Here is a 57,671-nt window from a genome sequence, read left to right as displayed (position 1 = left end):
GAGTTTGCGATCCGGCCTTTTATTGAGCGGTATGAGCGAGAAACACTTGCGCTTTTGAATGAGTGGGCTGAGGACGAGTGTGCGTATGTGCGCCGGCTTGTTTCTGAGGGAACACGGCCAAGATTGCCTTGGGCTCCGCAACTTAAGGGCTTCATGGAGGCACCAGAAAAGTGTTTACCTCTTTTGGAGAAGCTTAAGGATGATGAAACCGAGTATGTCCGCCGCTCTGTTGCTAATCACCTTAATGATATCTCCAAGGACCACGCTGATATCGCGGCGCAGGTTTGTGGCAAGTGGCTTGCACACCCTACAAAGCAAAGAGAGCGCCTCGTGCGACATGCGCTGCGCAGCAATGTGAAAGCAGCGCACCTGCCCAGCCTTGCTGTTCTGGGTTACGAGGGTGAGCATGTGAGGGTTGTGCATGGGGAGTTGGAGACAGCTCGCTTAGAATTTGGGTCTGCGCTGTTATTTTCGGCCGTGGTTGAAAACCTGTCTGAGAAAGCTGTTCCGTTCATGCTGGACTTTGTCGTGTACCATCGCAAAGCGAACGGAAAGCTCGCACCCAAGGTGTTTAAGTGGAAGCGTGGAAACTTGAATGCCGGTCAAAAGCTAAGTGTTTCAGGACAACACCGCATCAGGTCAATAACTACACGCCGGTATTATGAGGGGGAACACCACCTCGCAGTGCTGCTGAATGGGGTTGAAACCCCTATCGGCTCGTTTGAGCTGGTCGGCGTTGAAGAGTTAGTCGGTTAGGTCGCGGGGGTATCAAGAGCTGCTCATCTTGAACAGCTCTTCACCTAATCCTGATAGGTCAGCGATGGTTGGAAAGGCGCGGGCGAGAGCCGTTGGCGATCTTTCGCAGGCCTTTAAAATCGATGATTGCCAGTTGGTGTTTACTGACAAGCTTGATAAGGCCTTCTTTTTCCAGCCCCTTAAACACCCGACTCACGGTTTCCGCGCGCAGCCCAAGGTAGTCTGCGATGGACTGTCTGGAAATCGGAAGGGCGAATTCTTCTACAAAACGAGGAATGTTCAGGCGATTTCTAAGCTCAAAGATAAAGGAGGCCATTCGCTCTGTTGGTGTTTTCTTGCCCAAGTCTGAGGAATGGTCAAACTGCTGGTGCATAATATCGGTTGCCCTGCGCCAATAGATTCGGCGTAGGTTTGCGTCCAGCAGCAGGAGTTCTTCAAACACAGTTCGCGGAAGTAGCTTGACTGACGTTGGGGCCAAGGCGACCACTTCGCCTGAAGCGTGCCGGTCCGCCCTATTCATGTCGAGGTATTCGCCGGGCAGTCGGAGCGTAAGCAGGGAACGACGCCCGTCACTCAGATGGCTTTCAACGGCGATGACACCAGTTAAAACTGCAAATACGACAGGCTCTGGAAAGTCCTCAGGAGCAAGCTGGTCACCCTCGTTTAACTCAAGAGTTCTTGCGGCGCGTAACTGGGCTTTGTCGAAATGATTGTGCATCGGGCGACATATGCATTCATCTCCCCGGAAGCCACAGGATTCCTGAGCGCATTCAAAAGAAAGATTGTCAGCCGGTGACACTATCTTTGGAGGGGTTGTCCCCGTCATGCGTAAAGTTCCCCGCTTCTTAAGTGATTTGGCCTAGTGACACTGTCAAAAAGGACATTGATATAAATCAATATTCCAGGGATTAGTTTTAATCAATATTTTGTTACCGGATTAACAGCGAAAAATATCATTCATTAGAACCCCTACATTCGAAGCGTGATTGCAATCAATGAAAGGCCTCAGTGCACGATGCAGAAATGCTGAGTATTCCGGGATAGATGCTGTTTGAGCTTAATGCTTGGAGGTGTCATCCCAGGCAAATTGGGGGTAACAATGCGCCTTCTCGTCGGTATGTCGATTGCTTTAATGACAAGCACTGCGGCATTCGCAACAGATTTAGGGCCTGTTGCAAAAATAGAGCAGAATCCTGCTCTAGTAGAACTAGGAAAACGCTTATTTTATGATAGCCGTTTGTCTGGTGATACGAACTTTAGCTGTTCGACGTGTCATGACCCTGCAAAGGGCTTCACGGATGGCGAAAAGCTTTCTACTGCATATACTGGTTCAGAGGGTTTCCGTAACACGCCAACATTGGCGAACGTCGGACACCGGGCAGCCTGGATGCATGATAGTCGTTTGGGTACAAACCTGAATGATGTGTCTCGTGGAATGATCACAGAGACATACATCATGAACATGGATATGCGCGTGATGCAGGAGCGCCTGAAACAGGACCCTGTCTACGTTGAAATGTTTAAAGCTGCGGGCAAGGGCGAGCCGTCTAATGGTGGCGCACGCGGTGCTTTAGAAGCATTTTTGAAGTCGATTACGTCGACAGGCTCTGCTTTCGATGAGGGTAAGCTCTCTCTTGCTGAGAAGCGCGGTTATGAGCTCTTCAAAGGCAAAGCAGGGTGTTCTTCCTGTCACTCTGGCAATCGCTTCACAGACGATCAGCCACACAATATCGGTGTTCCAAACAACCCTGATATCTGGTCTGACCCGATGCGTCACATCACTTATGTGACCTACGCGAAATTCATGGGCGTTAACAACTACATGAACCTTCGTGAAGATCAGGGCGCATACATTCTGGATCATAAAGAAGAGAACAAGCGTTCCTTTATGACCCCTTCTCTTCGTGAGCTGACCTACACCGCGCCTTACATGCATAACGGCATGCTGGCCTCCCTTGAAGAAGTTGTAGAATTTTACAATCAGGGCGGTGGTGATGATGTCAACAAAGATGCGCGTCTTAAGCCATTGCGCCTTAAAGACAACGAAAAAGCCAATTTGGTTGCATTCCTGAAGTCATTGTCTGGCAACAGCTTCGACACTCCTGAATACGTTTGGACAGCCGACGATTACTCTTATGAGTTGATCGAAGACTGGAAAAACAAGCATAACTAGGGGGCTGCTATGATGACAACATTCAAAAAAACCATTGGTGCGATTGCACTTGCTGGTGTTTCCATTGTTGCAGTTGCGGCTGGTGTTCAAGCGGCCGAGAAACGTCCAACTGAACTTGCTCCTTTGGGTGAACCACCTGCTCCACCAGATAATCCAACAACTCCTGAAAAGGTTGAGTTGGGTAAGCTGTTGTTCTTTGATCCGCGCCTGTCCGGTAACAGTGCGATGCCGTGTTCAGCATGTCATCTACCTGAGCTTGGCTGGGATTTCCCAGACAAGATTTCTCTGGGCTACCCGGGAACAACACACTGGCGTAACTCGCCAACTATCGTAAACACTGCTTATTACGGCAACTACTTCTGGACCGGTGTTTCCAAATCTTTGGAAGCTGAGGCTCGTACAGCTGCTCGTGGTGGTGTCGCCGGTAATGGTGAAGACGACATGATGGAAGCGCGTTTGGCGTTCATTCCTGAGTATCGTAAGCGCTTTAACGAGGTGTTTGGAACCGAATACCCGAGCATCCGCGATGCTTACATGGCGATTGCTGCGTTTGAGCGTTCCCTCGTGCAGAGAGACACTCCATTCGACAAGTACATGCTTGGTGATGACAAAGCTCTGACCAAACAGCAGAAGCGCGGCATGGAGCTGTTCACCGGTAAGGCGGAATGTTCTACCTGCCATAACGGTGCGCTTGTGACTGACCAGAAATACTACAATCTGGGCGTTCCTGGTTATGATGGTTGGGAAACTGACGAATTAGCGCAGATCACCTTCCGCTTTGAGCTTCTTGCAAAAGGCTCTACGGAAGAAAAATACCGGAAATGGAAAGATGATCCGGGTCTTTACTTTGTAACGAAGGAAAAGGCTGATTTGGGTAAATTCCGGGTGCCTTCTCTGCGCTACACCAAGTACACAGCTCCTTACATGCATAATGGCATGTTGGAAACTCTGGAAGACGTCGTAGAATTCTACAACCAGGGTGGTGGTACCAACGAGTTCTCAAAAAACAAAACGAAGCTGCTTAAGCCTCTCGGCCTGTCCAAGAAAGAGAAAGCTGATCTGGTTGCGTTTGTTGAGAGTTTCACTGGTGAGCGGCTTTTGATGGAAACTCCTGAGCTTCCTGAATATGCACCGCTTCCGGCTGTAACGAACTAAGAGGAGGTGGAGATGACACATCAACCTAAGTCCGTCTCTCCTGAGATGATCGAGGTCGTGAACGGCCCTGAGGAAATTGCGAAGACTGGTAAGCGTTGTGTAATGACACGCCGTCAGTTCCTGCTGACTTCCGGTATTTCTACCTTCACGGTTATGGTAGCCCTTAAGTCTGGGCCTTCCTCTGCGAAGGTGCCGGCTATGGTCTCCACGTATGAGCGCAAGTTCATCTGTAAGCTTTCCGATTTGAAAGAAGATGAGCCACTCGATTTCACATACCCGGATGAAGGCGCTTACGCTGAATCCATGATCGTGAAGCTGGGTAAAGAAGCTGGTGGTGGCATTGGTGCGGAAAAGGACATTGTAGCGTTCAACTACACTTGTACGCACCAGGGTGGCCCGTTGCAGGGTACTTATCAAAAAGGTGACAAGGCGCTGGGCCCATGCCCATTGCATTTGACCACATTTGATCTGACCCGTCACGGTATCTTCATTTCCGGTCAGGCTTACCAGAGTCTGCCACAGGTCCTTCTCGAAGTTGATGGCGATGATGTTTACGCCGTTGGCATGTTCGGGCTGATCTATGGCCGCTATGACAATCTCAAGGGCTGAGGAGGGGAAATACCATGTCAACTCCCTACTATATTCCCGATACAAACATCCCGCTGCCACCGGTAGATGCTGATGTTTTGACCACCGCTTGCGATTACTGCATCGTTGCATGTGGTTACAAAATCTACCGCTGGCCTGTTAAAGGCGGCAAAGTAGGTGGCCAGATGGCTGCTGAAAATGCCTTTGGTGCAGACTTCCCGGTTGATCCGCTTGGTCCGTGGGTTGCTCCTAACCAGTACAATATTGTACTGCATAAGGGCGAACCACACCACGTCATTATCATTCCTGATAAGGACACCAAGCACGTCAACGTCAACGGTAACTCCTCCATCCGTGGTGGTGCGCTGGCGAAGAAGGTTTACAACCCTCAGACACCAACTCGCGATCGTTTGAAGTCACCAATGATCCGCATGTTCGGCACTTTGATGCCGGTCACCTGGGATCTGGCTCTGGAAGTTGCTGCGGAAGTTGGTAAGCACACTATCAAGAAGCACGGTGAGAACGCTTTTTGCGTGAAAACATTCTCCTACGGCTACATGGAGAACACCTACGCAATCTCCAAGTACGCGCTGCGCTCTGTTGGTACTGCGAACTTCACATTCCATGACACTCCGTCTGATGTGACGTCCACCCCAGGCTTCCGTGATGCAGGTTTCGATAACTTCGGCCCATCCTATCAGGATTGGAAAGATGCAGAGACACTGCTGATCTGTGGCACTGACCCTTACGAGTCCAAGACCATTTTGTTCACTGACTGGATTATGCCAGCCATTCAGAACGGTCAGAAGGCTATCTTCATGATCCCACGCCGTACTGCGGGTGTGGCTTATGCGGAGAAGAATGGTGGTTTGTGGCTTGATATCCAGCCAGGTACTGACCTTCTCGTTGTGAATGCGATTGCTCGTGTGATCATCGAAAACGGTTGGCAGGATGCTGAATGGATCCGCGACTGGGTTAACAATAAGTGGGAAAGCTCTTCAGGCTTCGGTCAGGGTACTCGTAACACTCCTTGGCAGTGGCGTACCACTTGGGGCAAATTCCAGACCAATGGCTACGATGACTTCGTCAAGTGGCTGATGGCTCAGGATGAGTTCGAACCAACAGCGGCTGCTGAAACTGCTCAAATTGATGTAGAGAAGATCTACAAGGCTGCTGAGTGGATGGCAAAACCTCGTGATGATGGCTCCCGTCCTAAGACATCCATCATGATCGAGAAAGGCTTCTACTGGTCCAACAACACCGGTAACACCAATGCGATTTCTTCTCTTGGTATTATCACCGGTTGTGGCGGTCGCCCAGGTCAGGTTATTGGCCGTGCAGGTGGTCACCAGCGTGGTGGCTTGAAGGGTGGTTCTTACCCACGCAACAAGTCTCCTGAGAAGCTTCCGGGTCGTCGTCGTCGTGCGATGGATACTGACCGATATCTCATGAGCGGCCACACCCGCTTTGCGCACGTGATTGGTAACACCTGGATTCAGTCCATGTGTGGCTCCCAGTCTTTGTCTGCAAAATTTGAAGAACTGACTGTGCAAAATCCGCATCAGATCCGTTCCTACGACAAGCAGACAATTATCGACACACTGAAAGCACGTGTTGATAGTGGCGGCATGGTTGTCGTGAACCAGGACATCTACCTTGTAGATCCGATTGGTGCACGCTTTGCAGACATCGTCTTCCCAGCTTCTGGTTGGGGCGAAGAAAACTTCACCCGTGCAAACGGTGAGCGTCGTCTGCGTCTGTATCCAAAATTCTACGATGCACCGGGCGAAGCTAAGCCAGACTGGTGGATTGTTGCAAATCTTGCGAAGAAAATGGGCTTCAAAGGGTACGATTGGAAAGACTCCAACCAAGTCCTTGAAGAAGCAGCCCGCTTCTCCCGTGGCAGCCGTAAAGACTTCTTTATGCTGAAGGTTGCTGCGCAGAAAGAAGGCAAGACTCTTCACGAGAAATTTGCAGAATTTGGAACTGACGGCATTCAGGGTCCGGTGGTTATGTTGGAAGATGGCACCCTTCAGGGTACCAAGCGCCTGCATGACACCACTCGTGAGCTGCCAGAAACCGGACCTGCTGGAGCAAACCGCTTCAACAAGAAGCTCACTCACTTCAACTCCCAAACGGGTAAGTGTAACATCCAGAAAAGCCCTTGGAGCCTGTTCTCCGATTACTGGGCATGGATGAAGCCGAAAGAAGACGAGCTTTGGATTACCTCCGGTCGTATTAACGAGCGTTGGCAGTCTGGTTATGATGACCGTCGTCGTCCTTACATCGTACAGCGCTGGCCTGAAAACTGGGTAGAACTCCACCCAGAGGATGCTGCCGAGCGTGGCATCGAAAACGGTGACTACGTGATGCTCTACTCTGACCGTATTCCGGTTCAGACAGACACCACAGTTGGCGTTGAAGGCGATGACTTCACCTTTACCAAGTTGATGGATGAAGGCCATATTGAACTGACCGAAGGCGCAATTACTGCGGTAGCAATTGTTACCCCAGCGCTGAAAAAGGGCATGCTTTACATGGACTTCCTGCACACAGCCCAGCCAGCCAATGCGCTTTCTGGCCGTGTAGTCGACTGGATCAGCGGAAACTACAACTACAAGATGGGCGTTGGCCGGATCAAAAAGATCGGCACATCCCCATACAAGGATAGCTTCCGTTCTATGTCTTTCGCACGACGCGATATTGCATAAAACAACTGGAGCTGGCGGGGACTTCCCGCCAGTTCTTTTCCGTTTGTGCAAAGGGGTAGGCGAATGTGTTCCCTTTTGCAGAAGTGGACTTGAGGAGAAGAGCCAGTCATGACGGTTTCAACCATCCGTATGGATCAAGGTTTTGCTATTGAGCAAACAGAAGCGACCGAAAAACTTGTAAAAATCCTGTGTGAGTTGCTTGCGAATGGTGAGGAGCGTGAAAAATGTTTTTCCGCTCAGGTGCTTGGAAAGTTTGGTGGTTCTGCTGCACACAGCGCGCTTGCTGATGCACTGCGCGATGAGGATGAGGACGTCCGTAGCGATGTGATCGCCGCTCTTATTTCGGCAGGAACAGGGTTGGATGCTGAAGTCCTGCTTTGGAGCTTGCAAAATGATCCAGTTCTTGAGGTCAAGCTTGCAGCCATTGAAGGGCTTGCGATTGTTGGCGGTCCAGTTGCGGAAGAGTGGCTAACAAAGCTTGCTAAAGAACGTTGCGAAGAAGACGTAGCTTGGGACGGCTATGGAGCTGAGTGGGATGATTGGCTGGATGTTCAGCGTAAATCGATCTTGGCACTTGGGACGCTGAAATGTGACGGATCTGCCCCTACGTTACTAGAGGCTGCGCGCGATCCATTTGGTCAGGAAATCTGGCCAGAAGTGACGATGGCGCTCTCCGACATGGGAGTTGCTGGTCTGCTCGAACTGGCAGTGCTAGCGACAGATTCTTCAGCTCGTGTTCGTGAACATACGGCGCGTGCGCTTTCGACAGCACAAGATGAGCGCGTGAGTGAGATCCTTCAGGTTTTATTCGCTGATGCTGATCCAGATGTGCGTGTGGCCGCGGCTGAAGTGATGATGGCACGCGGTGATGAAGCTGACCTTGCTGTGCTTCTGGCTGATAGTGAGCCGCAAATGCGCCGGCTGGCCCTTAAAGCGCCGGGAAACCTCTCCTACGCCAAGCTTGAGAAAGTTGCTTTCGAAGATGACGAAGAGACCTTGCGTGTCATGGCGCTGGAGCAGCTGGCTGACTGTGATATTGCCAAGCCTGACGCCCTGAAAGAGCGTATCGAATGCTCCCTGCGTGGTGCAAGTGAGGTGTTTGTTGCTGCCTTGATACCGGTTATTGCCAGGTTGGAAGGTGAGGAAGCTGCGACGATGCTGGCAGAGATTTTTGCGCATCGTAAAGAAGAGGCGGTGCTTAAAGCATTCATAGTGCTTCATGGAAAAGTGCCAAGTACTGAAGGCTTTGGTGTCCTTCAAGAGCAGGTGACAAGTGCAGTTCAGGAAATTCGGCTTGCTGCTTTAAACTCTCTTGCCAAGCTTGCAGAGGGCGAAGGAGATTTCGCTGACAATGCGGCGGTGCAACTTGTATGGGCTGCTTGCGGCAAACTCCTGCCTGAAGCGCATGAGCAAGACATTTTAGATAGCGCGAAAGAGAAAGATCCTTCTGAACTTGGCATTAACGGGAAGGGTGAGCGCAAGAAGCCTCGTATTCAGATCGACCGTGAAGGCAATGTGATTGAGCCTGCGGCGGCTGACGAGGAGGAGCTTGCAGATGAAGCTGTTGCGGCGAAAGATCTCGTTGCCAAAGTGACATCCGGTGCTGCCGATTTGGTTTCTGAAGGTGTGCCTGACAACGTGCCTGAAGGGGCGATTGAAAGCGCTGAAGACCTTCCTGAAAATGTTGTTGCGTTCCCTGGCTCTACCCTTGGTTCAATTCTAAACACGGACGACGAGCTGGAGAAATTGGCGGAAGAGCCGGTTGAGCTTGGTAAGAAAGACATGCATTTTCTTGAGCTTGCGAACGAGACAATCGAGAAAAAGCGCGTCGTTCCGGGCCGTCCAGACGACCCGGCGTTGGATATTCGCCTGCTGGCTTTGCGCATTTGCGGAGATGCGAAACGTCGTGAGCTGATCGATGCATTGGTAATTGCATTGGCAGACCGTAAAATGCAGGTTCGTTTTGCAGCTAGCCAAAGCCTTGTTCACTTGGCTGGTAACGGGGTCCTGCTCTCTGAAGAGGCTGTTGAGCAGATTCTTGCGTTGCCACCGGAAAACGACGTTGCTGTGCGTGCAATGCGTGTTCAGTTGCTGGGGCATTCCACCAACCCCAAGGCGGCTGCGTTTGTAGAAGCCAGCCTGAAAGATAGGACTGACGCCGTTGCTGCATCTGCTTTGAAGGTTCTTTCAGACAGACCTGGAGTCGATATCGATGTGCGCGGTTATTTGCAGAGCCCGCGCAGACGTTTGCGCGTAACAGCTTTGGAGCTTGTAAGCGCTCAGGTCGATACGGGCGCTTTAGATGACATATTTGAAGCAGCTCAAATGGAAAATGGTGTCCTTATTTCTGGGGCTGCAACTTGCTTGCGCTGCTATTCTTCTCAAAGTGTCATTGGAGCTGCTGCTGGATGGCTCGATGGCGGGATCTCTCGAAAACTCGCTGCTCTAGAGGTACTTAACAAATACATTGCCTGAGATCGCCTCGGGTGAATGCTAGGAAACCGTGCCGCAGAACAGGCATCGGTGTTTATCTGGCGTTGAATTAGTAGTAAGAAAACCTGCTCACATCTGTGAGCGGGTTTTCTTTTTTGAGGTTGCATCATGCGAACTAAAACACTTTCTACCGGTTATGAAATACCAATGCTTGGCCTTGGTAGTGTGAGCTTTGGTGAAGGTAAAACCTACCCTGCAATTCGGGCCGCGCTTAAGGCTGGGTACCGCCATATCGATTGCGCTATGATGTATGGCAACGAAGCCGACATTGGGCAGGCACTTGCTGATGCGATGCAGGAAGACGGTATTCGCAGGGATGAGCTGTTCATCACTTCTAAGCTTTGGAATAGTTTTCATAGGCCTGAGGATGTGCCTGTTGCGCTTGAAAAAACGCTCTCTGATCTACAGTTGGACTATCTGGACCTTTATTTGATGCACTGGCCTGTGGCTTTGAAAGCAGGCGTGAAGAAACCGCAAAGTGCAGAAGACTATCTTTCGTTGGAAGAGGTTCCGTTGATGAGCACGTGGCGGGCTCTGGAAGAATGCTTTGACGAAGGCCGGGTCCGTACAATTGGGGTCTCAAACTTTAGTGCGCATAAGCTGGAAGACCTGATTATGGAAGCCCGGGTTGTGCCCGCGGTTAATCAGGTTGAGCTGCATCCCTTCCTTCAGCAAGGTGAGCTGCGCTCTTATTGCATGCATAATAATATTGCACTTACTGCATACGCCCCGCTTGGCAGAGGCATTCCTGCTGAGCTAAGCGCAGACCAGAAGAAAGATGTTCTTCTGGTTCATCCTGTGATCGAAGAAATTGCAGAAAAACACGGGGTAAGCACGTCTCAGGTGCTGCTGAAATGGGCCATCGAGAATGAGATTATTGTCGTGCCTAAATCAGGTGATCCAGGCAGGTTAGCTCAAAACTTTGCAGCCCTTGAATGTGAGCTTGATGAACACGACATGTCGCGTATTGCAGCCTTAGATAAGAACCACCGGTTTGTTCCTGGAGAGGGATATTTCTTGTCTGGCAGCCCTTACACTTGGGAAAACCTTTGGGACGAGCCGCGCCCAGTATAAGTAAGGCGGCTTGGCTTTGATCTGAAGTGATCAAGCTTTGTTTTGATGCGTATTCCTCACAGCGACGCCGTGCTGAGTAAGGAGGATACGCATACATTCTTGCAGCATTATTGGCTCGCTCTTTCTTGGCGAGGATAATGGTCAAGTTGCAACAGGCAGCAATCCAACAAGCACCTGCATTCTATAAGATATTCTTGCTAGGACACCTTTTTAACTCAACTGAGCGTGAAAACCAGATAGAGTATGCCTACCAAAACGCTGGTTACTATCATTGTGCCGCCAAAATCGGTCGCTGCACATTGAATAGCTTTGAAAGGAAGTCGACGCATAATATTACCCCCCCGAACCTTGCAGAGACATAACGTCTCTGACAGATATATTAGAGGGTGGGTGGCAAATAAATAGACTACATAATGTCGCAGTGTCATAAGCAGACACGGTTGTTTATTTAGATGGTTTACTTGGTTTTCTCTTTAAGGTGTTGAGTTGTAATGTATTTTTATGAAAGATAAACTGTTTGGTGAAGAAAAAGTCGCGTTAGAGTGGCAAGCTTGTTAGGTTTGGCCCGGTGTTGTAAATTAATGGCATTCCAAAGTATTAAGTAGCTGACAAAACAAGAAAAATTGGAGTGTGAGGGTGGCCCGTCCAGCAAACCTCTCGAATGCGGTTTACGACAAGATGAAGGAAGCTGTTGATTGCGGGGAGTTTCCCGAAGGTCTCAAGCTTCCGACTGAAAATGCGCTTTGTGAACGTTATGGTGTTTCTCGTCCCGTTGTGCGTGGTGCAATGGAGCGGTTGCGCAAAGACGGGTACATTAAGACAGTGCGCGGTTCGGGAAGTTTCGTCATCAAGGAGCTTGTTACCCCAACGCAGTTTGCGCCCACACTTGGTGAATTTGCTATTTCCGGGATAGGCGATGTTATTCAATGCCAGGAAACCCGCATGGCGTTTGAGGGCGAGATGGCGGCGTTGGCTGCTGAGCGCTGGACGAAGAAAGAAATGGAAGAGCTGGAGGCAGCTTTGGCGCAAATTCACAGTGCTGGACTGGATTCAGCTAGCACCATTGATGGGGATATGAGGTTCCACACTGCTGTTGTGAAGGCTGCAAAGAATGAGTATGCGGCGGCTGTATACGAGCTGATGAAGCCGCAGATCCTTGTGGGAATGAACATGAGCAAAGGGCTTTACCCTCTGCTTCCAGAGTTTGCCCACCGTCATGGAATTGAGGAACACAAAGCCATTCTTGATGCCATTCGAGCGCGTGATGTAGACAGTGCGCGACGGGAGATGCGAAACCACATCGGCTTTTTTGGTGATCAATTTAAATAGGGACACGCGCCATGTATGGTGTTTGTTTGATCTTGGTGTCCTCTAGTTGTTTGTATTCAAAGGATCAAATAGGCTTGTTCTCAGCAGGGTAAATTGGGATCTGTGCTAGAGGTTGGAATGTTTCAGATTAAGAATATTGGATCTTTGCCAAGGGGCCAACGGAATACGATTTGCGACGTGCCAGGTGTTAAAGTTGGGCATGTTACGCTGGCAGATGGTGAGTGCCAGACTGGCGTGACTGCTATCACCACTCATGACGGCAATGCATTTGAGCTTAGAACTCGTGCGGCAGCTCATGTTTTTAATGGGTTTGGCAAGAGTGTTGGCTTGGTGCAAGTTGAGGAGTTAGGCGAGCTTGAAACACCAATCTTGCTGACAAATACGCTTAGCGTTGGGGCTGTGAGTGAGGGGTTGATTGAGCATACACTTGCCCAAACACCTGACATTGATTTGATGAAAGCGACAATCAACCCTGTTGTTTTTGAATGTAATGATGCTTTTCTAAACAAAATTAGTGCGCTTAAAGTGCGGCCGCACCATGTACAAACGGCTTTGGGGGCTGTTTCGCAAGACTTTGAGCAAGGGGCTGTGGGAGCAGGGCGCGGTATGTCCTGTTTTGGGCTCAAGGGAGGGATCGGTAGTGCTTCGCGAAGGTTGGAGCTTGGGAACGCTGCATATTATCTTGGGGCGGTTGTGCTTTCCAATATGGGACGGCTGCCTGATTTTACTCTTGCAGGACAGCATGTTGGGCCACAGATTGAAGCCAAGCTGGAGACAGATGAAAGTGGGCCGGAAAAAGGGTCTATTATCATAATCCTGGGCACGGATATGCCGCTGAGTGAACGGCAGCTGAACCGGGTTGCGCGAAGAGCTTGTGTAGGACTTGCACGAACCGGTTCATTTCTTGGTCACGGAAGTGGGGATATAGCTTTAGCATTCACAACAGCGGACCCAGTGGACACGAAAAGCAGAAAGCGCACGCACTCGGTGGAACAAATCGATGAGCGGCGCATTGACAGGGTGTTTCGAGCCGCTGCAGAAGCTACAGAGGAAGCTATCATCAATTCGATGTTGAATGCTGAACAGGTAACAGGTCGAGATGGCAATACGCGCTTTGCGCTAAGAGAATTTGGCGAGTAATGGGGGACGCAAATGAATAAGCAGGAAATTGAGCTCCTTGATGAAGCTTTTGCCTTGCCGGAAAATACAAGGTGGTCTTCTTTTGGCGAAGGCCATGCCAATGAGACCTGGTTGGGAGAAATAGAGGGTGAGGAACCCGTTGTTCTTCGTCGCCACAATCCAAACCGGACTGAAGCGCAAATCCTATCAGAATTTAAGTGCTTGGATTTGCTTCAGCCTATGATTAGCTACCGGGTGCCTAAAGCGCTTTATGGTGTCAATCAGGAGCGGGTGACGGAAGTTGAGGGCGCGCATTATTCTCTCTATGAATTGATTGAGGGAAAAACACCCGCACTGGATAACGTTGAGACTTGCGCACAAAGCGGCGCTGCTTTGGCGAGCCTTCACATTAAGCTCTGGGAGGAGCGAGATGCGTTTAGGTTTGCAAAGGAGGAGCGTCCAAGTGTTGATCGAGGTACTTTAGTGTCCGGGCAAATGCTTTCATCTGCATTGGCAAGAATGGAATCTGCGAAAAACCTTGATGCAAAATTCTTTGGTTCTCAGTTCTGGGCAGATGTAGAGACCGCGTTGACCGCTGCCTTAACCTCGTTAAGTGCTATGAGCGATACAAAGCACCTGGTGCATGGCGATTTTGGGCCACCTAACACTCTTGTGAGTGAAAAGACAGGTGAGCTGGTTGGTATTCTGGATTGGGATGAATGCCGCTGGGATGCGCCAATCTATGATGTGGCGGGTGTGTACCCTTTCCTATGCGAAATCGACACCACGCTTGGTGATGCTTTTGTAAATGCCTACTTTGTGGGCTTGCAAGGGTCGTCTCATCCACTGGCTTTGCGCGAGGACCAAGCCCGTGCGCTTATGGGCGCGGTGCATTATGTGGCCACTTACAAAGAACTTGAGCTGATGGTGAACAACCACCTGGATGAGCCTGAGTATCTGGCAGAGCTGCTGCAGCAGCTCGCCTAGATTATCGTGTTGGTTTCTCTCACGGGCATTAGCCGTGAGAGAAACTTGGCCCTGCGTCTGACCATTTGATGTTGTTCTTGCTTAAGTATTTGAGCGACTTACGGATATCTAAGAACAGTTGATCGACGGCATCATGGGAGACACCGTGTCGGACCATAATACGCTGGACGATTGTGTCCTCCATATCTGCGGGCAGGGGATAGGAAGCAATTTGCCATCCGCTCATGCGCACACGTTCTGAAAGGTCGTAGAGCGTATAGTGGGCTGCCTTAGGTTTTTTTAGTCGATAGCACACGCAAGGGAGTGCTCCTTTGCCGTTGTAGAGGATTTCAATTTCGGGCAAGTCTGCAAGTTTGCTTGCAAGGTATTGAGCATTTTCAGCACAAGCTGACTGTATCTCTCTGTAACCGATCCATCCTAACCGCATGAAATTGTAGTACTGGATGACAATCTGTCCACCTGGACGCGAGAAATTCAAAGCAAAGGTGGGCATGTTGCCGCCAAGGTAGTCTACATTGAACACCAGATCCTTCGGGAGCTCTGAACTGTCACGCCAAACAATCCAGCCCACGCCCAAAGGCGTTAAGCCAAATTTGTGTCCCGAGGCGTTGATGGATTTAATCCGATCCAGCCTGAAGTCCCAAAGAAGTTCTGGTTGCAGGAAGGGGGCCACAAAACCGCCTGAGGCTGCATCAACATGCACGGGAACATCTAGTCCGGTTTTAATCTGTAGCTTGTCCAACTCGTCACAAATATCTTTTACCGGCTCATATACGCCGGTAAATGTGACGCCGAGTGTTGGCACAACACCAATTGTATTCTCATCAACGTAGTCTTTGAGCTGATCTGGCTGGATATGCAAAGAGCCTTCACTCAAAGGTATCTGACGCAGTTCCACGTCAAAATAGCGGGCGAATTTGTGCCAGCACACCTGAACCGGTCCACATACGATATTGGGCTTGTCGCAGGGCTTGCCTTCTTTTTTCCTGCGGTCGCGCCAGGCCCACTTCAATGCAAGGCCACCGAGCATTGCTGCCTCTGAAGACCCAGTTGTTGAGCACCCAATGGTCTCTTCAGCTTCGGGCGAGTGCCACAGACTTGCAATCATATGGACACAGCGCGCTTCAATTGCAGCTGTTTGCGGATATTCATCCTTATCGATCATGTTTTTGTCGATGCAATCAGCCATAAGCTTATGGACTTCGTCTTCGACCCAGGTGGTGCAAAAGGTTGCAAGATTCTGTCTGGCATTGCCATCGAGATAAAGCTCATCGCGCACGAGGTTATAAGCCTCTTCGGGGCTAACACCGGTTTCCGGTATCTTGGTCTTTGCCAGGCCTTCTACTGCGCCTGCAGTTGCGTAGATATCTGGATTATCCCGGGTATTTATTTTCCATAATGGCATTGGCAGCGCTCCAAAACTGAGTGGTCACACTACCCCTATCGGTTGCCGTTGAATTCCACGTAAGTTTTGCTTGTGCAATTTGGAGTGTCCTGTTGACCTTTTTCAAAAAACGGGGGCGTTTCAGGCCAGCTTCGTTTATTACTCAGGTTCGTTTGAGAAAATTATCACAGGTGGTCTGGAATGGATTGGTCTCCGCAACAAGATGAAGCACTATCAGAAACAGCTCAGTGGCTGCGTTCTGGCGGCTCTCAGGTGTTTCGTTTATTTGGCTATGCGGGAACTGGTAAAACCACTCTTGCCCGCCATTTGGCCGAGGGCATTGACGGCGATGTTGCCTTTGGGGCGTTTACTGGTAAAGCAGCTCATGTTTTGCGCCAAAAGGGCTGTGCTGATGCTTCGACCATCCACTCCCTGATCTACCGGCCAAAAGGCACAAAAAAAGACGATAATGATGAGGATGACAGTCCTCAGTTCACGATCAACCGCGATAGCCCAGCTGCAAAAGTTGACCTGATCATTATTGATGAGTGTTCGATGGTGGACGAGGAGCTGGGGCGCGATCTGCTTTCATTTGGCAAGAAAGTGCTCGTTCTTGGTGACCCGGCCCAGTTACCCCCTGTGCGCGGTGGGGGCTTTTTCACCGAGGCTGAGCCAGATATCATGCTCACGGAAGTTCACCGTCAGGCGAAAGACAACCCAATCGTGAGATTGTCTATGGATATTCGAGATGGTGCGGAGTTGGATTTTGGCCAATATGGCGAAAGCTCTGTTATTTCGCGTCGCGAAATCGACAAGGAACGCATTCTATCTGCTGATCAGGTGCTGGTGGGAACCAACAAGACACGCCGTCTTTACAATAGTCGCATTAGGGACCTGAAAGGCTTTACGACCCAGATGCCGGCTGTTGGCGACAAGCTTGTTTGTTTGCGCAATGATAAAACCAAAGGCTTGTTGAATGGCGGGCTTTGGAATGTGCAGCGCTTGCGGCCACCTCGCGGAAACACACTTCGTTTTGATGTTATCTCTGAAGATGACTTAGCCAAAACAGCGATTAAAGTGAAAGTCCTGCCTGCTATGTTTGAAGAGGGCGGAGACCAGCTTTCTTATGCGATCCGTCGCCGAGCTGATGAGTTTGATTACGGCTATGCGTTGACCGTGCACAAATCACAGGGTTCTCAGTGGGATGATCTGGTCCTGTTTGATGAAAGCTGGGCCTTCCGCGAGCATAAAACCCGCTGGCTCTATACCGCTGTGACACGCGCGGCGAAGAAGATTACGGTGGTGCGCTAGAAAGAGCGCAGAGGACTTACTCTGCGCTCGCGTTTCTTACTTCACAGTGAGCTTGTAGGTGTGCCCGCCATGGGTATTGCGGGACCCGTTACCAAGTATTTTAAAATTGATGCTGGCTTCATCTTTTCCGCGATAGCCTTTGTTGGGCTTGTAAAAGACATAAACAGCATTAATTTTCTTGCCTTTGCAAATGGTATTTTTGCGACCAATCGGGCTGGTGGTTTTCTTGATTATCAGCTTACCGTGAGCGGGTTGCTTTCTAATCGTCACTTTCGGCATGGCTGAGGAACCACAAGTCGCGCGGTTAAAATAGCCAATAGCGTCGACTACTGCGCCCTTGTTCGCTGGAACCTCTTGTTTTTTGGTATCTGCTGTTGCTGACCCTGTAAGGGCGATCAGGGAAATCAGTGAAGCTATCAGAAAGCGCATAGGCTAATCTCTCAATGCAATGAATTAGTGAGAGCTAAAAGATATATAAAATTGTTATAAGCGACAACTTTAAATAAGTGGGGTATTGGAGTTTGTGGATTGGGCTCGATCTCATATGTAATCAGCATTTGAATGTCGGTGTATTCGGTCAGTTTTCCTGTTCAATGTGATATTTTCTTTGTGCGCATTTTGGATTTGTCCTAGTTTTGCCTGTTTGCGCGACTTACTGTGAGGGTCCAATTTACATAAGCCCAAGAGATTTGAATGTCTGATCTGACCTCTGTTGCTTCTTCTTCCTCCCCTGCCAAGGCTGGGAAACTTTCCGCCGATATTGCACTGCGTATTTCTCAGCGTATCGCTAGCGAGATTGGCTGTGCTCCGGGGCAGGTGAACTCTACCGTTCAATTGTTGGATGAAGGTTCTACGGTTCCGTTTATCGCACGTTACCGAAAAGAAGCGACAGGCGGGTTGGATGACAGTCAGTTGCGGACACTGGAAGAGCGCCTGATCTATATGCGCGAGATGGAAGATCGGCGCAAAGCGATTGTGAAATCCATTGATGAGCAGGGCAAGCTCACCGATGAGCTGGCAAAGCAGATCACTCAGGCTGACAGTAAGGCCTCTTTGGAAGACTTGTATCTGCCCTACAAAAAGAAACGCCGCACAAAAGCGCAGATAGCTCGCGAAGCCGGGATTGAGCCACTCTCCGACATGCTGCTGGGTGACCCGAACAAGACCCCAGAACGTGAAGCGGTCAATTTTGTAGATGCAGACAAAGGGTTTGCTGATACTAAGGCCGTACTGGATGGCGCCCGGCAAATCCTCATGGAACGCTTTTCTGAAAACGCTCAGTTGGTTGGTAAGCTGCGCAACTACGTGGCGCGTCAAGGCGCTGTGAAGTCGGAAGTCGTAGCTGGCAAGGAGCAGGAGGGGGCGAAGTTTTCTGACTATTTTGGGTACTCGGAGAACTGGAAGAACATTCCAAGCCACCGTGCGCTGGCTTTGCTGCGTGGGCGCAATGAAGGTGTGCTGGCGCTGGATCTGAAGGTTGATGAAGACGACGTGTCCGCAGTCAAACCGGTTGAGCGTATGATTGCTGATGCGGCGGGTATTGAGAACAATGGTCGCCCTGCAGACAAGTGGTTGTCTGATGTGGTGCGCTGGACATGGAAGGTCAAAATTGGTCTACATGTTGAGCTTGATTTGATGAGCGAGCTGCGTGATCGCGCTGAAGAAGAGGCCATCAAGGTTTTTGCGCGTAACCTGAAGGACCTGCTGCTTGCAGCACCGGCAGGCCAACGTGCGACGCTGGGCCTTGATCCGGGGATTCGAACCGGTGTGAAAGTTGCTGTTGTTGATGCCACGGGTAAGCTGATTGACACTGCAACGATTTACCCATTCCAGCCACGCAACGATATTCAGGGCTCTTTGGCAACGTTAAAAGTTCTTGTTGCCAAGCATCAGGTAAGCCTGATTGCTATTGGGAATGGGACGGCAAGCCGTGAGACGGATCGATTGGCAGCGGACTTGCTGAAGGACATTCCCAGTGAGCACCGTCCAACCAAGGTGATGGTGAACGAGGCTGGTGCTTCGGTCTATTCAGCCTCTGCCCTTGCAGCAAAAGAAATGCCGGATGTGGATGTATCATTGCGCGGGGCCGCGTCGATTGGTCGGCGCTTGCAAGATCCGCTGGCAGAGCTTGTGAAGATCGAGCCGAAATCCATCGGTGTCGGGCAGTATCAGCATGACGTGAACCAAACCAAGCTGGCGCGTTCGCTAGACGGTGTGGTTGAGGATGCTGTGAATGCTGTTGGTGTTGACCTCAACACAGCCTCAGCGCCATTGCTTGCACATATCTCTGGCTTGTCCGACAGTCTTGCAAATGCAGTTGTTGACTACCGCAATACGGTCGGAGCCTTTAAAAACCGCAGGGAACTGCTGAAAGTTGCCCGGTTGGGCCCTAAGGCCTATGAGCAGTGTGCTGGCTTCCTGCGTATTTCTGATGGAACCAACCCGCTGGATGCGTCTTCGGTTCACCCGGAAGCTTACCCGCTGGCCAAGAAGATCATCAAGGCATGTGGGCGCGATATTCGCGACATCATGGGGTCTAATGCGTTGGCAAATCTGGACCCGAAAGAGTTCACGGACGAAAAGTTTGGTCTGCCAACAGTAAAAGACATCTTCTCAGAGCTTGAAAAGCCGGGTCGTGATCCACGGCCTGAGTTCAAAACAGCCTCCTTCCAGGAAGGCGTTGAGACCATCAAAGATTTGAAACCTGGTATGATGCTGGAAGGCACCGTGACCAATGTAACCAACTTTGGCGCCTTCGTTGATATTGGCGTGCATCAGGATGGTCTGGTTCATGTTTCACAAATTGCTGACCGGTTTGTTGATGACCCTCATACGGTTGTGAAAGCAGGCGATATTGTCAATGTGCGCGTTGTTGAGGTGGATGTTGCGCGCAAGCGTATTGGCCTAACGATGCGCAAGGACAGTGCAGAAGCTCGCGAAAACGCGCGTGAACGTCAGGCAGAACGTGGCGGTCACCGTGGCCAGGGAAACGGGCGTGCTGGTAATCCTCGCCCAGGTGGTGGAGCCCGTGGTGGAGCGCCGCATGGCAACGGAAGTCAAAAAAAGGGAAGCCATGGGGGCGGGTCCAAGCCTGCCGATAGCAGTGATACCAATGCTATGGCTGCGGCTTTGGCTGCGGCGTTTAACAAGCCAAAACGCTAGTTCTGTTTCCTGGCAGACATTCAAAAAGCTCGCTGGTGCCGCCTGCGGGCTTTTTTGTTTTCCGTACCCATCTTAAGAGACTGGTAGGTCTCATGGATACATCTGATTGTGTTTTGCGGCAAAACTGGCCAAAAACAAACTGAATTGGGTTCTTTGTAGGGCGCGATAGATGAGCAGTTTTTCCAGATCACCGCAACGCAAGCGCATCTTCTTTCTGGCAGAAGATAAGGCTCGTCGCTGTGTTGATCTGGTCATGGATCTTCCTGATGGTATCGCAGAGAGCATTTTTGTTGAATTTGACGCTGCACGGATTGCCCGTCAGGCACGGATGGCAGATGAGGCGGCCAAGGCGTTTCATCGTGATTTGCCCCTTCACGGCCTTACTGTTTCCATCAAGGATTTGATCGATGAAAAAGGCATCGTCACGAGTGCCGGTTCTGCCTTTCTGCGTTCACGGGCTCCGGCATGTGAGGATGCAAAGATTGTCTCTCAACTGCGGGCAGCTGGCGCAGTTCCCTTTGGCCGCACCAATATGAGCGAGATGGGGTGTTCTGGTTTGGGCCTGAACCCCCACTACGGAACGCCGCCCAATACAAGTGACCCATTGCGTCTCCCGGGCGGGTCTTCTTGCGGTGCTGCGGTGAGTGTTGGTCTTGGTTTGTGTGATGCTGGTCTTGGCACGGATGCGGGTGGGTCTGTGCGCATTCCTGCTGCGCTTAATGGGCTTTACGGCTTCAAGCCAACACGAGCAAGTGTTTCGGGGAAGGGGCTGTTTGTGGTGTGTCCTTCGTTTGACAGCGTTGGTCCGATTGCTCGCTCAATCGATATGTGCTCACGTTTGCATGCAGTGCTCAGTGGGCAGTGCCCGGCTCCTCGGAAAATCGACACGCTTGATGGGCTATATGTGGGGCTTGTTGCTGCTACTATGACAGAGGGGTTGGACAGGCAAGTGGGATTGGATTTCGACCGGGCGTTGCAGGCAATCCGTGATGCTGGTGCGATCATTGCCCCGGTCTCAGAACCTGCTTTGACGCATACTGCGCCATTCCTTGGTGCAATTTATAGTTATGAGATCATGGCTTTGCTTGGTGGTTATCTGGAGGGACTTAAAGAAACGGGTGATCCTTATGTGGTGGAGCGCATTCTCATGGCGGCGGATGTTGGCTGCAAAGAAGTTGAAGAGGCGCGATCACACAGAGTGAAGGCTATTCGTGCTTTTAAAGGGATTGCGAGCAAATTTGATATTTTGATTGCACCTACAGTGCCCATCATTGCCCCTTTGTTTGAAGATGTTGGCACCAACGTAGCAAAGCTTGGGTTTCTGCTTTCTCAAAATACCAGAGCGGTGAACTGGATTGACGGGTGCGCGGCAACCATTCCGATGAACCCGATTGGCAAGCCTGGTACTGGTTTGATGCTTATTGGCGGGGCAGGAACGGACTGGCATGTGCTTGAGATGGCGAGTCTGATTGACAAAGTGATCTCACCTGCGCGACTAAGAGGCTAATAAACGCAGGAGATGAACCGCTGTGACCAGCGCTAAAAAGATACTAATTTATATTGATGCTGATGCTTGTCCCGTCAAAGACGAGATTTACAAAGTTGCGGACAGGTACCAGTTAAAGGTGTTTGTGGTCGCTAATAGTTTCATCAATACACCTCGGCACATGGATATCGAGCGCGTGATCGTTCCTGAAGGCCCTGATGTGGCTGATGACTGGATTGCTGAGCGCGTTGAGCCAGGTGATATTGTCGTTACTCAGGATATCCCGTTGGCTGACCGGGTTGTAAAGGCTGGTTCTATTGCGCTCTCTCCAAAGGGAAAGGTGTTTGATGAGGCCTCTATCGGGATGGCACTGGCGACACGTAACCTTATGGAAGACTTGCGCAGTTTTGGAGAGCAGACTTCTGGGCCGCGTCCATTTTCTCCGCGTGATCGCTCGCAGTTTCTGCAAAAGATTGATCAGATTATCCAACAGCTCAAACGCGATGGTTTTGCGGTGTAGAGCTGATCTGGGCGTTATGTAAGGACGCCGGGAGAGACATGAAACAGTGCCTCTCCATCTTTCTGGTGTAAACAGATTGCTCAATGACTCTCAAGGAACCGCCGCAGTGCGAGTCCGGCGCTCTTGGGTTTATCAAGCATGGGCACGTGACCGCACTTTTCCAACCACACAAGAGCTGCATTCGGCAGGGCTTCGGTCAAGACTTCAGCGCCGCTTGGGTCGAAAATTCGATCTTCTTTGCACCAGACAACAAGGCTTGGTTGCGTGATCATTGGCGCCATCTCTTGCAGCGGTTGTTCGATTGAGTTGCGGACCTCGTGCCAGATCCGGCGATTGACGTCCCCTCGAGAAATCTCTGCACTTCTCCATAGGTTTTCAATTGGCGGCGGTACAAAGGGTTTTTTAGGGAAGAGATACGTGTTCCGCTTTTTATAGGCCTCCAGACTGTCGACAACCAGCGGCATTTCTCCCTTGGCAACTGCGATTTCGAAGTCGCTTTCTTGTGGTCCTCTCACGCCCAAAGGGCTTCCAATGAAGGAAATGCTCTTAATTCTCTCTGGCATCTGCAGGCTCAAAGTGCCGGAGATCTGACCGCCCATGGAGTTTGCGGCCAGATGAAACTGATCCAGTTTAAGTGCATCTAACAGCTTAACCAGGTTTTTGGCCTGTGTATCAAGGTGATATTGGCCGTCGCCCAATATTGGATTATCAGCAAAACCGGGAAGGTCAGGTATGATGACGCGATACTTATCGGTCAGTTGCCGTGAAAACTTTATCCAATGTTCCTTGCGTGCAAAGATGCCGTGCAGCAATACGACGGTCTCGCCTTCGCCGCCCTCCAGATAGTTGAGTTGGCCAATGGAGGTTTCGACCTGTTTGGCTTTTAAGCCAGCTGAGGCGATATAGGTGGAGAGCATCGCTTTCGCCGTTTGAATAGGCCAGAAGCGGTTCGCCAATAACCCAAGGGCGACGAGTAAAAAGAGAAATGAAAACAGATAGATAAAGATCTTTTTCATCGAGTTTACTGCCTATATTATGAATAGTGTTCATCAAATAAAATATGCGTATTCCTAGGTTTACTCTCTGTTGTTTCTAAAGGGGCTGGGGCTTGTATCTGGCCCCACCAGCGCGAGGTTGCTAAAGCACCAAAGCATGACAAGTTGCTGAGAGGCGTCTCCTGTGACGTTAAGTAGAAACTTATTCCCCTTGTTGAGTTCTATCCTATCCTCAAATCTGTGCTCACGTAAACGGGCAGCTGACGGACCGTCCGTTGGTGAGGCGTGAGTGGGGCAGGGCTACTGGAAGAAGTAACGCATCTTTCGGCGGGTCCGTTGAAACACCCCTTGATAGTCAACAGTGCAGAGGCCAAGCGGAAGCTGGTCAACCTGATGGGTGTCGGCACTGGTAGGTAACTGTCATCGACAGTTATTTGCTCACAATGCCTGTCGGGGATGACCTTGTTTCATACAAAAATACCCAGGTGAGGCGATCAGCCGATACCGAAGAATTATATTTAATAAGTAGCGCAGGTATTGCCTGTTCGCCTTGCCACACCCGTTTTCGGGAAAATTCGATTTAACACTGCATGGCGTGCCATGTGGTGATGTCGTTCGTGATGCAGGGCTGAAGGAATTCAAACACGGTTGATTTCAGGCACAAAAAAAACGGGCCTGAAGGCCCGTTTTTCAATCTTAAACGTGTGGGGCTTATTCGCCGCCGCGATTGTCGCGGAAGTTCTTACCGCCGCCTGGTTTTCCGTCACCACGACCGCGACCACGACCTTCGCCGCCACCACGGTAACCACCGCCGCCTTCACGACGACCACCACCGCCTTCACGACGACCTCGGCCACCTTCACCACGACCGCCTTCGCCACGGTATCCGCCGCCGCCGCCGCTATTGCGACGACCGCCCGGACGACCGGCGCTGCCGCGTTCTGGATTGCCTTCGATACGGGTGATGGTGATTGATTTTTCACCAGTGCCGTTTTCTTTGACGGTTTCCAAGAACTTTTCGGCCAGTTTTGCGTCAAGCTCGAAGCGGCTGTCTGCATCAAAGATGCGGATTGAGCCGATGTCTTTCTTGGTGATGTGACCTGCGCGACAGATCATTGGCAGCAACCAACGAGGTTCGGCGTTGTGCTTGCGACCGACATTGAGACGGAACCAAACACCATTGTCGAAGTCTTTACGCGGTTTGCGCTCAGGATCGTTTTCGTAGTTGGAACTTGCAAGAAGTTCCTCAGGTGCTGGAAGACCCTGATGGATCTGACGCATGTAAGCGGCTGCGATTTGCTCAGCTGAGAACTTCTCGAGAAGTTCTTTCACCATTGGCAAATCTTCTTCGCTTGGTGCTTCCTGCAGCTCGGAGGATGCAAGGATGCGCTCGCGGTCTTTATCGCGAATTTGCTGAGCAGTTGGAGCTGCGCCCCATTCTGCTTTCACCTTTGCAAAACCGAGAAGGCGCGTTGCAGAACGACGGCGGGTATGCGGTACCACAAGAGTACACACACCTTTACGGCCTGCACGACCTGTACGGCCAGAACGGTGCAGCAATGTATCTGCATTGTTTGGCAGGTCTGCATGGATCACGAGGTCCAGGTTTGGCAAATCGATGCCGCGTGCTGCGACGTCGGTTGCAACACAAACCCGAGCACGACCGTTACGCATAGCGCCAAGTGCATGGTTACGTTCAGTCTGGCTCAACTCACCGGAGAGTGCCACGACTGCGAAACCGCGGTTACCAAGACGCGCGGACAGGTGTTTCACCATCTCACGTGTGCCACAGAAGATGATCGTGTTCTGGGCTTCGTAGTAACGCAGGACGTTGATGATCGCGTTTTCGCGGTCATTTGGCGCAACCTGCATTGCACGGTATTCGATGTCAGCATGCTGCTCACGATTAGTAACCGTGGAAATACGCTTCGCATCACGCTGGAAGCGTTTTGCCAGGTTTTCAATCTGCTGAGGAACGGTTGCAGAGAACAACAGTGTACGACGCTCTTGCGGAGCGGCGCCGAGGATAAACTCAAGGTCTTCGCGGAAACCGAGATCCAGCATCTCATCAGCTTCGTCCAGAACAACTGTGCGAAGTGCGGATGTATCAAAAGAGCCGCGCTCAATGTGGTCGCGCAGACGGCCAGGTGTACCGACTACGATATGTGCTCCACCAGAAAGATCACGACGTTCGCGGCGCATATCCATACCACCCACACATGTGGTGATACGTGCGCCTGCAGGGCCGTAGAGCCATTCTAGTTCGCGGCTCACCTGGAGGGCGAGTTCACGCGTTGGTGCGACACACAGAGCAAGAGGTGTGTTTGCCCGGCCCATGCGTTCTTCATCACCCAGCAATTCCGGAGCAATGGCGATGCCGAATGCAACGGTTTTACCAGAACCGGTCTGAGCAGATACTAAAAGGTCTTTGCCTTTAAGTTCAGGATCAAGAACCGCAGTCTGGACTGGGGTGAGAGACGTGTATTCGCGCTTTTCCAAAGCTTTGGACAGCGCTGGGGCAACCCCTTCAGGTATCGTCATGTAGTATTCTTTCGAGGAGGGTCATTATTAATAAAGCAAGAGCTTTGTTGCCCTACCCATCGCTTCCGCTCACTCATTGGAATATGAGGCGGCAAATGGCAAGCGAGCTCTTTTCTTCGAGGGCCTTGTAGTCTGCCTTGGTGGAAAGGTCAACGTAATATGACAAATAGATATGAAAGGTACATGTGAATTTGGCTACTGGGATGAAGTTAAGCCCGTAAATAACAGTTGAGGTATGCTGAAGGGGGGACGTAAACACAGCGCAATATTCTGGTTGATATACGCGGTTGTTTTGCGTTGGCTGTTAAATATTAGAGAACGGTACAATATCAGCTCTCAGTTCGTTTGTTTGTTTGCCTTTTCGTGGTTGCAGAACTAAAGAGGTGCCTCGATCATTTGGAGGTGAAATGAACCAGTTTGCAAATTCCTTTGCCGCAATTCCTTCCTGGGTTGGGGTAATTCTACTTATCCTGTTTGTTGTTAGCGGCCGGTTGTTCAAGGATGCCTGGAAAGGCCAAGGGGCAATGTGGAAACTCAGATGCTGGGTCTTTGGCTTGATCGCATTTGCGAGCTTTGCCATGATGGTGTTTGGTGTTTTTGATTTCAGTTGGGCCAGCAGGTAGCTATCGAGTGGCAGAAAAGTAGTTTTAATAGGCTTGGGTTACACTTGTCGGAAACGATGTGATCTCACCTGCTCATAACGACTGGGAGCCCAAACTATGTTTTCTAAACCTTCATTGCTGAAACGCAGCATTACAGCCAAGATTTTTGGTTTGGCTTTTGGGCTTTTTTGCATCTACCTGATTAACTGGCTCAACCTGAATGTTTCATTTGTGGTTCAGTTTGGTCTGATCCTTTGGTGCATTACGCTTGGTGGTCTAGTCGCCCTGATTGGAGTTATCAATTATCTCCCGCAGCTTAAGGCGAGCCTGCCCAGCTGGTTTTCAGGCGGGTTTATCTGTGGCTGGATGAATTTGCTGCTTTGGCTTATCGGCGGTGACAGCCTGACATCAATTGGTCAGGGTATTTTCCCGACACTTGGTAGCTTGCTGCTGGGGGTGGGCTTTGTTGTAATTGGATTTGCTTTTGGCGTCGTGGCCGGATTCTTCGCAACCTTGATCGGAGGTGAAGGCGCAGGTGTTGCTCGCGATTACACGGCAGACAAATAACGGCATTAAAAAAGGGGCCTTGCGGCCCCCTGACTTTGAGAATGTTTGATTAAGCGGCGGACGCTTCCTGTGCTTGCTTGCGTTTGCAAGGCTGTAGCTTCTCACGCAGCGGGCTGTTCGGATCAATCTCACGTTTACACACTACGCAATGGTCTGCGCCTTCAATAGCGTTGAGGCCACCGCAGCTACCGGTGATGGGTTTGTTTCTGAAAACCGCGCCAATAGCCATTCCAGCGACAATCAGGATGAGCATGACGAATGCGATGAAGAAAGTTGCCATTTCGATATTCCGTTATTTCTCTGCTGATTGCTCAATTTTACGAAACGCGCTGGACGAACGGGTGATGAACCGGTCGTTGTCACGAACGATGAAAAATGCGGCAATCCCTTCGCGCTCTGCCAAAGCCATCCCGCGCTTGTCGCCCATCGCAAGGAGTGCTGTTGCCAGCCCATCAGCGCGCGTTGCATTGTCCGCAATAACAGTGACCGATGCAAGCTTATGAGTTACCGGGCGGCCTGTCGCAGCATCAATAATGTGCGAGAAACGCTTGCCGTTGATTTCTTTATATATGCGATAATCGCCGGACGTCGCCAAGCCCTTGTTGCTGACTCTGACGACTTGCTGAACTGCGCGTGTTGAGGAATCTGGTTTTTCGATGCCGACAACCCAAGGCTCGCCCTTGGAGTTATTGCCCTTCGTCACCAGATCTCCGCCGATCTCGACGAGGTAGTCGTTGATGCCGTCTTGCTCAAGGACAGAGGCAACTTTATCGATGCCAAACCCTTTTGCGATTGCTGACAGATTAACCGTTGTGTCTGTGTTGACCTTGCGAAGTGCTGGCGGGTCAATCTCAAACTCAATCATGGTGCTCATGCCAACAGACTCCAGCGCCTCACGAATTTCTCGCTGGCTTGGCTGAGGAGGTGTATCCTGCTTGGTGCCAAACCCCCACAGTTCGATGATCGGTGCAAGGGTAACGTCAAAATATCCGCCGGTCAGGTTATGGATACGAAGTGCCTCTTGCATCACAATACCGAAGTCGCGGGATATGGGAGTCCATGCGGTGCTCTCGGAGCGATTAAAACGGCTGATTTCTGAGTTTTTGTCCCAGTTGGACATCGCCTTGTTTACGCCCAGCAGCGCATCATCAACTTGCTTCTGCAATTCCTGCTTGGTTACAGAAGACGACCCTTTGATGGCCTTAATGTTGTATGTGGTGCCCATGGTTTTACCGTGAAGGACAATTTCTTCGCGGCTTTTATCATTGGGTACACATGCGGTGACAAAGATAAGTACAAGAGCGGTGACGAGGAAGCGCATTTCTGCCTCAGAGTTTATTCATTTCCCCGCGTAATCGGCTTATTCTGGTTTTCTGTCAAGTAAAATAGGGGGCGATACTGTTATCGCAAAGCAAAGCAATAGATGATGAGTAACGATCCAGTAAGTGTTACTACGTGCATATGAAAAGTTAGGGGAAAACTAATTAAATATAAAATTTTCGCACAATAGCGTTGTTTCCGCTGCGTCAGACGAATGAAGGGCTATTGAAATTGCCGGTATATCAGGGTATTCGCGCGGATAAATCCGTAGGAACAGCTGACCGCAACGTACTTTAATGGTATGCGGACGGTTACTCCTAACGGGAGCCATGGATGAGTAACGTTCAGCAATGCTCGGGCTTTGTTGCTGAAACTGCGATCTGTGGGGGATTTATCTCGGTTCGACTTTCCAAAGTCAATAATCCGTATGCGCGGCATTTTGTAACTAGCAGAATGACTTAGCATTACTTACCCGCAGATATCCCGCGAACATCTATTGGTTGCCCTAAAGAAGCCTGACAGGGTAAGGGATGAAGATTACAAAAGGATTGGATCTGCCGATCACCGGTGCTCCGAACCAAGAGATCCACAAGGGTCAAACGGTTCGTCGTGTTGCTGTGAATGGCGGGGATTTTAACGGGTTGAAGCCGCGTATGTTGGTTGCTGAAGGCGATCACGTCGCCAAAGGACAACCCCTTTTCGTCGATAAGCGCTCGCCTGAAATCAACTATGTTGCTCCAGGTGCGGGTGTTGTTGAAGCTGTCAATCGTGGTGCGCGTCGCGTGCTGGAAACAGTCGTCATCAAGCTGGCTGAGCGTGACGAAGAGCAGATTGCGTTTTCAAAGTTTGAGAACAGTGCGCTGGCAACTCTGGACGCATCGCTCGTTCGTGAGCAGCTTGCAAAGTCTGGTCTTTGGACGAGCTTCCGTACCCGCCCATACTCAAAGGTTCCGGTCTTTGAAACGCAGCCGCGTTCAATTTTCGTAACTGCGATGGACACCAACCCGCTCGCAGCGGATGCTGGTGTTATCATCAATGCGAACGCAGGCGCTTTTGAAGCTGGTTTGAATGTTGTTTCCAAGCTGACTGACGGGCGGACATTCGTGTGTCACAGCCCTAAAGACCAGCTTCCGGGCGCTGCAATTGCAGGCGTTCAGATGGAGAGTTTTGAAGGTAAGCACCCGGCAGGCAATGCAGGCACTCACGTTCACTTCCTCGATCCGGTTAATGAAAACAAGACAGTCTGGACCATCGGGTATCAGGATGTGATTGCCATTGGTAATCTGTTCCTGACTGGTGAGCTGGATGTCAATCGCTGCGTTTCAATTGCAGGGCCAATGGCGACAAAGCCACGTCTTGTAACCACACGTGTTGGCGCTGATCTAAGTGACCTTCTTGTTGGCGAAGCCAACCAGAATGTTGCGGTTCGTGTTGTTTCCGGCTCTATCCTGTCTGGCACCATCGCTGCTGATCAGTTTGCTTTCCTTGGGCGTTACCACACGCAGGTGACCTTGATGGAAGAAGACCGCAAGCAAGACGTCGTTGGTTGGGTTCGCCCATTCATGACGAAATGGTCCAACCTCAATGTGCATCCTTCTGGGCTCTTCCGCAGTGCGTTGAAGTTCCCGTTTGGTACCAACAAGAACGGCTCCATCCGCGCAATCGTTCCGCTTGGTACTTATGAGAAGGTTATGCCGCTCGACGTTCTTCCAACCCAGTTGCTTCGTTCGCTCATGGTTCTGGACACAGACATGGCGCAGAAACTTGGCGCGCTGGAGCTGGATGAAGAAGATTTGGCGCTGTGCACTTTCATCTGCCATTCAAAGAATGAATACGGAGCTGCGCTGCGTGCAAATCTTGAAAAAATCGAGAAAGAGGGCTAACCCGTGAGCTTGCGCGATAAGTTTGATAGTGCTGCGCCGCTCTTTGAAAAGGGTGGCAAATACGAGAAGTTTTACGCCATCTATGAGATGGTGGACACTTTTATCTACACACCAAAAACAGTGACCAGCGTTGCCCCGCACGCTCGTGACCATGCTGATCTTAAGCGTGTTATGACGTATGTGGTGTTGGCGACGATCCCTGCGATCTTGTTTGGTATGTACAACACCGGCTTGCAGACCAACACTGCACTGGCCGCTATGGGTATTACAGAACCTGCCGGTTGGAGAGCGTTTATTCTCTCTCTGCTTGGTATTGGTTTTAACCCAGACAACTACTTTGCCAACGTGGCCCATGGGGCCTTGTACTTTTTGCCAATTTATATCGTAACGCTTGGCGTTGGCGGTATCTTTGAGGTGATCTTCGCGACTGTGCGTGGGCACGAGGTGAACGAAGGTTTCTTCGTTTCTTCCATGCTTTACACACTGATCCTCCCAGCCTCTACACCTTTGTGGCAGGTTGGCCTTGGTATCGCGTTTGGTGTTGTCATCGGCAAAGAAGTCTTTGGCGGTACTGGTAAAAACTTCCTCAACCCGGCTCTTGTTGGCCGTGCGTTCCTGTACTTTGCTTACCCGGCTGCGATGTCTGGTGATGCAGTCTGGACCCCGGTTGATGGGTTCTCCGGTGCTACAGCGCTTGGTGTTGCTGCCTCTGATGGCATGCAGAGCCTTGCAACCAATGGCATTACATGGATGAGCTCTTTTGTTGGGACGATACAAGGTTCCTTCGGTGAGACATCTACCATTGCGATTATGCTTGGCGGCATCTTCCTCGTTGCGACGGGTATTGCTAACTACCGACTGATTGTCGGCTGTCTGGCTGGTATGATCGGGTTTACGCTTCTTTTGAATGCTGTCGGCTCATCAACAAACCCGATGTTTGCTATGCCTTGGTACTGGCATCTGGTTACCGGTGGCTTCATGTTTGGTCTCGTGTTTATGGTGACTGAACCTGTCACTGCTGCGATGACCAATCCGGGTCGTTATATCTACGGTGTGTTGATTGGTGTGATGTGCATTCTCATTCGCGTCATCAACCCAGCTTTCCCAGAAGGGATGATGCTGGCCATTTTGTTCGGCAACATCTTTGCTCCTCTGATCGACTACTTCGTTGTGAAGGCGAACATCACACGGAGGATGAAGCGCCATGCTTAACGCACAAAACAGTTCAGCCCCTAAAGGGCTTTGGGCGCGCTTTAATGCGATGCCTTTGGACTCTGCGCCGCGTACGATCACAGTTGCTGTTGTTCTTTGTCTTTTCTGCTCCATGATTGTTTCTGGTGCGGCAGTGATGCTGAAGCCTCAACAAGAGATCAACAAGACGCTGGATAAGAAGACCAACATTTTGAAAGTTGCTGGTCTTTACGAAAATGGCATCGACGTTGAAAAGGCATTTGCCGCGTTTGAGCCGCATCTTGTAGACATGGAAACAGGTAAGTTTTCACAGGCTGCGGATGCTGCAACATACGATCAGCGTACTGCAGCTAAAGATCCGGCTCAAAGTATCGTGTTGGACAACGACCCTGCAGGCATCAAGCGTCAGGCAAAGCTGGCTTCAGTTTACCTGACACGCGATGCTGCTGGTGACATTGAGCGCATCATTTTGCCGATCCATGGCTATGGTTTGTGGTCCACGCTTTATGGTTTCATCGCTTTGAATGCAGATGGTAACGAAGTTTACGGCCTGCGCTTTTATGAGCATGGCGAAACTCCGGGCCTTGGTGCAGAAGTAGATAATCCAAAGTGGATGGCGCAGTGGCCTGGCAAGTTGGTCTATGACGGAGCTGGTGAGATTTCCATTGGTGTTGGCAAGTCTGCACCAGCGGGCGTTGATGCAAGCAAACATCACATTGATGCAATTGCTGGTGCAACGCTTACATCTCGCGGTGTCGATAACCTCGTCAAGTTCTGGATGGGCGAGCAGGGCTTTAAAACCTTCCTCGACAATCTGAAAAAAGGAGAGGCGTAATGGCTGGTTCCGATAAGTCCATGCTTCTCGACCCCTTGGTCGATAACAATCCGATCACGCTTCAGGTTCTTGGTATCTGTTCTGCTCTTGCGGTGACCTCTTCTTTGAAAGTGGCCATGGTGATGGCGATTGCGGTAACGCTGGTTACAGCGTTTTCCAACTTCTTTATCTCCTTGCTGCGTAATCAGATCCCTTCTTCCATCCGCATTATCGTGCAGATGGTGATTATTGCATCGCTTGTGATCGTGGTGGACCAGGTTCTCAAAGCGTATCTCTACGAGATCTCCAAGACACTTTCTGTGTTTGTGGGCCTGATCATCACCAACTGTATTGTGATGGGGCGTGCAGAAGCCTTTGCAATGAAGAACCCTCCAATTCCGTCCTTCCTGGACGGTATCGGTAACGGTTTGGGCTACTCCCTGATCTTGTTGCTTGTTGGTGTTATTCGTGAGCTGTTTGGCGCTGGTTCCCTGTTTGGTGTGCAGATTCTGGAAACCGTGAACAATGGCGGCTGGTATGTGCCAAACGGACTGCTGCTGCTGCCGCCTTCCGCGTTCTTCGTGATCGGTTTGCTGATCTGGGCGTTCCGCACATGGAAGCCTGCACAGGTTGAAAAGCGTGATTACAAAATTATGGCTGAAGAGGGAGCGCACTAATCATGGAAGGTTTGGTCTCTCTCTTTGTTAAGGCGATCTTTATTGAGAACCTTGCACTCTCCTTCTTCCTTGGAATGTGCACATTCCTTGCGGTTTCCAAGAAGGTTGAAACGGCTCTTGGTCTGGGTATTTCCGTTGTTGTGGTTCAGGCGATTACTGTGCCGATCAACAACCTGCTGTATTCCACATTGCTCAATGATGGTGCACTGGCGTGGGCTGGGCTGGAAGGCGTGGATCTGCGCTTCCTTGGCCTGATTTCCTACATTGGTGTTATCGCGGCTGTGGTGCAGATTTTGGAAATGTTCCTCGATCGTTACGTCCCTGCTCTTTATAACGCTTTGGGTATCTTTTTGCCGCTGATTACCGTGAACTGCGCCATCATGGGTGGTTCTTTGTTCATGGTGGAACGCGACTACAACTTCGCTGAGGCTTCTGTTTATGGTGTTTCCTCCGGTATCGGTTGGGCACTGGCGATCACCGCAATGGCAGGTGTGCGCGAGAAGCTGAAATACTCTGATGTTCCTGATGGACTACAGGGTCTTGGCATTACTTTCATTACCGCTGGTTTGATGGCTATGGGTTTCATGGCTTTCTCTGGCGTGAAACTGTAAGGAGAGGCTGGAAATGGAAGAGTTTGCCGCGGGTATTTCCCTCTTTACTGTCATCGTTTTTGCCCTTGTGATTATCATTCTTGCCGCGCGCAAGAAGCTGGTTGCTGCGGGTGATGTGAATATTGAAATCAACGGTGAGAAGACTGTTTCCGTTCCGGCGGGTGGCAAGCTTCTCAGTGTTTTGGCTGATCAGAAGATCTTCGTGCCATCTGCCTGTGGTGGCGGTGGTACCTGTGCCCAGTGCCGCGTGAAAATTCACGAAGGTGGCGGGTCTATTCTAGCCACCGAGGAAAGCCACATCACGAAACGCGAAGCGCGTTGCGGTGATCGTCTTTCCTGTCAGGTTGCTGTGAAGCAGGACATGAAGATTGAAGTTCCTGAAGAAGTGTTTGGCGTTAAAAAGTGGGAGTGTACTGTTCGCTCCAACGACAACGTTGCGACCTTTATTAAGGAGCTGGTTCTTGAGCTGCCAACCGGTGAGAATGTTGATTTTCAGGCAGGTGGTTACATTCAGATTGAATGTCCTCCTTACGCGATTGACTTCAAAGACTTTGACATTGGCGAAGAATACCGTGGCGATTGGGACCACTTTAAGTTCTGGGATCTTAAGACCAAGAACGATGAGCAGGTCACTCGTGCGTATTCCATGGCGAACTACCCTGAAGAAAAGGGTATCATCATGCTTAACGTACGTATCGCAACGCCTCCGCCACGCACTGAAGGCATCAATCCGGGCATCATGTCCTCCTACATCTTTAACCTGAAGCCAGGCGACAAGGTGACGATCTCCGGTCCATTCGGTGAGTTCTTTGCTCGCGATACGGATAAGGAAATGGTGTTTGTAGGTGGTGGTGCTGGTATGGCGCCAATGCGCTCTCACATCTTCGACCAGCTTCGTCGTCTGTCAACAGACCGCAAGGTTACCTTCTGGTATGGCGCTCGCTCAGTGCGCGAAATGTTCTATGTGGAAGATTTCGAAATGCTGGCGCGCGAAAACCCGAACTTCACCTGGCATGTGGCTCTTTCTGATCCGCAGGAAGGTGATAACTGGGATGGTTACACCGGGTTCATTCACAACGTGCTTTACAACGAGTACCTGAAGGATCACGCGGCTCCAGAAGATTGCGAGTACTACATGTGTGGCCCTCCAATCATGAACCAGTCCGTGATCAACATGCTGCTTGATCTGGGCGTGGAACGTGAAGACATCATGCTGGACGACTTCGGCGGTTAAGTGCTGAAAACACTGCAAGAATTAAGAGACCCGGTGTCGTGAGGCTCCGGGTTTTTATTGTTATTTCGATGAGGCATGCAATAATGAAACAATTGATGGTTGAGTTGAATTGAGTAGTCATAGTGGATCGTTCGCAGATTAATTTATGGAATTACGCAGGTCGTTTTACGGCGATCTATATTGCAAGCAAGCTTTTACTTTTTGTGGTTCTTTTAATTGGGTTTACTTTTTTTGATGTTGAACTCCCGTTGAAATTTGCTGCTTATGTTATTGGCATGGTCGCCTCGATGCTCACTGGGCAAGCAATCTACAAAAAGCACGGAGTGCGCATCGAAGGAGCCGCGTTATTCAAGCTAACGGCGCTATGCCTTTTGGCGGCTACAGCGATTGATGGCGTGAGTGTTTATTTCGCACTTCCAAGTATTGATGGGATTTTAGAGAGTGCTGGTCTCTTAATCGGGATGGTTCTGTTTACTGCCTTCATTAGTTTCTGGATGATTTGGTTTGGGTTCAGGCTTGGCTTCAAAACGGCTCTTAAAGAAGAGGCCAAACAGGGCTAATTGAATTAGGAGAGTGCGCTTGCTGGAAATTCTCTTCTCGTTGGAAAAGCAACTCCTCAACCCTGCCGCCCGAGCGTCAGCTCAGCAGCTTGAGATGATGTTGCATGAGGACTTTATAGAGATCGGTGCGAGTGGTCGGATCTATGATCGCTCGCAGATCATAAATGAACTCCTTGGATCAGCTGCTGACTACCCGATGAGAACACTGAAGGACTTTCGCGTCCGAGGTTTAAGCGGGGACTTGGTTCAAGTCTTCTACGATATCGCTGAAAACGGTACGCGGAGAAGCTCCATCTGGAAACTGGAAGACAGCAATTGGCGTATAATCTTTCATCAAGGAACCCCAACTGCGCTTTAACACCGTTTTAGCCGAGCAACAGCTGGTGCGTATGGGCACGGTCACTTGGGTTGGCCAAATCGGCGGGGATACTCTCTGGAGGCGAGGTCGATAGTTCTCTTAAAGTCCTTATGAAACGACGTTGGGTCTTCGTATCTAAGATCCCAAGCATTTTCATCCGGTAAGGCCGTTAAAAACAGATGCATCCCTCTTTGCTTGAAGATCTCATAGGGACATTATAAAGCGGCCTCAATGATCCGGTTGTGCCATGTGTTAGATCGGGATTTTATAAAATACGCGCTCTAAAAGGCGATCTCCTTAAAGGTGTTGCTCTTATTATTGGTGGTAATGAAATTCTCACTGTTGAGGTGCACCGATGCCCAGAAGGGCCCTGATTATTGTCGACTGTCAAAATGATTATTTTCCGGGTGGCAGCTGCCCTCTTGCTGGGCAGGTCGAAGCGGGAGTGAATATTTCACGCCTTCTCGACGTGGCTCGTTCGAATGACCAGAACGTAATCCATCTTCAGCACATGTATAAAGATAAATCGGAGCCTTATCTGGTTGAGGGGACGCCGGGCGTTGAAATCAACGCGTGTGCAAAGCCAATCGGTGCAGAGCCTGTGATCGTTAAAAATTATATGAATGGGTATAAGGATACCAACCTTCATCAGGTCCTTGTTGAAGCGGAGATTGAAGAGATTGTTATGTGTGGCTCTATGAGCCAGAACTGTGTGAACGCGACCGCGCGCCAAACACTTGATCTTGGCTATCCGCTTACAATTATCTATGACGCCTGCGCGACGGAGGACCTTGAGTTCAATGGAGTGACGGTTCCAGCTGATCATGTGCATACTGCAATGATGGCATCGCTAAGGTTTGCACATAGCAACGTGATTTCGACCGATGAATTTGTCGATGAGGTAAATGGCTGTTAGCGGTTGCCGGATTTGTTTGCAGCGCAGACCAATCAGTTTGTAATCTTGACCTTCTTCATGCCAACCCAGAACGGCACAATGGCCAGCAACATAAATGTGGCTGCGAGAAGAAATGGTGCGCCCGGGTAGTAGAGTGCTGCGTCATCTGCGGTGAACTGCGTGAAGAGCTGGGTCATGACCAGCGTGGAGAGCACAAGGGTTAATCCAATCACGCTCGTCAGTGCGCCTTGAAGGCGGCCTTGTTGGTCTTGTGCTACGTGGCTGCTCATCAAGGCAATCATCGCAGGTGGGATCAGTGCGCCCAGTGCTGCAAGGGGCAAGAGTAAAATTACAGAGAGCGTGTTAGGGGCGAAGGCAAAGCCAAGCAGTGCAACGACGGCGAAGAAGAAGCCATATAGAACCGTATGAACTTCTCCCTTACGCGGAATGATCCAGCGGATGAGCCCGCCTTTGACGCTTGAAAAGCCGATGCCCACGACCGCGAGCGAAAGCCCAACCTGAGCTGTTGTCCAGTGAAAGGCTTCTATTGTGTAGTAGGGCCAGATGGCCGGGTAGACGAAGTTTGCCAGCTCAAACAGGAACAGAGCTACAAAGAACCACATAAGCACCGGTGTTTGGGCAATGTCCAAAGCTGCGCCAACGGGGTTTGCTCTGCGCCATTTGATCGGCTTTCTGGCAGTCTTTGGGAGTGTTTCTGGCATGTAAAACAGGCCGTAGACAAACGTGACAGCAATGAGAACGGCCGCGATGTAGAAGGGTACGCGAATACCCAGGAGTGCAAGTGCGCCGCCGAGGACAGGCCCGATTACAAAGCCAAAACCGATTGCAGCCCCAACCATGCCAAAGCGGGTTGCGCGCTTGCCGTTTTGAGAAATGTCGGAGATCGCAGCATATGCTGTGGCGTAGGTGGCGCTGGCAATGCCTGCAAGCAAGCGCCCAACAAACAAGACCCAAAGCTCTGCTGCAAAGGTCATCACCAGATAATCAAGCGTGAGAACTGCCAGGGAAATGAGTAGGATGGGACGTCTGCCAAAACGGTCAGAGATAGCGCCAATTGCCGGGCCGAACAAAAACTGCATTGCTGCATAGCTGGCAGCAATATACCCGCCCCAAAGCGCGGCGTTGGAAATGGTTGTCTGGCTGAGCTGCGCAACGAGATCCGGGGTCACCGGAATGATAAGACCTGCCCCAATTGCATTTAGCAGGACTGTCCCTGCAATGAAGACAAGGCTATGAAAATCCTGTTTTGACCTGAGGTGTTGCAGTGCAGGCGGCATTCTTTTCTCGTTATTCGCTAGAGGCTATGTAACAAAGAGATCCAGCAAGTAAAGAAAAAACTCCGCATTTGTGCATATGCCGCAGGTCAAACAGGCCGTAGGTCAGTTCATTCACGCCATGGTGGTGTTTTCTTAGAAAAGAACGCGGAAATGCCGGCCTGCGCTTCAGAGGTTTCCCAGCGATCCGCTAAGGCATTTGCAGAATGGTCAATCTGGCCGTCTATAGGCATGCGTGCCAAATTCTGACAAAGCGCTTTTGCATCTGCAACAGCGCCGGGTGCGCAGTTGAGATAGGCTTCGGCTTCTTTCTGCGCGACCTTGTGCAAGTCTTCCGGTGTAGTGACGATGGAGACCAGACCTAGTTGCTGTGCTCGTTCTGCGCCAAAAGCTCGGGCATTCATAAAGACCTGGCGCGCATGACCTTCGCCAAGACGGCGCACAACATAAGGGCCGATGGTTGCCGGGATCAGACCGAGGCGGGTTTCTGTCAAAGCGAACTTGGTGTCATTGGCTGCAACGACCAGGTCACATACACTCAATATACCCACGCCGCCGCCATAAGCTGGACCGTGAACACGAGCAATCAGAGGTTTTTTCAGATTGTCGAGGCGCTTCAACATTCCTGCAAGACGGTTGGCTTCTTGCATTTTGCCGATACGGTCTTTTTCGGCTTGTTCTTGCATCCACTTGAGGTCACCCCCAGCGCAGAAGGTGGCTCCATCTGCTGCTAAAATGATGGCGCGGGTTTGCTCGCACTGGTCTAGGTGAACCGCTACTTCTACCAGCTCGTCCATCATCTGGGCGCAAATGGCATTGTGCTTTTCAGAGCGGGCCAACCAGAGCGTGGTGATGCCGTTTTCAGCTTTTTCGATGCGAATACTTTGATAGGTCATAGGGAGGCGGCCTCTTTGATGGAGAGTATGAAGTCTTGTGTTTGCTCCAGTTTTTCAATGTCGAGGTTGGTATCGTAATCCAAAAGTTTTGCCATTTTCGCAACAGAAAGTGTACTCACATTGCCCTTTGCTCCCGGAGCGTAAGGGCAGCCGCCTAAGCCGCCAATTGCTGTATCAAACGTGCGAAGGCCCATTTTGATGCTGGACATGATGTTTGCCAGAGCAAAGTCATGGGTGTCATGAAAGTGGCCAGCCAGTTTTTCTGCAGGTACTACTTTGAGGAGTGCGTCCAACATTGCTTCTGTGGTCTCTGGTATTGCTGCGCCAATCGTATCGCCCAGTGAGACTTCATAGCAGCCCATTTGCAACAAGCGCTCGGAGACTTTTGCCGTGTTTTGAACTGGTGTCGGGCCATCATATGGGCACTCCACCACACAGGAGACATAGCCGCGAACTGGAATGCTGTCTGCTTTTGCGGTTTCCAGAATGGGCGCGAACCGCTCAAAGCTCTCTTCAATTGAGCAGTTGATGTTCTTTTGAGAAAAGCCTTCTGATGCCGATGCGAAGATTGCAACTTCATCAGCGCCGGCCTGCTTTGCGCGTTCGTAGCCTTTGATATTTGGGGTCAAGGCTGTGTAGCGGATACCAGCCTTGCGGGTTATGCCCTCAAAGACTTGCGATGCATCAGCCATTTGAGGCACCCATTTGGGAGAAACAAAACTTGATGTTTCTATCTTCTTGAACCCACACTCGGATAATCGGTTGATCAGTTCGATTTTCTGAGCTGTTGGAATAAGCGTTTTTTCATTCTGTAGGCCGTCGCGTGGGCCCATTTCAAAAATAGTCAGTCTCTTGCTCATCGCTAATCAAACCTCCTCGTCGACAGCGCGGGCACGAAGTTCTCTGCGGATCACCTTTCCGGTTGTTGTCATTGGCAGGGCTTCAACAAACTCCACTTCGCGTGGATATTCGTGTGCCGCAAGGCGCTGCTTTACAAAATCAGCCAGCTCTTTTGCAAGCTGCTGCGATGGTTTTGCGCCATCCCGCAGAACCACATATGCTTTTACGATTTCAGTACGCAGTTTATCTGGTTTGCCGACCACGCCTGCCATGCCGACAGCTTCGTGTTTCAGCAGGCAGTCTTCAATCTCGCCGGGGCCAATGCGGTAGCCAGATGATGTTATAACGTCATCATCACGGCCAACAAACTGGATCCATCCATCTTCGTCTTTCACACCCTTGTCACCGGTGAGAAGAAATTCGCCGGTAAACTTGTTTTTGGTGGCTTGCGGATTCTTCCAGTATTCTAAGAACATGACAGGTGCAGGCGCGCGAATGCCTATGTTGCCCATCACTCCAGCTTTTTGAGGGATGCCTGCGTCGTCGATGATCTGCACGTCAAAGCCGGGTGTTGGTTTCCCAGTTACACCGGGGCGAACCTCCATAATCTCAGCGCAGGTGCAAACAACAAGGTTGCACTCTGTTTGGCCATAGAACTCGCTGATTGTGAGATCAAACGTATTGCGGCCCCATTGAATGAGTTCAGCGCCCAGTGCCTCGCCACCGCTTCCTAAGCTACGGAGTTTGTAGTTCCAGCGGGCTCTCGGATTCTCCACCTGCCGCATCATCTTTAGAGCTGTTGGCGGGATGAAAGCGTTTCGGATCTGTTGGTCTTGAAGCAGTTGGAATGCGGCCTCGCCAGTGAACTTCTTAAAGCGGCATGCGACGACCGGCACTCCGTGGTGGAGCGAGGGCAAGAGGACATCAATCAGGCCACCAATCCATGCCCAGTCCGCTGGCGTCCAGAAACGGTCGCCCTCTTGCGGGAAGAAGTTATGGGGCAATTCAACACCGGGTAGATGGCCTAGTAAGGTACGGTGTGCGTGCAGCGCCCCTTTCGGCTGACCTGTGGTTCCGGAGGTGTAGATGATAATTGCCGGATCATCTGCTTTGGTCTTTAACGGCGCAAAAGAAGTGCTGTGAGCTTGCATCGCTGCATGGAGATCGATGGAATTGTGGTCTGTTCCATCGATATTCAGGATCAGTTCCAGCTCTGGCAGTGCAGGTTTGATCTGTGCGATCTTGGCGGCACCAGCGGTGTTTGTGATAAGAACTTTTGCGCCGGAGTTTTCCAGCCGATACTCCAGAGCTTCCTCACCGAATAATGTGAAGAGGGGAATAGAGATTGCACCCAGTTTATGAATTGCGATGTGGGAATACGCTGTTTCCGGCGCTTGTGGTAACAAGATGCCAACGCGGTCGCCCTTCTCAACGCCGTGGGAGCTGAGAAGGTTTGCTAATTTATTGGAGAGGTCCTTTAAATCCTGAAAGGAGTAGGAGGTGGTATCCCCGCCTTCTTCAGCAAAGATCAGCGCTTCACGGTCGGGGTCACGGTCCGCCCACTTATCGCAGACATCGACGCCAATATTGTAATACTCAGGCACATCCCACTGAAACTTCGCGCAAAGTTCTTCGTAGGTGTTTGCTGAAGGTAACATGGGTTAGGCGTCCTCTTCTTCCAGAGTCAGCAAGATAGCACCTTCTTCCACCTGATCACCGGCTTTTGCCATCACTTCTGCCACGATACCGTCGCGCGGTGCAGTGAGAGAGTGCTCCATTTTCATCGCTTCGGTTACGATGAGGGTTTCACCTTCTTTTACTGTATCACCGGCCGCGCAGTTTACGGCGCGTACCTGACCCGGCATTGGAGAGCTAATCGCATTTCCGCTTACACCTTCGTGACTTTCCTCCGCCAAATGATCAGGCAGATCAAAGTGCCATGTGTTCTCGCCCATAAACAGGGTGAGGGAGGTGTCGCTCTGGAAAAAGTCAGTTGTGATTACGGTTCCGTCAATATCGATTCGCAAATGCTGACCTTTGTTGCTCAGAATGCGAAGATCAAAGGAGGTGCCTTCAATGGAGACCGTAAGGCTACCATCGTGATGACGGCCAGCAGACACTTCTGTGGGCTCTCCACGCCAGCTGAGATGGGCAAATTGCTTTGCTGCACTCCATTGACGCCAGCCAGTGAGTGTATCCCAGGGACTAGCCGTTTCTGCTGGAGCATCGGCAAAGCCGAGCTCGATGAGAGCTGCCAAAGCAAGCGCATGGTTTGTGGGTGTTGGGGCTGTCGTCAGCTTTTCCAGTTCGCGGTCGATCAGCCCTGTGTCCATCTCCCCTTTCATGAACCCGGCATGTGTTGCCAGCTTATGCAGGAAAGTGATGTTGGTGGTGCAGCCGACAGCCTGAGACTTTTCCAAGGCAAGGGCCAGCTTGGCCAATGCAGCCTCGCGGGTTTCACCATGGGTGATGACCTTTGCGATCATCGGGTCATAGAACGGGGTGATGGTGTCGCCAGCGCGTATCCCACTATCGACCCGAGCAAAGCGGGAAGGGAGTTTGAGTTCCTTCAGCGTTCCGGTTGCTGGCAGGAAGCCTGCTTCTGCATCCTCTGCATAAATGCGGGCTTCAAAAGAGTGACCGTTGATGGACAGATCGCTTTGCGCTTTGGGCAAGCTTCCACCTGCTGCAACAGAAAACTGCCAGTTAACGAGATCTTGCCCCGTGATGGCCTCGGTGACCGGGTGTTCCACCTGTAGGCGCGTGTTCATTTCCATGAACCAGAACCGATCAGCGCGAAGGCCATCAGAGCCATCGACGATGAACTCAACCGTGCCTGCACCTTCATAACCAACTGCTTGCGCGGCTTTGACTGCGGCGTTGCCCATGGCAGCGCGCATTTCCTCAGTCATGCCAGGGGCAGGAGCTTCCTCGATGACTTTCTGGTGACGGCGCTGCAAGGAACAGTCTCGCTCGAACAGGTGCACGGCATTGCCATGACCATCGCAGAAGACCTGCACTTCGATATGACGTGGTGACAGGATGTATTTTTCGATGAGAACGCGTGGGTCGCCAAAGCTGGACTGGCCCTCACGCTGGGCACCTTCCAGCGCTTCGACGAAGTCAGCCGGGGCATCAACACGGCGCATGCCTTTACCACCGCCGCCTGCACGGGCTTTGATGAGAACCGGGTAGCCGATCTTATCGGATTCTGCTTTAAGGAACTCAGCGTCCTGATTTGCGCCGTGATAACCTGGAACAACAGGAACGCCTGACTTTTCCATCAGGGCTTTGGCAGCATCTTTCAGACCCATAGCGCGGATTGCGTCTGCTGGAGGGCCGATGAAGACAAGGCCAGCAGCTTCGACAGCTTCCACAAACTCAGGGTTCTCTGAGAGAAAGCCATAGCCAGGGTGAATTGCGTCTGCACCGCTGTGTTTTGCAGCTTTCAGCAGGGCATCCACGTTGAGGTAACTTTCAGCAACAGGTGGCGGGCCAAGGCGGTAGGCTTCGTCAGCCATTTGTACGTGGCGGGCATCGCGGTCGGCGTCTGAGTAGACAGCAACAACCTTTATGCCCAACGCTTTGGCTGACTTGGCAATGCGGCACGCGATTTCACCGCGGTTTGCAATGAGGATTTTTCTAAACATATCCAATCCCCTTACATGCGGAAGACGCCGAACGGCGTGTCTTCGATTGGTGCGTTGAGGGTTGCTGCGAGGGAGAGGCCCAGAACATCGCGGGTTTTACGTGGGTCGACAATGCCATCATCCCAAAGGCGTGCAGAGGCGTAGAGTGGGTGCCCTTGTTCTTCAAACTGATCAATGATCGGTTGTTTAAAGGCTGCCTCATCCTGTGTTGACCACTCACCGCCTTTACGCTCGATTCCATCACGGCGTACAGTTGCCAGAACGCCAGCAGCCTGCGGGCCACCCATTACGGAGATGCGGGAGTTTGGCCAGGTCCAGAGCATGCGGGGAGAGTAGGCGCGGCCACACATGCCATAGTTGCCTGCACCGAAGCTGCCGCCGATGAGCATGGTGATTTTGGGAACCTTTGCACATGCCACTGCGGTGACGAGTTTTGCGCCGTCTTTGGCGATGCCGCCTGCTTCGTACTTCTGACCGACCATGAAGCCGGTGATGTTTTGCAGGAAGACCAGCGGTATCTTACGCTGACAGCACAGCTCGACAAAATGCGCGCCTTTGAGGGCTGCTTCTGAGAACAAAATGCCGTTATTGGCGATGATGCCCACTGGCATACCGTGGATATGGGCGAAGCCGGTGACAAGTGTCGTTCCGTAACGTGCCTTGAATTCATCAAAGCGGGAGCCATCCACCACGCGGGCAATGACTTCGCGCACGTCATATGGTGTTTTGAGGTCCGTAGGGACAACGCCGAGGATTTCCTCAGGATCATACAGCGGATCTTCCGGTGTTTGCAGTTTGACCTGATCTGGCTTGCGGCGGTTGAGGTTGGACACGGCCTGACGCGCCAATGCCAGTGCATGGGCGTCATCACGGGCCAAGTGGTCTGCTACACCTGAGAGGCGGGTATGAACATCCCCTCCACCCAGATCTTCAGCAGAAACAACTTCGCCCGTGGCGGCTTTCACCAGTGGAGGACCGGCGAGGAAAATTGTGCCTTGCTCTTTCACGATGATGGTTTCATCGCACATGGCAGGAACGTATGCACCGCCTGCGGTACAAGAGCCCATGACAACCGCGATTTGCGGAATGCCGCGTGCAGACATGTTGGCCTGGTTAAAGAAGATGCGGCCAAAGTGGTCGCGATCTGGGAATACTTCATCTTGCTGCGGCAGGTTGGCCCCGCCAGAATCCACGAGATAGATGCAAGGGAGATTGTTCTCCATTGCGATTTCTTGGGCGCGCAGATGCTTTTTCACGGTGAGCGGGTAGTAGGTGCCGCCTTTTACCGTGGCGTCGTTGGCGACGATCATGCATTCAATGCCGTTGACGCGCCCAACACCGGTGACAATACCGGCGGATGGAGACGCACCGTCATACATGGAGTGTGCTGCGAACTGGCCAACCTCAAGGAACGGGGAGCCTGGATCAATAAGGCGTGCAACACGCTCGCGCGGCAGAATTTTACCGCGCGCTATATGGCGTTCGCGTGGGCCTTCGCCGCCGCCCATCAAGGCAAGCTCGCTGGCATCACGCACCAAACCCATCGCTTGCAGGTGCTGCTCGCGGTTGTGCTTGAAGCTTTCAGATCCGGTTGGGATCTGTGACTTTAAGGTAGCCATTATGCTGTTTCCACGAAGAGTTCACGACCAATGAGCATACGGCGGATTTCTGAGGTGCCTGCACCAATTTCATAGAGCTTTGCATCGCGAAGGAGGCGGCCTGTCGGGTAATCGTTGATATAACCATTGCCACCCAGAGACTGAATTGCTTCCAGCGCAAGTTTGGTTGCGTTTTCTGCAGAGTACAAAATACAGCCAGCGGAATCTTTACGAGTGGTTTCGCCTCTGTCACATGCTGCTGCAACAGCATACACATAAGAGCGCGACGCGTTCATGAGGGTGTACATGTCTGCGATTTTGCCCTGCATCAGCTGAAACTCGCCGATGGCTTTGCCAAACTGTTTGCGCTCGTGGATGTAAGGCACAACGACATCCATAGCTGCTGCCATGATGCCCAAAGGACCGCCGGAGAGGACAACACGCTCGTAATCCAAGCCGGACATCAGCACGTTTACGCCGCGGCCTTCTTCGCCCAGAATATTCTCGTAAGGGACTTCACAGTCTTCAAAAACCAGCTCACAGGTATTGGAGCCGCGCATGCCAAGCTTGTCGAGCTTTTGTGCAGTTGAGAAGCCATTCATGCCTTTTTCGATGATAAAGGCTGTCATGCCTTTTGGCCCGGCCTCAGGGTCTGTTTTTGCGTAAACGACCAGTGTGTTGGCATCCGGACCGTTTGTGATCCACATTTTGTTGCCGTTGAGTACATAGCAGTCATTGCGCTTTTCAGCGCGCAGTTTCATGGAAACAACGTCAGATCCTGCGCCCGGCTCGGACATGGCAAGGGAGCCGACATGCTCGCCAGAGCACAGCTTTGGCAGGTATTTTGTTTTCTGTTCTGGTGTGCCGTGACGGTTGATCTGGTTCACACATAAATTGGAGTGCGCGCCGTAAGACAGGCCAACGGAGGCAGATGCACGGGAGATTTCCTCAACCGCAACAACGTGGGCGAGGTAGCCCATGCCGGTTCCGCCGTATTCCGGGTCTGCTGTCATGCCGAGTAGGCCGAGTTCACCCATCTCTTTCCAAAGCTCGTTGGGGAACTCATTCTTCTCGTCGATCTCAGCGGCGCGGGGCGCTAGCTTGTCTTGTGCCCAACGGCTGATTGTTTCGCGAAGGGCATCAATATCTTCACCAAGACCAAAACTCATCACGGCATTAAACACGGTGCTTCCTCCTGCTACCGGGTCTCATTGGTCCACGCCAGTTCTGGCTTCCCAGTGGATCAATGAGATAATTAAACGAACGTTCGTTTGATTAATAGCAGGCGCTCCCTTAGTATGCAATAACCCTTAGGGCTTACGAAGCCCTGCAAAGTGACGAGGTTGTTAAAAAAAAGTGGCACGAACCAAAGGATCGGTGGGCGCGGATACGCAAAAAGCAATCTTTGAAGCTGCTAAAAGCCTGATTGAAACAAAGGGATTTAGCGCGATGACCCTGCGCCAATTGGCGGCCGAGGTTGGATTGCAGCCAGGTTCCATCTATCGCTATTTTGAGAGCAAGGATGCTTTGCTTCAGGCGCTGATGAACCAGCATATGTTGAGCCTGCTTGAAAGCTGGAACAAGGTAGAGGGCAAAGGCGAAGACGAAGACGAAGACGAAGACCCTGTTTCGCGCCTCCGCGCATTTGTTGCCTTCCACATTCGCTACCATATTGAGCGCCGAGCCGATGTTATTATTGCAAACCTTGAGCTTCGTGCTCTGGGCGATGACTATCGTGCAGATGTGGTGACCAAGCGTAGCCATTACGAAGCCAACTTACGTGCGATTTTAGCGGAAGGGGTCAAGGCTGGTGTATTTCCGCAAGTGGACCTTGAGGTTGCCGCATATGCCATCATCGCAATGTTGACTGGTGTTTGCTTCTGGTATCGCTCTGATGGACGCCTTAGTATCGATGAAATTATCGAAGTGCACCAGAAACTGGTGCTGCAGGGCGTTGTAGGGTGAGGGAGCGTTTTTGTGATTGATCTGATTAAGGTATTTGCGGCTCTCGGCGCAGGTTACCTGCTGGGCAGTATCAGTAGCGCGATACTGGTGGGGAAAGCCTATGGCAAGGACATACGAGAGTTTGGTAGTAAATCTGCTGGGCTGACCAACACATTGCGTGTGCTTGGCAAATCTGCGGCGTTGTTTGTGCTTGTCGGTGATATCCTGAAAGGCGTCGTTGCTTGTTTGATCGGCTTGTATCTCGGCGTTTATGCCAGTTCAGGTGCTGCGGTAGATAGTGTGAGTATGCTTGCAGCTGGGGCAGGAGCAATTGTTGGTCACAACTGGCCGGTCTTTTTCGGGTTTAGGGGTGGTAAGGGTGATTTAACCTCTGCTGCAGTGCTGTTTATGCTGGACCCGATTATCGCACTAAGCTGTTTTGGGTCTTTTGTCCTCATTGTTGCAGCGACCAGTTTTGTTTCTCTGGGCTCAATCTGCGCCGCCCTGCTGTTTGTTGGCCTGTCCTTCATACCGGTATTTGGGCACACACTGTACTTCCAAATTTTTGCGCTGGTTATGGCGTTCATCGTGGTTTCCAAACACCGCACCAATATCGGCAGACTGCTTTGTGGTACTGAGAATAAGCTGAGCTTTTAAAGCCAAAGAGTAGCGCCCATTGGGGTCGCATCTAAAACGCCCCAGAGGTTAATGGACCAGTCCATGGTTGACTGGATGTCAATGCCGACAATTTAAAAGGTTTCGATCTCTCATATATTCCTCCTTATATCATGCGGTTGCGGGACTTTTCATAGTGCTGCAAGCTTTGCGCTAGGAGTGTGATGCGCAAAGCATGATTGATGAGTTCCTGATGTGAGAAGGGGATGAGATGGCTACTCTGGTAAGAGAGTACATTGAGCATGGGGATCTGCTTAATGAGCCCGACTTTCCACGGCAACCTAGGCGAGGGGGGATATTCGATCGCTTTCAAGTTGCTGAGTTGGCTAAAAAGCATGGCATTGAAAGACGTAAGGCGGATGTCATTAAAGATGCTGTTCAGCTTGTGTTGTCTGGGGCGGGATATGCGGATGAAGTTGCAATATCTCACCTTATAAGGGCTGGGTATGATGAAGACCGTGCCTATGATCTCGTCTTAAAAATTCGGAAAGAAGCAGGGCTTTAGCTTGGGAGTTGCTCATGTCAGACATTGCTGCTGACACGTTTCATGCCGAAGATGATTTTGCCCGCGGCCTGGTGGGACTGTCTCAACGCGAGAAATCAAGAGAACCAGTGTCCCGGGCAATGTATGGAGAGCATATTGAAGATCATGCAACGAAAAACGCCGCAATCTTAATAGCTGGCTTTCTAGTCCTCATGATCTGTATTGTTTGTGTGTTTTGGATTTGGGTGCATTCGAGTGGAGTACCGGCAGAAAACACTTCTTTTGATCAACTCGACAAAGCTGTTGAACGTGTTTTGGCCGTGCTATCTGGTTTCCTGACCTTTATATTTGGTTTTCTGTTTAACCAGAAGTTAGAAGCGAAGGCGCGAAGAAAATAGTTAGCTTTACCCCAGTGGAACCATCCGGTTCCTGATCGGGGAAGCCTTCACTACGGAGGTGTTGGTCATTGCTTTTTCGTGGAGGGGGTCTAGCAGGTCATCAAGCTCGCTGACGTCTCTTAAATAGATGCGCGTGACAAAGCAGTCTTCACCGGTGACTTTATCGCAAGAGGTGAAGCGAGGTTCGTTTAAAATGAGCTGCTCAACCACATGTAGATTTCCGGGGCTTGGTTTGACGCGTACGATTGCCTCCAAAATATAGCCCAGTGCTTTTGGGCTTATCTCGACTGTGAAGCCCGTGATGATGTCGTCTTGTTCCAGTTTTCGGACGCGTTCTGCCGTGCTGGGTGCGGAAAGACCGATGCGGCTGGCGAGTTCGCTGATGGAGATGCGGCCATCGCGATCCAGAATCGACAGGATTTTGCAGCCGGTTTCATCGAGATACTTTGTATCTTTAGGCACTTTATATCTCCTGCTTCATATTATGAGGTTTTTTGTGCAAAATACCTTTCTTTTTATATATAGCATGGTGCAGCTGCTGGCTATTCTTTCAGTTCTGACCACTGGAGGTAATTATGCAGGTAGATCTTTCGGCACTTCAACATATCTCGGCTTTTTCTCACGGAGGCGAGGGCGGTAATCCCGCTGGCGTCCTTGTGGGGGATGCCATGCCGTCTGACGTGCAAATGCAATCTATTGCGGCAGACCTTGGGTATTCTGAGACGGTATTTGCCGCGCCACTCGCTGAAAATAGAGGGTACCGGGTGCGTTATTTCTCGCCAGAAACGGAAGTTCCGTTTTGCGGTCATGCGACTATCGCGCTTGGAGCGGCGCTGGCTCAAAAATATGGCCGAAAGACGCATCTGCTTGAGCTAAATGAAGCGGTGATTTCCGTGGAGAGCTGGCAAGAGAATGGACAGTTGCAGGCTGCCCTTCAGTCTCCAGAAACAAGAAGCGAGGAGCTGGAGGAAGAGGTGAAGCAGCAGCTGCTTGCTTTGTTTGGCTTTGGTGAGGCCGATTTGAATCCGCAAATACCACCGGCTCGTATTCATGGCGGGGCCGACCACATGCTTATTGCTCTGAACGACAGGGCAAAACTTGCAGGCATGTCTTACGATCTTGAGGTTGCAAGGCAGTTTATGCAGGTGCAAGGGCTTGTAACGATTATGCTGGTTTTTGTTCAAGGAGCTCAAGCGTTTGATGTGCGAAATGCTTTTGCGTCTGCCAGCGTTTTTGAAGACCCTGCCACCGGGGCCGCCGCTGCAGCATTTGGCGGATATTTGCGCGATATTCACTGGTCGCATCAAGGTGTAGTTCGCATAACACAAGGCGAGGATATGGGCATGCCGTCCAGTATCACTGCTGAAATCCCTGAGGCGAAGGGCAGTTCTATCAGAGTTTCGGGCAGCGCTCGCTTGATGGGGTGAGCAAGTGTTTTGGCTAAATGAGTTTCACGTGTATTTCAGCATTTAACGTATTGGAGACCGTGCAAATTTCTTTGGCGGCTTTGATCAGTGCCTCAGCTTTCGTACGGTCTTCGATGTCCGGGAGGCTGACTTCCAAGCTAAAGCTGCCAAAGCGATGCGGAAATGTTGGCGCCTTCTCAGCCTTTACAGTGATATTGATTGGGCCAAGTAAGAGCTTTTTCTGCTTGGCCACAAACTGCAGCGAAACCGCCATACACGAACCGAGTGCAGACATGATAAGGTCTGACGGTGCCGAGAACTCCTCGGATTCCCCGTAGCCTGCAGCGTATTGATGTCCAAATTGATTGGATACTTGGAGCGATTGAGGTGCCTCCTGGGAGGTGACGCTTAATGGGCCATATGTTTTAGGCTTCATGTGTATGGGCAAGTGATCAACGCAAACTTTGTGAAACAGAGTATTATTACGATTTTTATATAGTTAACTCTAGTCCTTTGTAAATATTAGGTATCTCAGGTGCACACAGAGCATCACAGCTAGTTCAATACTTGTGATCAGGCATATTCAACGTGAATACTATCACTCGTCATATTGTTTGGAATGCGCATTTTTGTGCTGTATGCGAAAAATAGTTGAGAAATATTGTCTATGGAGAAGAATATTCTGTAATTTACGTAGGGATAATTGTCTATTTATTTGATTCGGGTGAGTAATTGCAGGGCATGCGTGACGAGATAGTAAAGCGACTCTATGCCAATATCGCGCTTGGCGAGGATATTGGCATGGCCTTTGAGCCGATGGCATCTGCGTTTCAAGAAAGCATGTTTTGCTACAAAAATATCTCACTCAACACGCTTGGCTCTAACCACCTGACCTTGCTAAATACAGGCGATGACATGAAGGCAGATATGCTTGCTGCCGAAGATATTAACCCGTTCTTGCCGCTAGCAAAATTTATACCTTTGAGCTCGGTCGTTCAAACTGAGCATTACATCAATCCTGATGAAATTCGTGATACTGCATTTTATGAAAAAGTCTTTAAAAAACAAGGGGCCTTTGATCGCGCTCGGAGCTTTATCCTGCACCGGCAGGGTGTAGAGGTTGCGATGGCGTCCTTTGCTGTCACCGCAGAGTTTGGGAGCACTCACACAGAACAACTGGACGCTGCTTTGGAGGCAGTACGGCCACATTTTCAAAGCGCGTTCTCCGTGGCTTTACACTTGGAGAAAAGGCGAGATCACAGCACAACCCAATCATTTTGGCTTGATCGTGTGCCCAGTGCAGCGTTCATTTTAAACCAAGGTTTGCACGTTGCGCTCGCCAATGAGCAAGCTGAAGCTCTTTTCCAATCGAGCAAGAGTTTCTTTATAGATCAGCGAGGTGAGGTTTCTTCGCGATATAACTGCCGCCGCAAGTTACTAGAGGATACCATTAGTGAATGCCGGTTAACTGGCAAACCGCTTGGGCCCCGTGTTTTTAGCGGTGGGTCCGTTCCCAATCCCTTCTTTGTGGTTATGCCGATCGATGTTTTTGCCGAGACGCCTGCCTATCTGCTGCCTTTTGTTCGAGGCCCACAACCTCTCCTCTGCATCATCATGGACCCGGCTGACCAACCTTTGGCAGAGCTGGATAGTCTTCGTAAATACCTGGGAATTAGCTTACGAGATGCCAAATTTGTTCAGTTTCTTGTACGCGGAGCGACGGTAGCTGAAACCTCAGATGCTATGGAGATGAGTTACAACACAGCACGCAATCATATGGCGCGTATCGTGAAAGAAGTCGCCGTCGGTTCTCAAAACGAATTAGTGCGTCTTGCTAGCGATCTCGGGGCAAGGATACCGCGATAAATCTTAGCTTATTTTCTTCCAACAAAGTGCGTCTGAACTACGCAGTATGTGTGCTGGAGTTCCTTCTTGTCTACCTTTCAACCATGCGCGGACGCAGCGTGGATTGTTGACATGGGTTCAGCGATGCATATTAATTAATACGCAAAAATACGCAGTGATTTGGCCGGGAGGGCTTAACTACTGTAAACGCCGCATAAAAGCTGGAAGAGGCAATGCCGTCATTGCACTAACCGGCTAAGGGAGGGGCATATGCGTTGGTTTTCCTATAAAAACAGAGAGGTGCATCTTGGGCCATACCCCTGTGAACGTTTGAAGCGCACGTATGAGCCGGTTGCGCTGGAAGCTGTGCCAAGAGCCAGGCCGACGACCTTCTACAACGCAGAAACCCCCGAGGTTCTGAGTAACTCTATGGCGTCGTTTAGCGCCATCATGGATGCTATTCGTGACGGAGCACATAACAGCCAGCGCTCGGAGATTCCTAGTGATCCACAGGAGCGGGCGAACCACCTTAAAGCTGCGGCGTACTTCTTTGATGCGTCAATTGCCGGGACATGCGAACTCGTTCCCGATCACTTTCTTGATGAGCCTTTGCGAAATCCCGACCTTGATAAGTTGGCTGAGGATTTGCAAGTATTTCAGCCCAAGACCTTGGCCGCCGGTATTGATGTGACCATGGCAGATGTGCGTGATAGTGCAGCGGCTACACCCGGCCCGATCCATCACCATGGCTCTGCACTTGTGGTGCTGATGGAGCACCCTCGCGAGCCAAGAGAAGAAGAGCCGGGTGGTGATTGGATTGCAGGGACGTGTGAACAGCGTTCAGCAATTCGGGCTGCTGAGGTGGCGGTTGTTCTGGCCAACTATTTGCGCTTGTTAGGTGTTGAGGCGCGTGCACACACGGCAAGTAGTGCAGATATCGACCTGAACCGGCTTGCTGTTTCTGCTGGTTTGGTGGAGGTCTTGAATGGTGCTGGCGAAGTGAGTGTTTCAAACCCTTATATTGGGCGGAACTTTACGCTGGCTGCGATCACGACAACGCTTGAGTTGGAACCCGACCAGCCACTTGCCCCTCGCAATTTGATGGATATCTGGAGCTCACATGGGCCGGCGTGGCAACTGGGGGTGGGGACATTCAAAAACGCTTTTAATCGCAAACCATATGAGAACCGAGATTTCCATATGGGCGCTTTTCCGTTTGAGAAAATCAAGCGGGTTGAGGAAACGACTAGTTTTATTGATGAGCCACGTGTTCCGCGTGTCCCCAAACGGACAGATATGTTTGCGCGTGCTTTGTTCGGAGATATGGGCAGGCCGATGCAGGAAGCTGCCAAGAATGGCGGATATTTGGCTAAGAACCCAATGGGGTATTGCGCCCGCCGTGCGCTTGCGGCGCTGATCCTGCTGCAGGATGGAGACGCTGCGGCAAAGGTTTCTTCGAGTACTATGGATTTGGACAAAAATGCTGCAAACATAAAGTCTGCGCTTTATTTTCTTGGTGCGGATGCAGTTGGATTGTCGCGTTGCCCGGACTATGCCTACTATTCTCATGATGCACGCGGGGAACCAATAGTACCATACCATAAAAACGCGATCTCTATTCTTGTGGATCAGGGACACGAGACCATGGAAGGTGCCAGTGGGGATGATTGGATCTCTGGCGCTCAGTCCATGCGGGCGTATCTTCGAGCCTCTATCCTTGGTGGTATTGTTGCTGAGCAAATCAGGCGACTTGGGTATCCCGCGCGCTGCCATTCTGTTGTCGATGGTGAAGTTTTGCAGCCTCCGCTTCTTTTACTTTCTGGTCTCGGCGAAGTGAGCCGGATTGGTGAGGTTATTTTGAACCCATACCTCGGGCCGCGGCTGAAGTCTGGTGTGATCACAACAGATATGCCTTTTACCTATGACAAGCCGATAGATTTCGGGCTGCAGAGGTTTTGTGAAAGCTGCAATAAATGTGCACGTGAGTGCCCGTCCGGTGCAATAACAGCCGGGCCAAAACGTATGTTTAATGGCTATGAAATCTGGAAGTCGGACTCTGAAAAGTGTGCCCGTTACCGTGTTTCCCAGCCAGCAGGTTCGTTGTGTGGCCGCTGTATGAAAACCTGCCCATGGAATCTTGAAGGTCTGTTTAGCGAGGCGCCTTTCCGCTGGACTGCGATGAAAGTGCCTGCTTCCGCCAAAATTCTTGCCAAGCTTGATGACAAGTTGGGCAACGGGTCAATTAACCCGGTGAAGAAATGGTGGTGGGATTTGGTTGCTAGTGGCAATGGCAACTATGTGCAAGCCGAGCAGACCAATGCACGCGAGTTACAGTTGGACCTGGATCTCAACTATGAGAACCAGACGCTCGCGGTCTATCCAGCCAACCTTGCTCCTCATCCTTGGCCCTTTCCATATATGATGGACAGAGAGGCGGGTATCAAAGCCTATCAAGCAATGATTTCCGCAAAGGACTACAAGGCGAGGCTTGCAGCCTGGTCGAATGATTTTGCGCCTCGTTATGAGGTTAATGCGAGCTCCTCTCCGGTCTTAGCTGTTCGCCTCTCTAAGGTAAAAATAGAGGCTGAAGGGGTGACGCGCTATGAATTTGTACGAGACGATGGGGCCCCGTTGCCTGTGTTTGAGGCTGGTGCGCACATAGATGTGGTGATTGCGCCTGAATTCTTGCGGCAGTATTCACTTGCGGGCAATCCTGCTGACGATAGCAAGTATGTTATTGGTGTGCTGGAAGAAACAGAAGGTAAGGGTGGCTCAGCCCTGATGCATCGAATTTTTCATGAAGGGCGCCGCGTTTTCATATCTAAGCCGCTCAATCATTTCCCTTTAATAGAAGAGGCAAAAAAAACTCTCCTTTTTGGTGGAGGGATTGGTGTGACGCCTATGCTTGCCATGGCGCACAGGCTGCATGCGCTCGCGAAACCATTTGAACTGCATTATTGCTTCCGTCACCGTAATAAAGCGGGGTTCATCGATGAAATTCTTGGCGCTCCTTGGGCGGAAAATGCATTCATCCATTGTTCAAGCGAGGGCTCTCGAGCGGACTTGAAATCGATCTTGATGGAGTATGAAGTTGGCTGTCAGGTATACACCTGCGGCCCTGATGCTTTTATGGATGGGGTGTTGGCAGCTGCAACAGCAAATGGCTGGGTCAATGAGAGCCTGCACAAAGAGTATTTCTCAATTCCTGATCAAGGAGACTACGTTAACACCAGTTTCTTTGTGAAACTCGCCTCCACTGGCACCTGCTTGGAAGTGCCTGAGGATAAGAGCGTTGTGGATGTGCTGAGTAACAACGGTATCTTTGTTCCGACCAAATGCTCTGATGGTATTTGCGGTGTTTGTACTGCTAAGTATCAGGGGGCGGAGGTAGAGCATCGTGATTTTGTGCTGAGCGGTGTTGAGAAGGAAAACACTATGGTCTTGTGTTGCTCGCGCGCAAAGGAGGAAGGGGCCAAGCTCCTTCTGGAATTATAGTTAAAAGTGCGAGATTTTTGGTGCTCCAGAGGGCAGCGCTTTTCGCTGGATTAAAAAAATGCACATTGGAAGTTGAACCTAATGGCTAGTTTCTCTTTAATATAACATTGTTATATTTATAGCTCGCTGTTATTTGGGAGGGGTTATGTCAAAGGTACTTTATGAGAAAGATGGTCGGATTGCGCGCATTACGCTGAACAGACCAGACGTGATGAATGCGATTGATATGGATATTCCGCATGAACTGGCTGCGTGTGTTGCAAAGGCCAATTCTGATGAAGGTGTTCATGTTATTGTATTAGGTGGCAACGGACCTGCGTTTTGCGCTGGCTACGATCTGATGGCTTATGCTGAAACTGAAGGGAGTAATCCTGGGGTTCAGGAGATGCCTTGGGATCCTATGAAGGACTATGCCTTCATGAAGCAGAATACCGATTTGTTTATGTCCCTGTGGCGCAGTTACAGGCCTGTGATTGCGAAAGTACATGGGCATGCAGTTGCTGGTGGTTCAGATATAGCCTTGTGCTCAGATCTAATTGTCATGGCTGAGGATGCCCATATTGGCTATATGCCCGTTCGTGTGTGGGGGTGCCCTACCACAGCAATGTGGGTTTACCGCCTTGGTGCAGAGCGGGCCAAACGTATGTTGCTAACCGGTGATAAGATTGATGGCAATGAAGCAGAACGAATTGGCTTAATTCACAAAGCAGTACCTTCGGAGCATCTTGATGCCGAAGTTGAGAGGCTTGCTGAGCGGATGGCTGGAATTCCCGTGAACCAATTGATGATGCAAAAGCTGATGATCAACCAGGCGATTGAGTCAATGGGGCTTCATCAGACACAAATGATCGCGACGCTTTTTGATGGTATAACCCGTCATAGCCCAGAGGGTATGAACTTCAAGCAACGCGCTGAGGACGTTTCATGGAAGCAGGCAGTGCGAGAGCGAGATCAAGGTACATTTGATTGGACAGCTAATCGTTCAATGAATGCACCGCTTTAATATGAGGACCTATGCCCAACGACCAAAAGCAAAAAGACCATGAAGGTGATGCAAGGCAGAAGCGGGCACATTTATTACGAGAGACGCGTCGTTCGTTGATCGTAACAGCTGCCCGCGATGTCTTCGCAAAGGATGGGCTAGAGGGGGCTTCTATGCGCTCAATTGCGCGTGAAGCTGGGTGCACGACCGGAGCAATTTACCCCTATTTTCATGGAAAGGAAGAGCTCTACCACGCAGTTTTGCAAACAGCACTTATTAAGCTCCATGAAGATGTGATCACGGCGATAGAGCGGTGTGAGGTTGCTGAAAAGCGTGCAAGCTCGGCAGTTCTTGCTTTTTATGACTTTTACCATGCACGCCCAGACGATCTGGCTTTGGGCCTTTATCTATTTAATGGCTTAAAGCCCACGGGTCTCGGGCATGACTTAGATAAAGTCTTAAATCGACAGCTGGGTGAAGTCGTTTCTTTGATTGAAAAGTCAGATGAGCAAACCGTTGGTGATAAAGCGATGGAGTGGACTGCTAGCGCGATTGCCCATTGCATGGGATTATTGGTTATGGGGCACACTGGTCGCTTGTCTCGTTGGCGCTTTGAGGGACGATACCTTCTTGAACAGTTTCTGCAATAGCAAAGACGGCTTTCTCTTCAAACCAAGGTCGCTCACCGGGTGCGGACGGCATGGTGACTGCCTAGGTGTTGGCTTGGGCGATATTTAGTTTTCAAAGAGCATGGCCTTAATGGGCCAGTCGACCTTGGGTCTGTTCTGACTATGAAGTTGGATGTGATCATGGTCTATTCCCGTAATGTTCTCCTTGGGTCTTTAGTGGTGAGGACCCGATACCTAAGATTGATCTGGCTTTTGGTATTGGTGCAAATTGAGGGATTGAGGCGGGAAGACTTTCATCCTTCAGTCAAAGCGTGGAGGGCGTTTGTTTTTGATGCAGGCTCGGTTCAGTGAGCAGCGGTTGGCGCTGATACTGCATGCTGTGAGGCGGGGATATGTCTTGGGCATGCGGGGATAGATTTTGGTTGGTGGGGCATAAGTTCGGTTGAGAGGCTGCTCATTATGCGTAGGGCATGGAGCGTGCTGGTTTCGGCTTGTGCTGCTGGTTTTGGCTGATTGGTTACATAGCCACGTTGGAATACGCGCGTTCCGCGCAAAGTTTCACAAACCCACGCAAAAGCGCTCAACGTTGGTTTGCGGTGTTTGCGTCACCCTATCGCGATCTCTCCTATATAGGCGCGGCCTCTCTTGTCCTCATACGTCCTTCTGTGCTCGCCCACACGCTCTATGCTCGCCCACACGCTCTGTTCTTGTGTTCTTCGGTGGGGTCAATGTTTTCCCAGTGTCTGTGTAAATTGATGATTTGTTAGGGATTGGGGTGTGTGTAAGGGTGTAATTGGCTGTTTTCTGCGGGATTTTGGGTATGTATTTGGTCAGGTTTGGGTGTGTTTGTTGATATATGAATCTGGATTTTGGGTTTGAGTTGAGTTTTTTGCAGATAGTTTTGTTTTTTTGGAGATTGCGTGTTGACGGTTAGCGATGTGCCGCCTATAACCCGCTCCACACCAACGGGGCGGCGCACACAGGGCGGCTCAAGCGGTTAAAAAACAGAAGGAATTACGGGGCTTTTTAAGGTTTTGT

The 57,671-nt window shown here is 50.8% G+C and carries 50 protein-coding genes (1 of these 50 running past the window's edge); 34 read left to right on the top strand and 16 right to left on the bottom strand.

Features of this window, described 5'->3' with window-relative positions; all coding sequences use genetic code 11:
• Positions 1-756, top strand: partial view of a DNA alkylation repair protein gene (locus BMZ51_RS18945; RefSeq protein WP_068010854.1) — the 3' portion only. It extends 393 nt beyond the left edge of the window; 756 of the gene's 1,149 nt are visible here — the last part of the coding sequence; its start codon lies off the left edge, out of view; the stop codon is at positions 754-756.
• Between the two features lie 58 nt (positions 757-814).
• Here the strand turns inward: BMZ51_RS18945 and BMZ51_RS18940 are convergent, their stop codons facing one another.
• Complete coding sequence (locus tag BMZ51_RS18940) at positions 815-1,474, bottom strand: Crp/Fnr family transcriptional regulator (RefSeq protein WP_068010852.1); 660 nt, start codon at positions 1,472-1,474, stop codon at positions 815-817.
• Between the two features lie 381 nt (positions 1,475-1,855).
• Here BMZ51_RS18940 and BMZ51_RS18935 point away from each other — a divergent pair, with 381 nt between their 5' ends.
• The 9 genes from BMZ51_RS18935 (at position 1,856) to BMZ51_RS18895 (ending at position 14,385) form a co-directional block, all read left to right on the top strand.
• A complete protein-coding gene (locus BMZ51_RS18935; RefSeq protein ID WP_068010963.1) occupies positions 1,856-2,929 on the top strand; it encodes a cytochrome-c peroxidase in 1,074 nt (357 codons plus the stop codon).
• Positions 2,930-2,938: 9 nt separating this feature from the next.
• Positions 2,939-4,084, top strand: coding sequence for a cytochrome-c peroxidase (locus BMZ51_RS18930; RefSeq protein WP_208979578.1), 1,146 nt, complete (start codon positions 2,939-2,941; stop codon positions 4,082-4,084).
• Between the two features lie 12 nt (positions 4,085-4,096).
• Entirely contained in the window at positions 4,097-4,693 is a 597-nt protein-coding gene (locus BMZ51_RS18925; RefSeq protein ID WP_203416272.1) for an arsenate reductase (azurin) small subunit, read from the top strand.
• A gap of 14 nt (positions 4,694-4,707) precedes the next feature.
• A complete protein-coding gene (locus BMZ51_RS18920; protein WP_068010850.1) occupies positions 4,708-7,383 on the top strand; it encodes an arsenate reductase (azurin) large subunit in 2,676 nt (891 codons plus the stop codon).
• A gap of 108 nt (positions 7,384-7,491) precedes the next feature.
• Positions 7,492-9,858: a HEAT repeat domain-containing protein gene (locus BMZ51_RS18915; RefSeq protein WP_068010849.1), complete on the top strand. Its 2,367-nt coding sequence runs from the start codon at positions 7,492-7,494 to the stop codon at positions 9,856-9,858.
• Positions 9,859-9,984: 126 nt separating this feature from the next.
• Positions 9,985-10,950, top strand: a complete 966-nt coding sequence (locus BMZ51_RS18910; protein ID WP_068010847.1) for an aldo/keto reductase — start codon at positions 9,985-9,987, stop codon at positions 10,948-10,950.
• A 636-nt stretch (positions 10,951-11,586) separates the two neighbouring features.
• On the top strand, positions 11,587-12,279 hold the full coding sequence (locus BMZ51_RS18905; protein ID WP_068010844.1) for a FadR/GntR family transcriptional regulator: 693 nt from the start codon (positions 11,587-11,589) through the stop codon (positions 12,277-12,279).
• A 117-nt stretch (positions 12,280-12,396) separates the two neighbouring features.
• Positions 12,397-13,419 carry a DmpA family aminopeptidase gene (locus tag BMZ51_RS18900; protein WP_068010842.1) on the top strand — a complete coding sequence of 341 codons (1,023 nt, stop codon included), beginning with the start codon at positions 12,397-12,399 and terminating at the stop codon, positions 13,417-13,419.
• Positions 13,420-13,431: 12 nt separating this feature from the next.
• Complete coding sequence (locus BMZ51_RS18895; RefSeq protein ID WP_068010840.1) at positions 13,432-14,385, top strand: phosphotransferase enzyme family protein; 954 nt, start codon at positions 13,432-13,434, stop codon at positions 14,383-14,385.
• A gap of 28 nt (positions 14,386-14,413) precedes the next feature.
• On the opposite strand, the gene gad is transcribed toward BMZ51_RS18895, so the two are convergent.
• Positions 14,414-15,790, bottom strand: coding sequence for a glutamate decarboxylase (gad, locus tag BMZ51_RS18890; RefSeq protein ID WP_068010838.1), 1,377 nt, complete (start codon positions 15,788-15,790; stop codon positions 14,414-14,416).
• Positions 15,791-15,970: 180 nt separating this feature from the next.
• Between gad and BMZ51_RS18885 the strand changes: the two genes are divergently transcribed.
• Positions 15,971-17,080, top strand: coding sequence for an ATP-dependent DNA helicase (locus tag BMZ51_RS18885; protein WP_068010836.1), 1,110 nt, complete (start codon positions 15,971-15,973; stop codon positions 17,078-17,080).
• A 36-nt stretch (positions 17,081-17,116) separates the two neighbouring features.
• Here the strand turns inward: BMZ51_RS18885 and BMZ51_RS18880 are convergent, their stop codons facing one another.
• Complete coding sequence (locus BMZ51_RS18880) at positions 17,117-17,509, bottom strand: hypothetical protein (RefSeq protein ID WP_068010834.1); 393 nt, start codon at positions 17,507-17,509, stop codon at positions 17,117-17,119.
• A 264-nt stretch (positions 17,510-17,773) separates the two neighbouring features.
• On the opposite strand from BMZ51_RS18880, the gene BMZ51_RS18875 reads away from it, so the two are divergent.
• From BMZ51_RS18875 to BMZ51_RS18865, 3 genes are all read left to right on the top strand, one after another.
• Positions 17,774-20,242 carry a Tex family protein gene (locus BMZ51_RS18875; protein ID WP_068010832.1) on the top strand — a complete coding sequence of 823 codons (2,469 nt, stop codon included), beginning with the start codon at positions 17,774-17,776 and terminating at the stop codon, positions 20,240-20,242.
• Between the two features lie 169 nt (positions 20,243-20,411).
• Positions 20,412-21,749, top strand: coding sequence for an amidase (locus BMZ51_RS18870; protein WP_208979577.1), 1,338 nt, complete (start codon positions 20,412-20,414; stop codon positions 21,747-21,749).
• A gap of 22 nt (positions 21,750-21,771) precedes the next feature.
• Positions 21,772-22,248 carry a YaiI/YqxD family protein gene (locus BMZ51_RS18865; protein ID WP_068010830.1) on the top strand — a complete coding sequence of 159 codons (477 nt, stop codon included), beginning with the start codon at positions 21,772-21,774 and terminating at the stop codon, positions 22,246-22,248.
• An 80-nt stretch (positions 22,249-22,328) separates the two neighbouring features.
• On the opposite strand, the gene BMZ51_RS18860 is transcribed toward BMZ51_RS18865, so the two are convergent.
• The gene (locus BMZ51_RS18860; RefSeq protein ID WP_068010829.1) at positions 22,329-23,264 is read right to left on the bottom strand and encodes an alpha/beta fold hydrolase; all 936 of its coding nucleotides are present in this window, start codon (positions 23,262-23,264) and stop codon (positions 22,329-22,331) included.
• 690 nt (positions 23,265-23,954) lie between these two features.
• Complete coding sequence (locus BMZ51_RS18855; RefSeq protein ID WP_068010827.1) at positions 23,955-25,784, bottom strand: DEAD/DEAH box helicase; 1,830 nt, start codon at positions 25,782-25,784, stop codon at positions 23,955-23,957.
• A 407-nt stretch (positions 25,785-26,191) separates the two neighbouring features.
• On the opposite strand from BMZ51_RS18855, the gene BMZ51_RS18850 reads away from it, so the two are divergent.
• Positions 26,192-26,407, top strand: coding sequence for a hypothetical protein (locus BMZ51_RS18850; protein ID WP_068010825.1), 216 nt, complete (start codon positions 26,192-26,194; stop codon positions 26,405-26,407).
• Between the two features lie 96 nt (positions 26,408-26,503).
• Entirely contained in the window at positions 26,504-26,953 is a 450-nt protein-coding gene (locus tag BMZ51_RS18845) for a hypothetical protein (protein WP_068010824.1), read from the top strand.
• Between the two features lie 49 nt (positions 26,954-27,002).
• Here BMZ51_RS18845 and nqrM read toward each other — a convergent pair whose 3' ends face one another.
• The gene (gene nqrM / locus BMZ51_RS18840; RefSeq protein WP_068010822.1) at positions 27,003-27,233 is read right to left on the bottom strand and encodes a (Na+)-NQR maturation NqrM; all 231 of its coding nucleotides are present in this window, start codon (positions 27,231-27,233) and stop codon (positions 27,003-27,005) included.
• Between the two features lie 12 nt (positions 27,234-27,245).
• A complete protein-coding gene (locus tag BMZ51_RS18835) occupies positions 27,246-28,274 on the bottom strand; it encodes an FAD:protein FMN transferase (protein ID WP_068010820.1) in 1,029 nt (342 codons plus the stop codon).
• A 529-nt stretch (positions 28,275-28,803) separates the two neighbouring features.
• Here BMZ51_RS18835 and BMZ51_RS18830 point away from each other — a divergent pair.
• The 9 genes from BMZ51_RS18830 to BMZ51_RS18790 all read left to right on the top strand — a co-directional run bounded on the left by BMZ51_RS18830 (position 28,804) and on the right by BMZ51_RS18790 (position 36,517).
• Positions 28,804-30,156 (top strand): Na(+)-translocating NADH-quinone reductase subunit A, encoded by a 1,353-nt coding sequence (locus BMZ51_RS18830; protein WP_068010819.1) that lies wholly within the window; start codon positions 28,804-28,806, stop codon positions 30,154-30,156.
• Positions 30,157-30,159: 3 nt separating this feature from the next.
• Entirely contained in the window at positions 30,160-31,368 is a 1,209-nt protein-coding gene (locus BMZ51_RS18825) for an NADH:ubiquinone reductase (Na(+)-transporting) subunit B (protein WP_068010817.1), read from the top strand.
• A complete protein-coding gene (locus tag BMZ51_RS18820; protein ID WP_068010815.1) occupies positions 31,361-32,182 on the top strand; it encodes a Na(+)-translocating NADH-quinone reductase subunit C in 822 nt (273 codons plus the stop codon). Before BMZ51_RS18825 ends, BMZ51_RS18820 begins: the two co-directional genes overlap by 8 nt.
• Complete coding sequence (locus BMZ51_RS18815) at positions 32,182-32,838, top strand: NADH:ubiquinone reductase (Na(+)-transporting) subunit D (protein ID WP_068010814.1); 657 nt, start codon at positions 32,182-32,184, stop codon at positions 32,836-32,838. The genes BMZ51_RS18820 and BMZ51_RS18815 overlap by 1 nt, the downstream gene beginning before the upstream one ends.
• A 2-nt stretch (positions 32,839-32,840) precedes the next feature.
• Positions 32,841-33,449 (top strand): NADH:ubiquinone reductase (Na(+)-transporting) subunit E, encoded by a 609-nt coding sequence (gene nqrE, locus BMZ51_RS18810; RefSeq protein ID WP_068010813.1) that lies wholly within the window; start codon positions 32,841-32,843, stop codon positions 33,447-33,449.
• 13 nt (positions 33,450-33,462) lie between these two features.
• Positions 33,463-34,683, top strand: coding sequence for an NADH:ubiquinone reductase (Na(+)-transporting) subunit F (nqrF, locus tag BMZ51_RS18805; protein ID WP_068010811.1), 1,221 nt, complete (start codon positions 33,463-33,465; stop codon positions 34,681-34,683).
• A gap of 122 nt (positions 34,684-34,805) precedes the next feature.
• Positions 34,806-35,243, top strand: a complete 438-nt coding sequence (locus BMZ51_RS18800) for an ABZJ_00895 family protein (RefSeq protein WP_068010809.1) — start codon at positions 34,806-34,808, stop codon at positions 35,241-35,243.
• A 19-nt stretch (positions 35,244-35,262) separates the two neighbouring features.
• On the top strand, positions 35,263-35,601 hold the full coding sequence (locus tag BMZ51_RS18795; RefSeq protein ID WP_068010807.1) for a nuclear transport factor 2 family protein: 339 nt from the start codon (positions 35,263-35,265) through the stop codon (positions 35,599-35,601).
• A 355-nt stretch (positions 35,602-35,956) separates the two neighbouring features.
• The gene (locus BMZ51_RS18790) at positions 35,957-36,517 is read left to right on the top strand and encodes a cysteine hydrolase family protein (RefSeq protein ID WP_068010804.1); all 561 of its coding nucleotides are present in this window, start codon (positions 35,957-35,959) and stop codon (positions 36,515-36,517) included.
• A gap of 32 nt (positions 36,518-36,549) precedes the next feature.
• Here the strand turns inward: BMZ51_RS18790 and BMZ51_RS18785 are convergent, their stop codons facing one another.
• From BMZ51_RS18785 to BMZ51_RS18755, 7 genes are all read right to left on the bottom strand, one after another.
• Positions 36,550-37,794 (bottom strand): MFS transporter, encoded by a 1,245-nt coding sequence (locus tag BMZ51_RS18785; RefSeq protein WP_068010802.1) that lies wholly within the window; start codon positions 37,792-37,794, stop codon positions 36,550-36,552.
• A gap of 107 nt (positions 37,795-37,901) precedes the next feature.
• A complete protein-coding gene (locus tag BMZ51_RS18780; protein WP_068010800.1) occupies positions 37,902-38,687 on the bottom strand; it encodes an enoyl-CoA hydratase-related protein in 786 nt (261 codons plus the stop codon).
• The gene (locus BMZ51_RS18775) at positions 38,684-39,547 is read right to left on the bottom strand and encodes a hydroxymethylglutaryl-CoA lyase (RefSeq protein ID WP_068010797.1); all 864 of its coding nucleotides are present in this window, start codon (positions 39,545-39,547) and stop codon (positions 38,684-38,686) included. The genes BMZ51_RS18780 and BMZ51_RS18775 overlap by 4 nt, the downstream gene beginning before the upstream one ends.
• A gap of 6 nt (positions 39,548-39,553) precedes the next feature.
• Positions 39,554-41,185, bottom strand: a complete 1,632-nt coding sequence (locus BMZ51_RS18770; RefSeq protein WP_068010795.1) for an acyl-CoA synthetase — start codon at positions 41,183-41,185, stop codon at positions 39,554-39,556.
• A 3-nt stretch (positions 41,186-41,188) separates the two neighbouring features.
• On the bottom strand, positions 41,189-43,177 hold the full coding sequence (locus tag BMZ51_RS18765; protein ID WP_068010793.1) for an acetyl/propionyl/methylcrotonyl-CoA carboxylase subunit alpha: 1,989 nt from the start codon (positions 43,175-43,177) through the stop codon (positions 41,189-41,191).
• Positions 43,178-43,188: 11 nt separating this feature from the next.
• On the bottom strand, positions 43,189-44,796 hold the full coding sequence (locus BMZ51_RS18760) for a carboxyl transferase domain-containing protein (protein ID WP_068010791.1): 1,608 nt from the start codon (positions 44,794-44,796) through the stop codon (positions 43,189-43,191).
• Positions 44,796-45,944 carry an isovaleryl-CoA dehydrogenase gene (locus BMZ51_RS18755; RefSeq protein WP_175485048.1) on the bottom strand — a complete coding sequence of 383 codons (1,149 nt, stop codon included), beginning with the start codon at positions 45,942-45,944 and terminating at the stop codon, positions 44,796-44,798. The genes BMZ51_RS18760 and BMZ51_RS18755 overlap by 1 nt, the downstream gene beginning before the upstream one ends.
• 187 nt (positions 45,945-46,131) lie before the next feature.
• Here BMZ51_RS18755 and BMZ51_RS18750 point away from each other — a divergent pair, with 187 nt between their 5' ends.
• The 4 genes from BMZ51_RS18750 (at position 46,132) to BMZ51_RS18735 (ending at position 48,276) form a co-directional block, all read left to right on the top strand.
• The gene (locus BMZ51_RS18750; RefSeq protein ID WP_068010787.1) at positions 46,132-46,740 is read left to right on the top strand and encodes a TetR/AcrR family transcriptional regulator; all 609 of its coding nucleotides are present in this window, start codon (positions 46,132-46,134) and stop codon (positions 46,738-46,740) included.
• Between the two features lie 12 nt (positions 46,741-46,752).
• Entirely contained in the window at positions 46,753-47,376 is a 624-nt protein-coding gene (gene plsY, locus BMZ51_RS18745) for a glycerol-3-phosphate 1-O-acyltransferase PlsY (protein WP_068010785.1), read from the top strand.
• A 229-nt stretch (positions 47,377-47,605) separates the two neighbouring features.
• Entirely contained in the window at positions 47,606-47,899 is a 294-nt protein-coding gene (locus BMZ51_RS18740) for a hypothetical protein (RefSeq protein ID WP_068010783.1), read from the top strand.
• A gap of 14 nt (positions 47,900-47,913) precedes the next feature.
• Positions 47,914-48,276: a hypothetical protein gene (locus BMZ51_RS18735; protein ID WP_068010782.1), complete on the top strand. Its 363-nt coding sequence runs from the start codon at positions 47,914-47,916 to the stop codon at positions 48,274-48,276.
• A gap of 6 nt (positions 48,277-48,282) precedes the next feature.
• On the opposite strand, the gene BMZ51_RS18730 is transcribed toward BMZ51_RS18735, so the two are convergent.
• Positions 48,283-48,738 carry an Lrp/AsnC family transcriptional regulator gene (locus tag BMZ51_RS18730; RefSeq protein ID WP_068010780.1) on the bottom strand — a complete coding sequence of 152 codons (456 nt, stop codon included), beginning with the start codon at positions 48,736-48,738 and terminating at the stop codon, positions 48,283-48,285.
• A gap of 113 nt (positions 48,739-48,851) precedes the next feature.
• Between BMZ51_RS18730 and BMZ51_RS18725 the strand changes: the two genes are divergently transcribed.
• The gene (locus tag BMZ51_RS18725) at positions 48,852-49,703 is read left to right on the top strand and encodes a PhzF family phenazine biosynthesis protein (RefSeq protein WP_068010778.1); all 852 of its coding nucleotides are present in this window, start codon (positions 48,852-48,854) and stop codon (positions 49,701-49,703) included.
• A gap of 13 nt (positions 49,704-49,716) precedes the next feature.
• On the opposite strand, the gene BMZ51_RS24635 is transcribed toward BMZ51_RS18725, so the two are convergent.
• Complete coding sequence (locus BMZ51_RS24635; RefSeq protein ID WP_275078229.1) at positions 49,717-50,118, bottom strand: OsmC family protein; 402 nt, start codon at positions 50,116-50,118, stop codon at positions 49,717-49,719.
• A gap of 305 nt (positions 50,119-50,423) precedes the next feature.
• Between BMZ51_RS24635 and BMZ51_RS18715 the strand changes: the two genes are divergently transcribed.
• The 4 genes from BMZ51_RS18715 to BMZ51_RS18700 all read left to right on the top strand — a co-directional run bounded on the left by BMZ51_RS18715 (position 50,424) and on the right by BMZ51_RS18700 (position 56,654).
• Complete coding sequence (locus tag BMZ51_RS18715) at positions 50,424-51,548, top strand: helix-turn-helix transcriptional regulator (RefSeq protein ID WP_208979575.1); 1,125 nt, start codon at positions 50,424-50,426, stop codon at positions 51,546-51,548.
• A 249-nt stretch (positions 51,549-51,797) separates the two neighbouring features.
• A complete protein-coding gene (locus tag BMZ51_RS18710) occupies positions 51,798-55,022 on the top strand; it encodes a 2Fe-2S iron-sulfur cluster-binding protein (protein ID WP_068010772.1) in 3,225 nt (1,074 codons plus the stop codon).
• Between the two features lie 145 nt (positions 55,023-55,167).
• A complete protein-coding gene (locus BMZ51_RS18705) occupies positions 55,168-56,025 on the top strand; it encodes a crotonase/enoyl-CoA hydratase family protein (RefSeq protein ID WP_068010770.1) in 858 nt (285 codons plus the stop codon).
• Positions 56,026-56,036: 11 nt separating this feature from the next.
• Positions 56,037-56,654: a TetR/AcrR family transcriptional regulator gene (locus tag BMZ51_RS18700; RefSeq protein WP_068010769.1), complete on the top strand. Its 618-nt coding sequence runs from the start codon at positions 56,037-56,039 to the stop codon at positions 56,652-56,654.
• Positions 56,655-57,671: the final 1,017 nt, after the last annotated feature.

Source organism: Pseudovibrio axinellae, assembly GCF_900110875.1.
GTDB lineage: Bacteria > Pseudomonadota > Alphaproteobacteria > Rhizobiales > Stappiaceae > Pseudovibrio > Pseudovibrio axinellae.
The sequence above is the reverse complement of the archived record's forward strand: the minus strand, read 5'-3'. Positions and strand labels throughout refer to the sequence as shown.

Coding starts and splice junctions, on each gene's coding strand:
- BMZ51_RS18940 (WP_068010852.1), bottom strand. CDS start 1,474: ATGCACAATCATTTCGACAAAGCCCAGTTACGCGCCGCAAGAACTCTT.
- BMZ51_RS18935 (WP_068010963.1), top strand. CDS start 1,856: ATGCGCCTTCTCGTCGGTATGTCGATTGCTTTAATGACAAGCACTGCG.
- BMZ51_RS18930 (WP_208979578.1), top strand. CDS start 2,939: ATGATGACAACATTCAAAAAAACCATTGGTGCGATTGCACTTGCTGGT.
- BMZ51_RS18925 (WP_203416272.1), top strand. CDS start 4,097: ATGACACATCAACCTAAGTCCGTCTCTCCTGAGATGATCGAGGTCGTG.
- BMZ51_RS18920 (WP_068010850.1), top strand. CDS start 4,708: ATGTCAACTCCCTACTATATTCCCGATACAAACATCCCGCTGCCACCG.
- BMZ51_RS18915 (WP_068010849.1), top strand. CDS start 7,492: ATGACGGTTTCAACCATCCGTATGGATCAAGGTTTTGCTATTGAGCAA.
- BMZ51_RS18910 (WP_068010847.1), top strand. CDS start 9,985: ATGCGAACTAAAACACTTTCTACCGGTTATGAAATACCAATGCTTGGC.
- BMZ51_RS18900 (WP_068010842.1), top strand. CDS start 12,397: ATGTTTCAGATTAAGAATATTGGATCTTTGCCAAGGGGCCAACGGAAT.
- BMZ51_RS18895 (WP_068010840.1), top strand. CDS start 13,432: ATGAATAAGCAGGAAATTGAGCTCCTTGATGAAGCTTTTGCCTTGCCG.
- gad (WP_068010838.1), bottom strand. CDS start 15,790: ATGCCATTATGGAAAATAAATACCCGGGATAATCCAGATATCTACGCA.
- BMZ51_RS18885 (WP_068010836.1), top strand. CDS start 15,971: ATGGATTGGTCTCCGCAACAAGATGAAGCACTATCAGAAACAGCTCAG.
- BMZ51_RS18880 (WP_068010834.1), bottom strand. CDS start 17,509: ATGCGCTTTCTGATAGCTTCACTGATTTCCCTGATCGCCCTTACAGGG.
- BMZ51_RS18875 (WP_068010832.1), top strand. CDS start 17,774: ATGTCTGATCTGACCTCTGTTGCTTCTTCTTCCTCCCCTGCCAAGGCT.
- BMZ51_RS18870 (WP_208979577.1), top strand. CDS start 20,412: ATGAGCAGTTTTTCCAGATCACCGCAACGCAAGCGCATCTTCTTTCTG.
- BMZ51_RS18860 (WP_068010829.1), bottom strand. CDS start 23,264: ATGAAAAAGATCTTTATCTATCTGTTTTCATTTCTCTTTTTACTCGTC.
- BMZ51_RS18855 (WP_068010827.1), bottom strand. CDS start 25,784: ATGACGATACCTGAAGGGGTTGCCCCAGCGCTGTCCAAAGCTTTGGAA.
- BMZ51_RS18850 (WP_068010825.1), top strand. CDS start 26,192: ATGAACCAGTTTGCAAATTCCTTTGCCGCAATTCCTTCCTGGGTTGGG.
- BMZ51_RS18845 (WP_068010824.1), top strand. CDS start 26,504: ATGTTTTCTAAACCTTCATTGCTGAAACGCAGCATTACAGCCAAGATT.
- nqrM (WP_068010822.1), bottom strand. CDS start 27,233: ATGGCAACTTTCTTCATCGCATTCGTCATGCTCATCCTGATTGTCGCT.
- BMZ51_RS18835 (WP_068010820.1), bottom strand. CDS start 28,274: ATGCGCTTCCTCGTCACCGCTCTTGTACTTATCTTTGTCACCGCATGT.
- BMZ51_RS18830 (WP_068010819.1), top strand. CDS start 28,804: ATGAAGATTACAAAAGGATTGGATCTGCCGATCACCGGTGCTCCGAAC.
- BMZ51_RS18820 (WP_068010815.1), top strand. CDS start 31,361: ATGCTTAACGCACAAAACAGTTCAGCCCCTAAAGGGCTTTGGGCGCGC.
- BMZ51_RS18815 (WP_068010814.1), top strand. CDS start 32,182: ATGGCTGGTTCCGATAAGTCCATGCTTCTCGACCCCTTGGTCGATAAC.
- nqrE (WP_068010813.1), top strand. CDS start 32,841: ATGGAAGGTTTGGTCTCTCTCTTTGTTAAGGCGATCTTTATTGAGAAC.
- nqrF (WP_068010811.1), top strand. CDS start 33,463: ATGGAAGAGTTTGCCGCGGGTATTTCCCTCTTTACTGTCATCGTTTTT.
- BMZ51_RS18790 (WP_068010804.1), top strand. CDS start 35,957: ATGCCCAGAAGGGCCCTGATTATTGTCGACTGTCAAAATGATTATTTT.
- BMZ51_RS18785 (WP_068010802.1), bottom strand. CDS start 37,794: ATGCCGCCTGCACTGCAACACCTCAGGTCAAAACAGGATTTTCATAGC.
- BMZ51_RS18780 (WP_068010800.1), bottom strand. CDS start 38,687: ATGACCTATCAAAGTATTCGCATCGAAAAAGCTGAAAACGGCATCACC.
- BMZ51_RS18775 (WP_068010797.1), bottom strand. CDS start 39,547: ATGAGCAAGAGACTGACTATTTTTGAAATGGGCCCACGCGACGGCCTA.
- BMZ51_RS18770 (WP_068010795.1), bottom strand. CDS start 41,185: ATGTTACCTTCAGCAAACACCTACGAAGAACTTTGCGCGAAGTTTCAG.
- BMZ51_RS18765 (WP_068010793.1), bottom strand. CDS start 43,177: ATGTTTAGAAAAATCCTCATTGCAAACCGCGGTGAAATCGCGTGCCGC.
- BMZ51_RS18760 (WP_068010791.1), bottom strand. CDS start 44,796: ATGGCTACCTTAAAGTCACAGATCCCAACCGGATCTGAAAGCTTCAAG.
- BMZ51_RS18755 (WP_175485048.1), bottom strand. CDS start 45,944: ATGAGTTTTGGTCTTGGTGAAGATATTGATGCCCTTCGCGAAACAATC.
- BMZ51_RS18740 (WP_068010783.1), top strand. CDS start 47,606: ATGGCTACTCTGGTAAGAGAGTACATTGAGCATGGGGATCTGCTTAAT.
- BMZ51_RS18735 (WP_068010782.1), top strand. CDS start 47,914: ATGTCAGACATTGCTGCTGACACGTTTCATGCCGAAGATGATTTTGCC.
- BMZ51_RS18725 (WP_068010778.1), top strand. CDS start 48,852: ATGCAGGTAGATCTTTCGGCACTTCAACATATCTCGGCTTTTTCTCAC.
- BMZ51_RS24635 (WP_275078229.1), bottom strand. CDS start 50,118: ATGAAGCCTAAAACATATGGCCCATTAAGCGTCACCTCCCAGGAGGCA.
- BMZ51_RS18715 (WP_208979575.1), top strand. CDS start 50,424: ATGCGTGACGAGATAGTAAAGCGACTCTATGCCAATATCGCGCTTGGC.
- BMZ51_RS18710 (WP_068010772.1), top strand. CDS start 51,798: ATGCGTTGGTTTTCCTATAAAAACAGAGAGGTGCATCTTGGGCCATAC.
- BMZ51_RS18705 (WP_068010770.1), top strand. CDS start 55,168: ATGTCAAAGGTACTTTATGAGAAAGATGGTCGGATTGCGCGCATTACG.
- BMZ51_RS18700 (WP_068010769.1), top strand. CDS start 56,037: ATGCCCAACGACCAAAAGCAAAAAGACCATGAAGGTGATGCAAGGCAG.